This is a genomic window from Rhodococcus cercidiphylli, from assembly GCF_033042225.1.
GTDB lineage: Bacteria > Actinomycetota > Actinomycetes > Mycobacteriales > Mycobacteriaceae > Rhodococcoides.
On the sequence record NZ_JAWLKE010000008.1, the window covers coordinates 229,270 to 276,257 of the forward strand.

A 46,988-nucleotide genomic window follows, 5' to 3' on the forward strand; every position below is an offset into this window, starting at 1 on the left:
CGAGGATCTTCATGACAGTGCTCGACGTCCGCATCGGCGATGCCCCCGACCCACGGCTCAGCGCTCGTGAAATCGAGGTTCTCACCGCATGGCTCATCTCGGATTCCAAAGCGGAGGCATCGCGCTCGCTCTATCTCTCGATGGGAACCGTCAACACACACCTGACTCGCATCAGAGCGAAGTACACGGCAGTGGGACGAACGGCACCGACCAAAGCGACGTTGCTGGTGCGTGCTCTGCAGGACGGGTTCATCGACATCGACGACCTGTGAGCAGTCACTGCACCTCGACGCGACGGGACCGCACCTTCTTGGCCACGAACCAGCCGATCAGCGCGACCACGATGCCGATCACGACGTACTGGAACACCGACGCGTAGTTCTCCACGTAGTGCCAGTTCTCGCCGAGGAAGTAGCCGGCAAGCACGAAGATCGAGTTCCAGATCAGGCTGCCGAGGGTGGTGTACAGCAGGAATTGCAGAACCGGCATCCGGGACACTCCGGCCGGGATCGATATGCCCGAACGGACCATCGGGATCATGCGGCCGAAGAACACCGCCGACCGTCCGTGGCGGGTGAACCAATCCTCGGCCTTGGTCAGATCGTCGGTTCCGACGAACGGCATCCGATCGACGATGGCGTACATCCGGTCGCGCCCGAGTTTGACGCCGAGCCAGTACAGAACCAGTGCGCCGAGTACCGATCCGGCCGTCGTCCAGAACAGCGCACTCAGCAGAGTCATCCCGCCCTGGGATGCGGTGAAACCCGCCAGCGGCAGGATGATCTCGCTCGGCAGCGGCGGGAAGAAGTTCTCGGCGGCCACCGCAATTCCTGCGCCGGGGCCACCGATGGCCTCCATCAGACTCACTGCCCATCCGGCGATCCCTCCGAGGTCGCTGTCGGCTGCGGCAAGGGAGGAGGAGGCACTCATGACTACGACAGTACGAAACTGATGGGCCCAAAATCTGCTCACCAGGTGAAATGCCCGAAGATTGAGACATATGGAACACTCGATGGTGTGAACCGAGTCTCGCGAGTAGCCCCCGCTGTTGCCATCGCCACACTGTTTCTGAGCGCCTGCGGGTCCTCGGACTCGCCCGATCCGGCACCGGCCACGACGAGCAATTCGTCCGCGCCGGCGTCGACATCACCGAGTTCGAGCTCGGCGACGGTCTACAACCTGCCCGGCAGTGGAGTGTTCCCCGAGGGCATCACGGCCGCGGACGACACGTTCTATGTGACGTCGACATCCGATGGCGCGGTGTTCCGCGGAACCGTCGGCTCCCCGGACGTCTCGGTGTTCCTGCCCGGCGGCGCGGACGGGCGCACCGCGGCTGCCGGAATCGACGTGACCGACGACGACGATCGCGCCGACTACTTGGTGATCGCCGGTGGGGCCACCGGCAAGGTATGGGTGTACGACGCCGATTCCGGTGATCTGATCGGCACGTTCACCAACGGTCTCGGCACCGATGCGACATTCCTCAACGACGTCGCCATTGCCGACAACGGTGATGCCTACATCACGGACTCACGCAGCCCGGCGTTGTACCGCATTCCCTTCGAGCAGATGACGGCCGGAACGCAGGACGCTCCGTTGGAGACGTTCGTGAGCTTCGAGGGCACTCCGTTCGCGTACGGGGAGGGCTTCAACGCGAACGGCATCGTCGAGAACGACGACGAATCGGCGTTGATCGTCGTGCAGTCCAGTACCGGTAACCTCTATCGCATCGACAAGACCTCGAAAGAGGTCACCCAGGTCGATCTGGGCGGCGCGACCCTGACCAACGGCGACGGCCTCGAAATGGACGACGACACCTTGTACGTCGTCCGCAATCGTGACGGGCTCATCGCCAAGGTCGACCTCGATGACGACGGCAGAACCGGCGCGGTCACCGGTGAGATCACCGACGCATCGTTTGCCTACCCCACAACCGTTGCGGCAGTGGACGATCGACTGCTCGTGGTGAACAGTCAGTTCGACAAGCGTGGGGGAGAGCCCGTCGAGCCGTTCACGGTCAGCTCCGTTCCCGAGTAGAGCGGCTGCGCCGCAGGTGCGTGGAAACTCGTAGCAGGGGTCGAGTTTCCACGCACGACGATCACTCGGCGACGATGGCGTCGATCTGACGGATTGCCGACGCCATGCCCTCTTCCATGCCCATCGCGACGAGTTCTTCGAGCTGGCTCAGGCTGTCGAATCGAGACCGGATGGTCATGCGCGTTCTGTCGTCGACGTCCTCGAGAGTTACCACGGCGTGCGTGACGGGCAGCGTCGACGACGGGTTGCCGGAGTCGTCGGCGAACCCGTCGTCGAAGGACAGCGTGGTCGGAGCTGAAATATCGGTGAAAAGCCACCAGCCGGCGGCCTTTTCGCCGTCGGGCCCGGACATGTAATACGACGCCTTGCCGCCCGGAACGAAGTCGTGGGAGACGAATGTCGCAGGCCATGTCGGCGGACCCCACCACCGTTCGAGCTGACGTGGGTCCTCCCAGATCTGCCAGACGCGTTCTACTTTCGCGTCGAACTCCGCGGTCACGGTCATGGTCAAGTTTTCTGCATCCTTGTGTGAGCTGATGAACGGCATGATTCAGCCTTTCTCGTCCTGGGAAAGAAGTTCGTCGATCCTCCCGACGCGATCTCGCCAGATTTCTTCGTATCCGTCGAGCAAGGCGCGGGCTCGGGCGATGGTGTCCAATCGAACTCGCACGATCTGCTCCCTGCCACGCCTGTGTTTCGTGATCACCGCAGCGCGTTCGAGAACTGCGACGTGTTTCTGTACGGCGGCGAAACTCATGGCGTAGTGAGAAGCCAACTCCGAGACCGACTGCTCGCCGAGAGTGACCTTCGCGACGATGTCGCGACGCGTCGTGTCTGCGAATGCCTGGAAGAGGCGATCGATGCCGGCGTCATCCAGCTGATCTACAACCATGTGATTGTACGTTATTCGACGCTACAGCCTCGGTCAAGGGATGTAGATCGGTTCTTCGGGCAACATGGAGTGTGGACGGCGATCGACGTCGTCCCGGAGGGTGGAAACAACGTGCAGATTCGACCGGCCAGGATCGGCGCTCTGTTGATCGTGTTGGGTGCGCTGGTGGTGCTGGTTCTCGATCTGTACACCGCTTTGCAGACGCCCTCGCACTTGCGTCGCACGATCAGCGAATACGGACTCGGCGCGCAGCAGTGGGTGTTCTCGATCGGGGTGGTCCTGCTCGCGTTCGGCTCGGCACTCACTCTTGCGGCCGCACTTCGGCATCGACTCACCCGGCCCACATCGGCCGCGTCTATCTGTCTGACCCTGTGGACCGTGGGGCTCGTGGCCGTCGTCGCGGTGCCGAAACAGGATTGGTCCAACGACGCGTCGCTGAGCGTCGGCGGGACGATTCACCGACTCGGTGCGGCTGTGGCGTTCGTCAGCATCCCGGTAGCCGTCTTTCTCTTCTCCCGTCCTTGGATTCGTGACGCCGTGTGGGCGGCTCGGGCGCGGATCACACTGGGACTGAGCATGCTGTCGGTCGTGACGCTGCTGCCCATCGCTTACGCACTGGTCGCCGGTGCCACCGGCCCGCGACCCTGGTACCGGGTGGTCACCCTCGGTTACGTGGAGCGAGTGCTCGTCGTCGCCGAAGTGATCGCGCTGATATCGCTGGCCCTGTGGGTGTGGGCGGCGGAACGTAGGAGTGTTCACTCGGTCGAGTCGCAGGAGATCAAGGCCTCGCAGCGCGTATAGGGAACCGATCGGGTGCCCCTCGCGTCCAACCTTTCAGTGACGTCTGTGTCGAGAGGTTGAACGAATGCGGGTAATGGGTGGGCGGCGGTTCGCGGCGGTGTGTGCTTCGGCCCTGGTGTTGGCGGGTTGTTCGGGATCGACGCAGGGGAGTCCAGTCGCAAACGGAGACGCCTCGACTGAATCGACGACGACGGCGGGGGCCCCGGAGCCATTCGACCCCTGCAATATTCCGAAGTCTGCAGTGACAGCAAGTGGGTTGGACGTCAGCACCGAGCGACCGGACTTCGCGGGCATCACGACGTACCCCGGCTGGAAGAACTGCACCTGGGACGCCTCCGGAACCAACCCCTGGTACTACCTGTCCGTCATGTCGTCGATCAACTCGATCGACGAATACTTGCGAAGCCCTCAGAACGAGCGGCAACTTCCTATCCAGGTCGGCTCGCGTGCCGCAGTGCGCTACAACGCTGACTACCAGGGAAATCCGCCTACGGGATGCGACATCGTGGTCGATGTAGGGGGAAACCTGATCATTTTCGTGGTCGACACCATTGGCTCGGAGGACACCTTGGGTGACCCGTGTGCAGAGGTCGCCAAACACGCCGTCGACCTCGAGACGCATCTACCGCAGTGAAGGAGTGACCGCAGTGACACTCGAATCGTCCAGGCTTGCCAACAACTTGACTCACTGGCAAACGTTGCGAGATCGAGCCGCGGAAGGAGAATTCTACGTAGAGCCGGAGATTGCTCAACAGTGCGACAACGCATGCGAAAACTACCTCCGCGACTTGTCGAGGATGCTTGAGATGACTACGAACTTGTCGAGGCCTGAGGCATTCGGCAACTTGCCCTCAGCTCAGATGCTCGGTGCCAAATTTGATCGCCTCGCTGTTGGCGAAGACGGCTCCGCCCGCTTTGCGATCGAGCAGCAGATCGAGATCGTCAAGACGATGCGGGAGTTCTTTCAACACTATTTCGCCAGTGTCGAGGCTACGGATACCGCGACTGCGGCCACCGTAGAGGCGCTGTCCCCGCCGAGATAGACGAAGAATCCCGACGACCCAGTTGCTCGGTCGTCGGGATCGATCGTTCGAACCACCCTGCTAGCGGGCCAGTTCCACTTCCGCTTCCTCGTCGACGAAAGGATCGCCGTTCCGCGGAGCGTTGTAGCGCTCGAGGTCGAGAATTCCTTCGCGCTTGGCAACGATGGTCGGCACCAATGCCTGACCGGTGACGTTGACTGCGGTGCGACCCATGTCCACGATCGGCTCCACTGCGAGCAGCAGACCGACGCCGGCCAACGGCAATCCGAGGGTCGACAGCGTGAGGGTGAGCATCACCGTCGCACCTGTTGTTCCCGCCGTTGCTGCAGAACCGATCACGGAAACCACGATGATCAGCAGGTAGTCGGTGATGGTCAGATCGATGCCGTAGAATTGAGCGACGAACAGTGCCGCAATCGCGGGATAGATTGCCGCGCAACCGTCCATCTTGGTCGTCGCCCCGAGAGGAACCGCGAACGACGCGTACTCCCGCGGGACTCCGAGGTTACGTTCGGTGACGCGTTCGGTGAGTGGCAGGGTTCCGATCGACGAACGCGAGACGAAGCCCAGCTGGGTGGCGGGCCACACTCCCGAGTAGAAGTTGCGCACCGAAAGTCCATGTGCGCGAACGATCACCGGGTACACCACGAAGAACACCACAGCCAGACCGACGTAGATCGACACGGTGAAGACGCCGAGCGAGCCGATGGCATCCCAGCCGTAGGTCGCCACCGCGTTGCCGATGAGTGCGGCGGTGCCGATCGGCGCGAGGCGAATGATCCACCACAGAACCTTCTGCACGATGGCCAACAGCGACGCGTTGAACGCGAGGAACGGCTCGGCCTTCTTGCCGACCTTGAGCGCAGCGATACCGATGGCAGCGGCAATCACCAGCAACTGCAAGATGTTGAAGCTCAATGATGTGGTTGCGGTGCCGCTCTCGGCGACAGTGGTCTTCGCGCCGAGTGCGAGAAAGTTGTTCGGTACCAGTCCGGTGAGGAACGACCACCACGATCCGACACTCGACGGGTCGCCCGCCGAATCGGCACCTGCGCTGGTACGCGAACCGGGCTGCGCGACCAACCCGATCACGATGCCGATGATGACGGCGATGAATGCCGTGATGGCGAACCACCACAGCGTCTGAATCGCCAGACGGGCAGCATTGGTGACTTCGCGCAGGTTGGCGATCGAACTGACGATTGCAGTGAACACCAGCGGGATCACCGCGACGGTGAGCAGCTTGACGTAGCTCGAACCGATGGTCGACAGCGTGCCGACCAACCAGTTCTCGTTGCCGTCTGCAGCATCGGGCATCGACCGGGCGATGAGTCCCAACACGACACCGAGGACGAGACCGGCAACGATCTGTGGACCGAACGCGGTTGCCCAGGTAGGGACACGGCGCGTTCGGGTAGCGCTGGGCGCAGACATGGATATGCCTTTCGAAAAGGAGAGGTGTCGCCGAGGATGGACGACAGAAATACTCGCCGGCCGATCGGCCGAGCGGAGGGGATGCGGTCTAGAGAACCGTCAACAGGTAGCGCTGGCTTGCAGACGCAAGTCGACGTAGCGTCGAGAGGTCAGCAGCGGATTCACTGATCGAACGGTACTCCGTGTCCGAACAGTGCAATCACGCAGGGGCGGGCTCTGAGGGATCACTGTGGAATCGGTATGGGTGCGCCTCGGCGACGCTCGGACTTCGTATTGGTGGGTTAGCTTGAGGTTTCTTCCCACCGACGAAACGAGATCATGAGTACCGTATCGAAGCCCCGAGGATTGGCCGGGCGACTCGTTCGTGCCTTCTGCGCGGTGGTCGCAGCCCTGGTGGCCGTCGTTCTGGCATCGGCCGGGTGGGTGGCATACGCGACGGCGGGGAAGGTCTACGACGTCGAGGATGCGCCGGACGCACCGGTGGCCATCGTCCTCGGTGCGCAGGTGCGCGACGGCAAGCCGATGCGATTTCTCTCCGGACGTCTCGACACTGCGATTGCGTTGATGGCGGCGGGGAAGATCAAGGCAATTCTGGTTTCCGGTGATGCAGACGGTAACTCGGGCAACGAGATTCAAGCGATGACCGACTATCTGATCGAGCACGGAATCGATCCTGAGGTGATCATCGGAGACGATCACGGCATCGACACCTACGACACCTGCGCACGGGCGAAAGAGACCTTCGGGGTCGAACGCGGACTGATCATCAGCCAACCTCTCCATGTATCGCGAGCAGTAGCGTTATGCGAGGACATGGACCTCGACGTCGATGGAGTCACGGCGGAGTGCATCGACTGCAATACCCTTGCGGTGGTGCGTAATTACGCGCGAGAGTTGTTGGCACGCCCCAAAGCGGTGCTGGATTTGTGGTCGGGACGCGATCCCGTGGTGGTCTCGCCGCCCGTCGATTCGCTCGCGAGCATCACGGGCCGATGAGTGTGCCCGACGGCGAGGTGTGAATCAGCCCCTCGATTCTGGATATGTGCCTCCGATCGGCGTCGGTCATTCGAAGCAGGGGAGCCGATCAGGCGGACGACGGGGATGGGGACGGCTCCAGCCCGGCTACAGTGAGCTGGCCCGGTTCGACGACTCAGCGGACCCGTTTTTCAGGAGAAGTGAACGCTTGAGCTGGATCCGCTTGAACGACGTCGCCAAGGGATACGACCAGAAGGTGATGTTGCGCGAGGTGTTCTTTCGTCTCGCTGACGGCGATCGCATCGGTCTGATCGGCCGCAACGGCACAGGCAAGACCACCCTGCTGCAGCTTCTTCTCGGGCGTGAGACGCCCGATTCCGGAACCGTCGATGTCACCGAGGGTGCACGAATCGGGTACTTCTCGCAGTTCTCGGAACTCGACGGCGATCGCAGCATCCAAGCGGAGCTCGAATCGCTGTTCGTCGCTGTCCACGCGATCGAGGTCGAGTTGGCTGAAGTCGAGGCCGCACTCGGCGGTGACCTCGACGAGAAGCAGATGTACAAGCTCGTCGATCGGCAAGCCGAACTGCTCGACGCCATGGAGAACAGCGGCGGTTGGACCTACCACCAGCAGATCGACACGGTGCTGTCGATGCTCGGATTCAACGCCGAACGACGTGAGCTCCCCGTCGATCGCCTGTCCGGTGGTTGGCGCAACCGCGCAGCGCTGGCCAAGATCCTGATCGAGGCACCCGACGTCCTACTGCTCGACGAGCCGACCAACTTCCTCGACGTTGCCGGAATCGCCTGGCTCGAACGGTGGCTACGCGACTTCCGCGGTGCGCTCCTCGTCGTCTCGCACGACCGCGCGTTTCTCGAGCAGGTCGTCACCAGCATCGTCGAAATCGAGAACCATCACCTGCAGACGTACGACGGAAGCTATTCGGAATACGTTCAGCAGAAGCAGTTCAGGCTCAAGAACCTCGAACGTGAGTTCAGCAACGAACAACAATTGCTGGCCTACGAGCAGGAAGCGATCAGCGATCGCAAGGAAGCGGTGAAGAACCCCAGCGGGGTGCTCAAGCGTCGGCTGGCGAACATCAAGAAGAGCAAGAGTCCGCGTCCCGTCGACACGGTGGTCACTGCGATCTACGGCGGACTGCACGTGCACGACAACCTGGCCGAGATCAGTGAAATCTCCAAAAGCTATGGCGAGCAACGACTTTTCGAGAACATCTCGTTCACCGTGCACCGCGGCGACCGCATTGCCATCACCGGACCCAACGGATGTGGAAAGACCACTCTGGTGGACATCCTCGTCGGTGCCGAGCAACCGGACGACGGCAAGATCAAATGGAAGACCAAGGCTCCGTCGTTCATCTACTACAACCAGGTGCTGGCCGATCTCGATCTCGACGACACCGTGTCGCATTCGGTCAACGCAATGCCGGGCAGTCTCGCACTCACGGCAACGAAGAAGGAAGTGCACCGCTTCCTGACGCTGCTGCAGTTCTCCGAGCTGGATCTCAAGTCGAAGATCGGAGTTCTGTCCGGCGGCCAGAAAGCGCGCGTTGCCCTGGCCCAGTGCCTACTGTTCGGCGCAGGCGTCATTGTGCTCGACGAGCCCACCAACCACCTCGACCTGCAGAGCACTCAGGTACTCGAACGCGCCTTGATGGCGTTTCCCGGTGCGGTGATTCTGGTGAGTCACGACAGGTTCTTCGTCGAGAAGGTGGCCTTTCGGCAGTTGTCGTTCGATGGCAAGGGCGGCGTCACCGAAATCGCCGGTGTGCAGATGGCGTGACGTTCCGGGCTACCCGTTGATCTTCGATGTGGACGTGCCCCACTCGGCGTCGCGCAGCTCCTTCTTTCGGATCTTGCCGGTCGATGTCTTCGGCAACTCGACGATGAATTCGACTGCGCGCGGGGCTTTGTACGACGCGATAGCCGATTTTACGTGCGACACGAGCTCTGTCTCGGAGGCGTCCGCACCCGGCACCAGCACCACGAATGCCTTCGGTCGCTCTCCCCATTTGTCGTCCGGCACTCCGATGACCGCCACATCGGCGACGGCTGGGTGGCTGGCAAGTGCTTGTTCGACCTCGATCGTCGAGATGTTCTCGCCGCCGGAAATGACGACGTCCTTGGCCCGATCGAGCAGCTGAACGTACCCGTCGGGATGCATCACCCCGAGATCTCCGGAATGGAACCAGCCGCCCGCGAAGGCCTGCATCGTACCGGCTGCGTCGTCGTAGTACCCCTTCATGACGTTGTTGCCGCGCATGACGATCTCACCCATTTCGACGCCGTCGGGTTCGACGTCGATCAACGTTCCGCCTGCATCCGGCTTGTCTCGTACCACGCGCAAACGGTCGGCAGTGAGCATGCCGACTCCCTGTCGAGCCAAGCGCTGAGCCTGGTCGTCGGCGTCCAATTCGAGCCATTCCTGTTTCGCCTCGCACACCGAGTACGGACCGTAGGTCTCGGTGAGGCCGTACACGTGTACGAGCGTCGCTCCCAGCGCTCGGATCTTGCTGATGATCGTCGGACTCGGTGGAGCGCCCGCCGTGACGATGGTCAGGGGTCTGTCGAGCGAATGCGCCTCTGCGGCAGTGGCAAGAGTGGTCAGCACCGTCGGCGCACCGGCAAGATGATCGACACCGTTGTCGATGGCCGACCAGATAGCGTCTCCGCGCACTCCGCGGAGGCACACGTGCGTGCCCGACGCGGCCGTGACCGCCCAGGTGGTGCACCATCCGTTGCAGTGGAACATCGGCAGTGTCCACAGGTATCGGGTGTCGATGCCGAATCCCTGGTGGTGCAGTTCTCCGAGCGAATTGAGGTAGGCACCGCGGTGGGTGTACATCACGCCCTTGGGTCGACCGGTGGTGCCCGAGGTGTAGTTGATCGTGATGGTCGATGTCTCGTCGTCGACCTCCCACTCCAGTGGGTCGTCGGAGCCTCGCTCGAGGAAGGCATCGTATCGAGTGGCGTGCGGCAGCGTTGCGTACGTGCCGTCGGGGGCGGGTGTCTCGATGATCTCACGGACCGAATCGGCGATCGGATCTGTTCCGAGCCCGGACAGCAGCTCCGAATCACCCACCAGCAGAACCGAACCGGAGTGATCGCAGATGTAGCGAACCTCGGCGGGCGACAGTCTGGTGTTGATTGCGACGAGAACGGCACCGGCCAGTGGAACCGCGTAGTGCGCGAACAACAGCTCCGCAGAGTTGGACGCGATGTAGGCCACCCGATCTCCGTGGCCGACACCCGACGCGCGCAGTGCGTGCGCGAGCCGGGTGACGTCGGCAGCGAACTGCTCGTAGGTGAATGTCCTGGGCCCGTCCACCACGGCGGTCTTGTGGGGGTGGACCTCCGCTGCGCGTTCGAGAAAGCGAAGGGGCGTCAGGGGAGTATCGAGACCGGTCATGGCAGTCAATGTAGCGCGCACTACGAGGCCAGATCGGATTTGTCGATACGTTCGCGCCCACCGGTAAGGTCCGCGCGTTCGGCGGCGGCACGGCCGGCATGCGATCCCGCTGCATTGTCGCTGCTGAACCTGATCGTTCTCGTCGTCGGATGCCGGGCCGCGAACGCTCGGTCGACTGCGTCGGTTCGTTCCGCCATGATGGGCACCAGCGCAGAGCCGTGTTGTCGAGTGGCGGCCGCGGTGGCGCGGTCGCGTGCTTCGGTCAGTCGTTCGCCGATACGGTGGGCGTAGGCGATCAAGAAAGCGTTGCGGAAACTACGGGTCCGCGCTGCCGGCGAATCGGCCACCTCGTCGAGTGCGCGCGTCGATTGCACGAGTAGCGAGGTGTAGAGGAGCTCGCACAGATCGAGATCGACGGGCATGCCGATGATGCTGGCCAGCAAGTACTTCTTCTTCCACAGTGTCCTGGCACCATTTGCATGGCATACGCAGTGCAGCAGAAGCAGTTTGGCTTTGGAGTACGGATTGCTCACCATGATGCGTCGCGTGATGACATCGTCGATCAGGCTGCGAGGGTTCCCCACATCGAGAAGCGCGCTGTCGATCGCGTAGCGCGTCATCAAATCTTGGGCTTTGGCCGATAACGCCTCGGCCTCAGCGGGGAATTGCGTCGACTCGGCCTTGGCCAGCAGCCCTCGGATTCTGCCGAGCATCTTCGAGTCCGTGGCACGCCCGGGGCCGGTCGCTGCCGACTGTGAGGTCCACCGGGCCGGAGGGGGCAGGAGCTTCTCAAGAGGCAACAGCCATGTCGAACAACCGAGTACGAGCAAAAGGGTGTACCAGGACTGCGCCGACGATCGTCGGTTGTACGAACGCCACCGCTGAAGTCTCTCGGCTGTCGTGCCCCCGGCGGAGTCGACGTGCAGCTCGGATAGCTGATCACGCCATGAATCCGGAGCGAGGCGCTCGGCCGAGCTTCGCGCCGTGTGTGCTCCGATGGCCTCGACCATGACCACTGTGCCGTCGCCTCCGGCGCACTGAAGCGTGACATGGACGAGTTCGGCGGGCTGCCAACCGTTCTCGAACGCCGTGTCGAGAGCATCGTCGAGTGTTCGAGCCGCCCGATCGAGTATCGAACCAGCCTGTTGCTCGGCCACAGCGGCCAAACGTTCCGCAATCAGCCGGACCCTGTCTTTCCCCACTGATCCGAGTTGGGCGAATCCGATTCCGCTGTCGAGCAATTCGCTCGGATCGGCATCCTGCCACGCGCTGGTCGCCCGCGTGTACTTGAAAAAACTGTCCAAATCGATACGACTCATCGTCGTCCCCTCCACGTCCCCCGGTGTGGTTACCGAACTGTTCGGTGAGACGCAGAGTAGGGGAGGGGTCCGACAAACTTTTCGAACGTGTCAGCGAGGGGCAAGCATCTGCAGCAGTTCCTCGACCGACGGCAGACCGGGGATCACGGGAAGGTTCGGAACAGAGACGGCGGCGGGCGGTGCCGTCAATTCGATTCCGCCGAGCGCGCCCAAGACGTCGTCGGTGTTGGTGCTGCTCGGTCCGTACGTGTTGGAGGCGACGACGAAATCATCGCCGATCGACGCTGACGCGACAACACTCGACCGGTCGTCGGCCCATCCCCACTTGCTCCCCGTCACGCCGGCCAACTGCTGGGTGCCCCAGTCCTGAACCATTCCGTCGCGTGCCACAGGAGCCGCGGTGTTCATCCAGGCGAGGACCGGGCTGGCGGGGTCGGTGCGCTTCTTCGCCGCCAAGAATCGCACGGTGTCGGCTGTGCTCGTGGACGAGCTGCCCCAGAAACCTCCCCGCGAGGTAGAGGTGAGTCCGTACTCCGCGGCGGTCGCCGAAATTGCCTGGGGGTACTTGTTGTCGAGCGTCGAAGCGGCACGTCGTCGCTGACCTGGATCATCCGCGCGGCGAGATCGAGGTCTCTCGGTGAACCATCGCCGAAGCGGACGACGTAATCTGCCATGTAGAGCTTGACCGTCGACAGTCCCGGGCGCGCCGAGTTGTCCTCAGCGCTGCCCACATAGGTCCCTGTCGGGAGATGTTCGTACGACAACGACGTCCGTGCCGGGACATCGGCGAGGTCGCCGGGTGTCGGCAAAGCCTGGGCCGGTGCCGCACACACCAACGCCATGGCAATACCGACAATTGGGACAGCAGTTCTGTTGAAGATGCGTCGTAGGGCCGGCATCTCGTGCTCCTCGAGGTGTTGGCCCGCCGTGAGTCGGTGACCGATGACTGTAGTTACCCCGATAGTAGACGCTTCAACCTCCAGGCCGTCCGGATGAATGCGACGTTGTTGCACTCGGAGTGACCGAAAGGCACATTGATCCCAACCGGGGTGCGCGATCGGTCAGGAGCGGCGGAGCGTCGAGAGCAGTGCTTTGGAGCGTCGCAGTGGGCTTCGGCTCGTGTCGGCCGGCCACGTGCTGGGCAACTCGATCGGGTCCGTCAGGCGACCGGCATTGAAGTCGTCGACCAGGTGTCCGACGGTTTCCTGCGCGCAGGATTTGTTGGTGCCGATGAATCCCGAGGGTCCACGCTTGATCCAGCCGGTGACGTACGTGCCGGTCGCGGTCGACCCACCTACTTCCTCCAGGACGCGCCCGCCGTTGTTGGGAATGATGCCGACACGATCGTCGAACGGAACTCCGGGGAGCGCGACGCCGCGGTAGCCGATCGAGGTGAGGACGAGCCCGGCCTCGACGATGTCCACGTCGCCGGTCGGGACGCTGCGAACCACGTCCTTGCTGTCGGCGGACAGGCCCATCCGCTCGAACTCGACGCCCGTCACTCGATCGGTGCCGAGGATGCGGGTGGGGGAGAGAAGATAGCGGAGGGTGATTCGCCTGCGGCCGTCGCTGTGTTCGGGGGATTCGTCGACGTGGCGAAGCAACTGCAGCTTCTGCGCCACGGCGTGGGGTAGGTCGTCGGTGCTCGCGAGTCGGACGGTGACCGGATCGAGCGCGAGTTCGCTGCGGTCGATGGCCAGGTCGATATCGGGGACGGTCAGCAGCCCGGCGAACTCGGGAACGGTGAAGGCGGACTGCGCCACGCCGCGGCGACCGACGACGACCACCTCGCGAATGGAGCTGTGGCGCAATGCGTCCAAGGCGTGCGGAGCGATGTCGGTCCGAGCGAGCGCATCCGGATTCATCGTCAGAATGCGGGCGACATCGAGGGCAACGTTGCCGTTGCCGACGACCACCGCGCGCTCGTGCGAGAGATCGAATGTGCGATGTGCGTGGTCGGGGTGGCCGTTGTACCAGGCGACGAAGTCGGTTGCCGAACTGCGCCCGGGCAATTCGGTACCGGGAATGCGGAGCTCACGATCCGATGAAGCCCCGACCGCGTAGATGACGGCGTGGTGGGTGTCCATCAACTCGTCGTGCGTGACGTCCTTGCCGACCTCCACGCCGAGGTGGTACGTGAATCCCTCTTGTGCAGAGATGGTTTCGAACAGGCGAGATACCTGACGCGTCTTCTGATGATCGGGTGCGACGCCGAGTCGAGCGAGGCCGTGTGGTTGTGGGAGTCGGTCGTAGACGTCGACGCTCACGCCCGGCTGCGTGAGCAACTCGTCTGCGGCGTACATAGCCGATGGGCCCGATCCGACGATCGCGACTCGCAGCGGCTGACGATCCCGCGAGACCGACGCAGCAGGCGTGACCGGTGCCAGGATGGGCCGAGGCGGGCGCTCCTGTTTGTAGAAATCCGCATTGATCGTCAGGAACGGCAGTTGTGCCTCTGTCAGTTTCGCCTGCGGCACAATGGCATCGACCGGGCAGGCCGAGACACATGCGCCGCAGTCGACACACGACTGCGGGTCGATGTGCAACATCTCCGCCGTCAGGAAGTCCGGCTCGTCGGGAGTGGGATGAATGCAGTTGACAGGACACGCGTATACGCACGATGCGTCGCTGCAACATGACTGGGTGACGACGTGGGGCATGAGGTTTCCTGACGGCTGGGGCTGGCGCTATGCGGCGAACTGGCTGGAACTGCGGTCGGGTTCGCTGCGGAAACGGGACGCTTTGCCGTCGATTCCGCACAGCTTCCACATCAGGCGAGCGGCGCGATTCATCATTCCGGTGTCGTTGGCCAGCATGCGGACGTCTCCGAAGTAGTCCTGCAGTGCGTGCTGCGACTCCGGAGTGCCCCAGAACAGGTCCTTCTTCACCTGCTTCGGGATGTCGAACTTCGTCCAGAACTTCTTCGGCGGAATGACGATGACGTCGCACAGAATGCGCATCGTGATCGGGAAGGCCAGCGAGAGCAAGAACCGTCCGGACTTGGACATCTTGGGGACGCGGCGACGCAGCAACTGGTGTGCGAACGAGATGTGCCGCGCTTCCTCGGCGACGTGAATTGCCATGACACTCTGCATGATCGGATGGATTTCTTCACCGGACCGCAGGACCGACTTCTGAATGTGGTCGATGGGCTCCTCTCCCGCGAGAACGCCGACGAAGAACAACTCGGGCAACAAAGTGGCGAACAGGGGGATGAACGGCGACAGCATCTTCATCGGGCGACTCATGCCGGGAGCATCGGAATCGACGCGGTTGACCATCTCCTGGAACATCAGGGTGTGGTTGCACTCTTCGATGGATTCGTGGGTGCAGTAGCGTGCCTCGGCCGAGCCGTTGGGCAGCGAGAACACGTACTGCATCATGCCGCGGATCAGAATGTTCTCGAACTGAAGACCGACCTTGGCAACATTGGCCTGACGCCACATGCCGATCTCGATCTGCTTCTCGAGCGGCAGTGCTCGGTACCAGGCGTGGCCACCGATCGGGTCCGTCTTCGCGGGCAGTACCCAGCGAACATCGTTCGCGGGCACCGCGAATTTCTCGGACTCCCAGTCGATATCCACGTACGGGTCGAAGTGCTTGTGAACAGAACCCTCGGACAACAGGGTGAGTGTCTCGATGTACTGCTGCTCGTCCGCGGTGTCGGTATCGACCGAAACGGACGCGGTGCCTGTCGTCAGTGTCATGGCTTCTCCAAACGAGGTGCGAACATGGAGTTAATGTAACCCCAGTTAACACGAAAGGGAAGCGCGCTGGAAAACCGTGCTCGTTTTCCCTCTACTGTTCGTCCGAACGTTCGTCGGATACCTCGGCCACCTCGTCGGTCTCGAACAGTTGCAACTGGATCGCCGACGGATCGACCACGGGCGTGACCTGCTCGGGTGTGCTGCGCAGTACCTCACGCAGAGCAGCCACGGCGCGACCCCATTTGCCGGCTTCGCGGTCTGCCTCGTCGACGTCGCAGTGCTCGTCCCCGAGATCGGCAGCGACCGCCATGCCACGCCACGACGCCTCCTGCTCCGCGCTGATGCGCAGGTAGGAGGCGACGACATCGCGATCGGAGTCACAACGTTCGAGGACGGTGTCGAGGTCGAGTGGCTCCTCGGATTCGGCTATCAGATCGACCAATTCGAGCAGACCGTCCGGAAAGTCCTCGGCCTCGATCGGGGGCGGCGTCGGTTCGCCGAGCGCACCGCCGAAATCCTCGGCGAATTTCTCGTCGACCTGCTCCCATACGTGACTGAGCATCCGCACTGCCCACAGCAAGTGATCGGCGACGAAGGGGGAGCCGCTCACCCGCACCTGGGCGACGATGCAGTCCTGGACCAGGTGCAGCATCACATCGGGTAGCTGCAAATTGAGATCGACCAACAACTCGGCTGCGCGGGTTCGTCCCGACACGGCGTGCACCAGCGTCGAATTGATCTCGACCACAGGTTCGGTGGGCTTGACCGACACGTATGCGGTGCCGTTGACGAACCGCAGGGGGATGTCGCCGTCGGGGTCGTGATCCGGCGGGAAACCGAACCACGGTTCGAGCGCTCGATCGACCAGTTGCTGCAGGTGTTCCTTGCCCTTGGGCTGTACGCACATCGGAACGACAGTGATGCCGGGCTCGGGGGTGGCGACGTCGAAACTCGGTACGTCGTATCGGCCGGTGGCGCGCGAGCTCAGGAACGACGGATGCGGGAGACCCCAGATGTCACGGAACACCGCAACGGTCGTCTTGGCCAGATCGTCGGACCAGGATCGATTCCGGTCCACGTGCGGTGCGGTCGGTTCGGAATCGACCGACATGCGAAACCCCAACGCGCTGAGCGCTTCCCGCTGCTCTTTGGTGATGGCACGGCTGCGGTGCAGGTGCTCGTTCGCCGGGATCTCGCAGCGGACCATATCGAGATCCCAGGCGTAGAACTGCACGCAGGCTGCGGTGTCGGGCACGCCGTCGGTGCTGTCGTATCGCGACTCGATCACCAGCGCATCGCCGTCGCGCATCGCGCTGACGTAGTCGCCGAGTCTGCGCTGGAACTGCATCCAGGCAGCGTCGACGTCGAAGTCGAACTCGAGTGAATCGCTCATGTCGGCTCCTTACCCAGATCGCGTTGGCCTAACGCACAGTCGGTGACGCTAGCGGCGACCACCGACACGGTCTCGGTGTTCGCGGGGGCCGTCACGACGACGCTGAATCCTCGACCGAGCTGTGGAGCGGGTCGTGCTGAGACTCCTCGTCGATCACACCGAACGGTAGGGCCTCGGCGACACCGTCGAGCACTGCCGGACGCAACGCGTGCGGAACGGCGAGTACTTCTTCGATCTTGACAAGGATGCCCTGCTCGATGAGGGATCGGACGCGGTGGTCGATCAACTGCGCCGTACGCAGATCCTCACCTTCGAGTTCGGCGTAGTCCTCGCCCTCGTTGTTGATGGGGAGCTCGTCCGTCATGGCGGCGAGCAGCGTCTGTACCGCGAAAGTGTTCGCCAGCGACCGTGACACATCGGGGTCGTCGGCATTTCCCGACAGCTGGACGCGAACGTGTTCGGCGACCAGCTCGTGCACCGTCTCCGCGCCTCGGCCGGCCAGCGAATGCGCATTGTCGCCCGGCCTGGCGGTGTCACCGTCGATGCGAATCAATTCGGTCGCGATGGCCGTCGACCAGTAGTCGACCACGGCACCCACCTCGAGCCGGGCGGGATCGAGCGGGGTGGAGCCGACCGCGCGCTGCAGGTCGGCGTCCTCGCCCACCGCCAACCCGTCGGCCACGCGCGCGACGATGTCGTCGAGGGCAGGTAGCAGCGGCAACGCGGAGATCGCGGCGAGTTCCTGGGCCAGCGAGACGTCGGGCAGATCGATGTCGTCGGCGTCGAGCATGTCGGGCTCGTCGCCTTGGAGGAAGTCCGAGAGATCTTCCATGCAGTGCGAGTAGTCCTCGGGAGTGCCGTCCCAGAGATCGGTCTCGTCGAGGAAGGTCAGGTACTGCAGTGACGTGAGTACCAGATTGACCGCGGTGTCCTCGGCCGTGTCGGACTCGTCCTGCAGGATGCGTTCCGCGGCGTCCACCAGCAGGTGTGCATCGGCGGGCAGCCAGGCACTGGGAGAGAAGCCGTTACGGGCTCCGGCCAGTTGGGTCAGTGTCGACGACACGAGTCGAGAGATCGCCTCCGATTGTTCCGACATCTCGCTCTCGTCGAGCCATTCGACGAAACCGTCGATCAGATCGACGATGCGTTCGGTGACGGCACCGGTGGGGGCCGGTCGGGATTGCTGGTGACGCCGTTGCCGGGCCTTGGTCTTTTCTGCACGTTTCTGTCCGCGGTTGGCAGGCCGCTTCGATCCCATGACTGCCAGCTTATCGGTAGGCATGTCCGGTTTCGTCGATCCGTGCCCTCAGCGAAGTAGGAATGAGCCCGCAGATGCAGGAAGAGCTGGATTCGAGGCGCGACGATACAGCTCTGCGGGGCGGCCGCCGCCTGCGGTCGAGGTTGTGCCTGTCCCTTCGAGTGACCCGATGACGTGACGTCGGAACGTGTCTTTCGGCAGAGCGCGATCGAACACGATCTCGTACAGCTCGCGAAGTTCGAGGAGGGTGAACTCCGCGTCCGTCAACAGTGCGGGATCGACCTCACGCGCGTAGCGATCACGGAGGTCGAGAACTGCCTCGGTCACCATGGTGCCATGGTCGAAGGCCAGTGTCGACACCGGTGCGGAGTCGTCTATCGGCATCGATTCGGTTGTGGGAGCCAGTGATCGAGCCGATATTGCTGCGCCGTGCGCCATCGACAGGACCCAGCCGCGGTCGTCGCGGTCGGGATCGTCGAACATCCTCAGCTGGTGAAAAGTGAGATCGATCAACTCTGCCTTCGTCCTCAACGCGCGGTCTGCCGCGTCGGCGAGAGTCTCCGACGGTCGCAGAAAGGTGCCCGGTAGCGCGGGGCCGCGCTCCGACGGCACCACGACGACGTGCAATTGCCGTTCGCGGACGGTCAGTACCGCCACATCGACTGCCACGGAGGGGCGCGGGTAGTCGGTCAGCGCGTTGCCGTCTCGGTCTCGCCAGGTCATGCGTTGCAGCTTAGCGCAGTAATGATCTATATTTAGCGCAACATCGATCTAAGGGGTAGGTATGCAGTTGACGGACATTCAGCACGACCGAGCGCGGGGCGTTCTCCTCGGAACGGCAGTGGGTGACGCCTTGGGCGCGGGCTACGAGTTCGGATACCCCTCACCCGAGACGACGATCGCCATGGTCGGCGGCGGCGCATTCGATTGGGCCCCGGGGGAATGGACCGACGACACCTCGATGGCGCTCTGCGTCGCGCGTGCCCTCGAGCAGGGCGGAGACATCGACGACATCGCCGAGAATTTTCGCGCGTGGTTTGCCCAGAACCCTCCGGACGTAGGAAATCAAACGCGCTCCGTGCTCGCGCAGACCACACTCAGCGGTGCCGAGATGACCGCGGCGGCAGCGTCACTGTCGGGTAGAACCGGCGGCAACGGATCGCTCATGCGTACCGCACCCGTCGCCTTGGCATACCTCGACGATGCGGCCGGATGTCGAGCTGCTGCTGCACGGATCAGTGCCCTCACCCATTCCGACCCGCATGCCGGTGAGGCATGCCAATTGTGGACTCACGCAATTCGATACGCGGTTCTTCGCGGTACATACGGCGGGGTGCGTGAATTTCTGGCCGAGGTCGACACCGACGTCCGCGAGTTCTGGCAGCCCCTGCTCGATCAGGCGCAGGAGGGGCAGCCGTCCGACTTCCCGAACAACGGCTGGGTCGTCCACGCTCTGCAGACGGCGTGGTGGGCGATCCATCGGTCCGCCGACTCGGACCGGCCCCTGCCTGCCGCTCTCGAACTGTGCGTCCGCGCCGGCGGCGACACCGACACCACGGCAGCCATAGCGGGAGGACTCCTCGGAGCGCGTTGGGGCGCATCGGCGGTGCCGCGCGAATGGCGCGACATCGTCCGCGGTTACCCAGGGTTGCGCGCCGACGATCTCGATCGAATCACCACGAACATCATTGCAGCGAAGGAGATTTCATGACAATCATCGACGTCGTCCAGGGCGACATCACCGACGTGGCCGCAGACGCGATCGTCAATGCCGCCAATGCACGATTGCTCGGCGGCGGGGGAGTGGACGGTGCGATCCATCGAGCCGGTGGGCCGACGATCCTCGCGGAGTGCAAGGCGCTGCGGGCCACCACCCTGCCGCACGGCCTCGACGTCGGCGCAGCCGTCGCCACCACCGCGGGCAGACTTCGCGCCGGCTGCGTCATTCACACCGTCGGCCCGCGCTACTCCCCGCACGAGGACAGATCGGAGCTGCTGCGACTCTGCTACGCCCGAAGTCTTGCGCTGGCAGCGTCGATGAACCTGAAGTCCATCGCTTTTCCCCTAATTTCCGGCGGGTCCTACGGATGGCCGATTCACGACGCAGTCACCCAGCAGGTCGTGGCAGTCAAAGCTGCCCGGCCGTCGGTCGACCTCGTCATGCTGATCGCCTACTCCCGCGAAGCCGCGAACCTGACGCGGCGGTTGGTGGGTTGACCGCGGTCAGTTCTCGCAGCCGACGCCATCTTTGTCGCGGTCCAGCTTGGTGCTGTATCCCGGATCCCCGGCGTAGATCGGGGCTGCACCCGCTGCACGGACCGCATCGCAATTGGCGTACGAGACGGCAGAAGGCACTGCGGCCAACGGCGCGGGAGCGGTGTAGACGGGTTCGGGTGTGTACACCGCCTCCGGCGTGTAGACGGGCTCTGGGATGTACGCGGGCTCGGGCAGCGGGATGTATTCCGTTGTCGTCGGAATCTCGACGACGGCGGCGACTGTTTCGGTCGTCGGGGCTGCGGTGGTCGTGGTCGGGACCGGTGTGGTTGTCGACGGCGGCGCGGTGACCGTCGGCAACGCGGGCACGGCCGCGACCGGTGCGATCGCGGTCGTGGTCTCGGGTTCGGTCGTGGTAGTCAGTCCCATCACGAACAGGGCGGGGAGGACGGCGATGGCAGGTACCGCCCAGACCTTGCGGCCCCGCGCGGGTGACGAGCGCAGGTACACGACTCCGCTGCCGACCAGCAACGCGCCGACGAGCAGCGCGCCGAACTCGAACGAGACCACTGCCCCGATCAGAAAGAAAGCACCGAAAACAATCGCGGCCCAAGCGAATACCTTCCCGAACAGGGGGCGGCGAGGCGCTCGAGGCTCGGGTGCCGGTCGCTGAAAGGGCGGCGGGTAGGCGCTGGTCATGTCGAGGGGTCCGTTCGGATCGCGAGAGGTGTCGATGTCGCGGCCGAGATGTCACCCGCGAGACCGGAAGCAACCGTCTCGTTCTATTCGAACCGGTCGGTCGCATTTCCGTTCACCATGTCGTACCGACGGGGTACGTCGTTACATCCCGTGCGAGAACGGCAACCGCTCGATCGGTAGTGCTCGCGAAAACCGCCGATCGCAGTAATAGAACTGCCGTCGGGATCGGAGACCGATACGAGCGGCATCGACGGCTCGACTCGTCGCACAGAATCTGTCGGTGGCTCGAGTAGGGTCGTCACGAGCCCGAAATCGGGCACCGATACGAGCAGGCAGGGGACAGCGACGGTGTTGACGCTTCATCGCGCCGAACGCGCCGGAACGCTCGCGGCTGCACTGGCCGACATCCTGTCCGTGCCGTTGGACGATCCGTTCGTGCCCGAGATCGTGTCGGTCCCGGCGAAGGGCGTCGAGCGGTGGCTCACACAGCGACTGTCGAGCACACTGGGCGGTTCGGATGGCGACGGCATCGCAGCCAACATCGACTTCCCGAGCCCGACGCGGTTGGTCACGCGCGCGATTGCTGCGGTCGACGACATCGATCCCGACGACGATCCCTGGGCTCCGGGCCGGGTTCTGTGGACCGCGCTGGAGGTGATCGACGACTGTCGCACGGAAGCCTGGGCGTCGGTGCTGTTCAAGCATCTCGGTGCAGGTTCCGAGGATCATCGGGTGGGACGCCGCTGGTCGACGGCATCGCATGTGGCAGAACTGTTCCGCACCTACGGATCTCAACGTCCCCAGATGCTGCGCGACTGGTTCGACGGGCGCTTCACCGACGGCCACGGTGGCGATCTCGACGAGGACCTGCTGTGGCAACCGCGCGTGTGGGCCGCGCTGCGCGAGCGAATCGGCAGCCCGAGCCCAGCCGAGCGCCTGCCGCAGACCTGCGCACGACTCCGAGATGCACCGGAGTCGGTGGACCTACCGAGCAGGTTGTCGGTGTTCGGTCCGACCCGGCTGACAACCGATCAGCTCGAGATATTGAGTGCGCTGTCGCAGGCTCGCGACGTGCACATCTGGGTTCCGCATCCGAGCCCGTCGATGTGGCACACCCTCGCCGACATCCCGGCGGTGACGCGCCGACGAGACGACACGACAGCTCTGGCCGTCGAGCACCCACTGCTGGCCGGTCTGTCGCGAGACGTGCGAGAACTCCAGGCCACCATCGCGTCGGTGGCGACGCACACCGTGCATCACGAGGGGCCGCAACCAGCGAACACTCTGCTCGGTCGAATTCAGTCGGACATCACCGCGGATTCGTCTCCTACTCCCGAATTCGAGGACGGCACTACGTTCGCCGACGGATCGGTGCAGATTCACGCGTGTCATGGACCGGCTCGCCAGGTGGAAGTTCTGCGCGAATCGTTGCTGCATCTGTTCACCTCCGACCCGACGCTCGAACCACGCGACGTGCTGGTGATGTGCCCGGATGTCGAGACCTACGCGCCGCTGATCCGCGCGAACTTCGGGCAGACGGCGCTGGTTCATCCGGGGCACCGGCTACGGGTGCGGCTGGCCGATCGGGGCCTGCGTCGTACCAACCCCGTCCTCGACGTCATCGCCACGGTGCTGGATTTCTCGGAGGGGCGGGTGACGGCGAGCGAGCTGTTGGACTTCGCCGCCAGTGGTCCGGTGCGGGAGAAGTTCTCGTTCACCGACGACGATCTGGAGCGACTGCGCGAGTGGGTGACGAGCTCAGGTGCCCGCTGGGGATTGACAGTTCGACAACGAGAAGCGTACGGCCTGAACGGTTTTCGACAGAACACCTTCAAGTCGGCGCTCGATCGCATCTTGCTGGGAGTGGCAGCGGACGAGACTCGCAACGAGTACCTCGACCTCGCGCTGCCTCTCGACGATGTCGACAGCAACGACATCACGCTCGCCGGCCGCTTCGCCGAGCTGGTGGACCGGCTCGCCTCGGTGCTCCGAGCACTTGCCGGTCCGGCATCGGTGACCGAGTGGACGCGGCAGCTGGGGCGCGCCCTCGATCTCCTCGCCGACGTGCCCACAGCCGACGAATGGCAACTGGCACAAGCACATCGCGAGATCTCCGACGCCACCGAACACGGCGGCACCGCCGAGCTACGGCTCGCGGACGTGCGTGCCATGCTGGCCGGAAGACTGGCCGGCCGACCCACCCGAGCGAACTTTCGAACCGGCGAGCTGACCGTGTGCACCATGGTGCCGATGCGCTCGGTGCCGCACCGAGTGGTGGTGCTGCTCGGGCTCGACGACGAGGTGTTCCCCCGAGTGGGCAGTATCGACGGAGACGACATCCTCGCCCGCGATCCGGCCGTCGGCGAACGAGACATTCGCAGCGAAGATCGGCAACTGCTCCTCGACGCGGTGATGTCGGCCGAGGAGAAACTGCTGTTGTTCTACACCGGAGCAGACCCCGTCGACGGGTCGGCCAAGCCGCCCGCGATCCCGCTGCGCGAGTTGATGGACGTGCTCGAGGTGACCGCGGGCGGAAGCGTCGAACATCGGCATCCGCTGCAGCCGTTCGACCCACACAATTTCGAAGCCGAACACCCGTTCAGCTTCGACACGGTGGCCCTGGCCGGGGCGGTCTCCCAGCAGCGGACGCCCGATGCAGTACCACCGTTTCTGCCCGACGCGCTTCCTCCGGTCGATCGTGGGGACGTCGAACTCGCCGAACTCATCGCCTTCGTCGAGAACCCGGTGCAGGCCTTCCTGCGGCAACGACTCGGCTTCCGCGTTCCCGAGCTAGAGGACGACCTGGCGGACAGCCTGGACATCGAGCTGGATCCGTTGTCCCGGTGGAACATCGGTGATCGGATGCTCGCTGCAGTGCTCGCAGGTGGGGACATCGGAGAATTCGCCGACGCCGAGTGGCGGCGCGGCACCCTCCCGCCGTTTCATCAGGGTCGCCGCGAGATGTCCGACATCCGGCAGATCGTCGGAATCATCGCCGACGCGGCCGCTCCCTTCCACGAGGGTCCGGCCGAGACGATCGACGTCGCGGTCGATCTCGGCGACGGCCGCCGCCTGACCGGCACCGTCACCGGAATCCACGACCGCACGCTGGCACGTTCGTCGTACTCGCGACTGGCTGCCAAACACCGGCTGGCCGCGTGGGTGCGGTTGCTGGCAGTGGCGGCATCCGAGGCAGGGGACTGGAGCGCCGTCACCATCGGGCGCGCGAGCGGGATGCGCCCGCCTCGTCGCTCTCGGCTGAGCGCCCCGCCGGATCCCGCTGCCGTACTGAAAGATCTGGTGGACTTGCGTGATCGTGGAATGACGTCGCCGCTGCCGATATCGACCGGTACCGCATCGGCATATGCAGAGAAGCGGTTCGGTGGCGGGTCCATCGAGGACGGCTACGACTCGGCCACTTGGGCTTGGCGGGGTGACTTCGGCGACGGCACCGATCGATCGTTGCGGTACGTCCACGGTTCGGCCTTGTCGTTCCAGGCATTGCTCGCTGCGGCCCCGCTCGCCGACGAGACCGAGCCCTCGAACGAGAAGAGCCGCTTCGGGATTCTCGCTCGAAAGCTGTGGGATCCGTTGCTGATCGCCGAGAACATGGGGAACGCATGACCGCCGCCCGCGGATTCGACCTGCTCGGTCCGATGCCGACCGGAACGACCGTCCTCGAAGCCAGCGCCGGGACCGGCAAGACGTACGCGATCGTGGGGTTGGCCGCGCGCTACATCGCCGAGGGGATCGCCGAGATCTCGGACCTGCTTCTGGTGACGTTCAGTCGAGCCGCGACCCAGGAACTCCGTGATCGCACCCGAAGCAGGTTCGCGTCGATCGCCCGGGACTTGGCCGACCCGGACACCGCTCGCGCATCTCGGGATCCACTCGTGGCATTTCTGGCCGCAGTCGACGACGCAGAAGTCGACCGGCGGCGTCGACGGTTGCGTAGGGCCTTGTCGGACTTCGACGCCGGAACCATCGTCACCACTCACAGTTTCTGTCAGCGCATGCTCGACGGACTCGGCATCGCAGGCGAGCGCGAACCGGAATCGACGTTCGTCGAATCCGTCTCGGACCTACTCGAACAGGTCGTGGACGATCTGTATCTGCAGATGTTCAGCGGTGACGACGAGGCACCGGCATTCAGCAGGCGGGATGCCCAGCAGTTGGCGTTGTCGGCCGTGGGTGACCAGCAGTCGATTCTGTATCCCGATACCGAGGACTCGGACGACGACAATCGCGAGCCGGCACTGCGTGTGCGGTTCGCCCGGGAAGCGCGCCGGGAGATCGAACGTCGCAAACGCCTGCTCGGTGTGCGCGACTACAACGATCTTCTGGGACTTCTGCATTCGGTGTTGTCGGACCCCGTCCACGGTGAGGCTGCCTGTGCGCGAGTGCGAGATCGATTCCGCGTCGTGTTGATCGACGAGTTCCAGGACACCGACCCCATGCAGTGGGACATTCTGCGGCGGGCGTTTCACGGCTCCACGACGCTCATCCTCGTCGGCGATCCGAAGCAGGCCATCTACGCGTTTCGCGGAGCCGAGGTACTGAGTTACCTCGACGCCGTGCAGACCGCGGACCACCTCTACGAGCTCACCGCCAACTGGCGTAGTGATTCGGGGCTGCTCGACGCCCTGCACCATCTGTACGGCGGCGCAGCCCTCGGTCACGACGACATCGTGGTGCACCCAGTCGAAGCGCGAAACCCTCTCTCGCGCATGGTCGGACATCCTCCCCTGCGGCTGCGTTACCTACCGCGAACCGGCGCTGGTCCACTGCGGCAGGGCTTTCCGGCAGTCGACCGACTCCGATCCAGGGTTGCGGCAGACGTTGCGGCGGACATCGTCGAGCTGTTGTCCGGACACGCCGAGCTCGAGCGATCCGACGGCCACCGGGCGATCGAACCGCGTGACATTGCGGTGTTGACCCGAACGACCAAGCAGGTGGCGTTGATTCGGGACGCACTCGACGCGGTAGGGGTGCCTTCCGTCGTGTCGAGCAGCACCAGTGTGTTCGGTACCGAGAGTGCCCGACACTGGCTGTGGTTGCTGCAGGCGATCGAGCAACCCCATCGCACCGATCGCGTACGTCTGGCCGCCCTGACTCCGCTGCTCGGGTGGACCGCTGCACAACTCGACTCCGGGGCCGAGGATGCGCTGTCCCAGGTCAGCAGCCGGCTGCGTGAGTATTCGGTGCTGTTCGACGAGGCCGGGTTCGCTGCAGTCTTCGAGCGGGTGTCGGCCCAGTCCGGACTCGACGCCCGGTTGCTCGCGGTCGAAGCCGGTGAACGCACGATGACCGACCTGCGGCACATCGCCCAATTGCTCAATCGCGCCGCGGTATCCGAGTCCTACGGAATCACCGCCCTCACTCGCTGGCTGACCGACCGAATCAAGGAACCGGCAGCGGGCGGGTCGACCGACCGCAGTCGTCGACTCGACAGTGATTCCGCCGCAGTGCAGATCATGACGACACACGGCAGCAAAGGGCTCGAATTCCCGGTCGTCTACCTGCCCTACGCGTGGGACACGTTGTACTTCAGCAAGCCGTCGACGCTGTTGCTGCACGAGAACGGCACGCGAATCCGAGACGTCGGCGGACCGTCCGGAACGGGCTACGCGGCCAGGAAGATCCTCAACGACCAGGAGGAAGCAGGCGAGGAACTGCGACTGCTCTACGTCGGTCTCACCCGCGCCGAGAGTCGGATCGTGCTGTGGTGGGCCCCGGGCCGAAACACCGCGACGTCCTCGCTGCACCGCATGCTGTTCGGACGCATCCCCGGAATTGCTCTGCCGGAGCCGTCGTACAAGGTTCTCGACGACGCGACGACGGCGAACCGGCTCCAATCCTGGGTCGGGTCGGCAGCCGACCTCATCTCGGTCGAACCGGTGGGGCCCGGCGAGCCGTCCACCGCACACTGGATTCGTCCCGAGCAACCGCAACTCGACGTCGCTGCCGCACGATTCGATCGAACCCTCGACCTGCTGTGGCGTCGAACGTCGTACTCCGCGTTGACAGCTCACGCTCACGACGCTGCGCCCGCCCAGCCCGAGGTGGGAGTGACCAGCGAGACCGAGCATCCCGAGAAGACGGACGAGCCCGCCGACACGGCCGTGGGCAGCGAATACCCGGTAAGTGAGCATCTCGACGAACAGCTGGACGGAATCGCGTCACCGATGAACGGCATGCCTGCCGGCGCGGCGTTCGGAACGCTCGTCCACGAGGCACTCGAACACGTCGACACGTCCGCACCCGATCTGCTTGCGGAACTCGAACGTCGCTGCGCTGCGGCGGTGGCGTCGCGGATGGCGGAGGTCGATCCGGCGGCGTTGGCCCAAGCCCTGCTACCGGTGATGCAGACACCGTTGGGATTCGGGACGCTGGCCGAGGTAGCGCCGTCCGACCATCTGGCCGAGCTCGACTTCGAGCTGCCTTTGGCCGGCGGAGACGATCCGGTGGCGAACACAGTCACGTTGAAGTCCGTGGCGCGCCTGTTGCGTCATCACCTCGATCCGACGGACGTGCTGGCGTCCTACGCGGATCTGCTCGACGGTCTCGAGTCGACACCACTTCGCGGCTTTCTCACCGGAAGTATCGACTCGGTTCTGCGCGTGGCAGGACCGCGGTACGTCGTGGTGGACTACAAGACGAATCGAATCGCCAGAGGCGATCTGACGACCGGCAATTTCACGCGCGAGAAGATGGCCGAGGAAATGATCCGCTCGCACTATCCGCTGCAGGCAATTCTGTATGCCGTTGCGCTGCATCGATATCTGCGCTGGCGTCAATCGAATTACGACCCGCAACTGCACCTCGGCGGAATCCGATACCTGTTCGTGCGGGGCATGGTCGGGCCGCAGACCCCCGCCGGGTGTGGGGTGTTCGACTGGGATCCGCCGGCCGCACTGGTGATCGAGCTGTCGGACCTGCTCGCCGGGAAGGTGACTCGATGACCGGCGTCTCGATTGCGCTGCGCGGCAGTGGAATCCTGCGCACCTTCAACGATGTGGGTGTGCTGTCGGCATCCGACGTGCACGTGGCGCTGCGCCTCGGTGCCCTGGCCGGTGAGTCGTCGGAGAACGTACTGCTCGCCACTGCTCTGACCGTGCGCTCGGTGCGATCGGGCTCGGTGTGCCTGGATCTGCGACGACTGCGGGACGTCACCGTCGACGAGGATTCGGACGTCGATCCGAGCGCGCTTCCGTGGCCGGAGCTCGACGACGTGCTCCGAGCACTGAGGGTGAGCCCACTGGTGGTCGGCAGCCCGAATGGACCGTTGCGGCCGCTGAAACTGGTCGACACCGATCAGGGTGAGCTGCTGTACTTGGACCGATATCACTTGCAGGAGAGCAGCGTTCGAGATCTGCTCGACGTGCGTTCGCAATCCCATCCCGCCGCCGATGCCGTCGAAATCAGCGACGCGCTGGCCACGCTGTTCGTGGACGAATCGGGCGCACCGACGGCCGCTCCCGATCGACAGCGAATAGCGGCAGCTCTGGCGGCGACCCAATGGACGACGGTCATCGCCGGCGGCCCTGGAACCGGAAAGACCCACACCGTAGCGAGAATTCTGGCGCTCCTCGTCCGCGAACACGGAAGCGATCTGCGCATCGGGCTCGCCGCACCCACCGGCAAGGCCGCAGCCCGGTTGCAGGAGTCCGTGTCCGAACAAGCCGGACTCCTCGGGCTTCCAGCAGATCTGAAAGCGATGACGCTGCACCGACTTCTGGGATGGAAGCCCGGCAGCAAGACCAGGTTTCGGCACGACGCCGAGAACCGACTGCCGTACGACGTCATCGTCGTCGACGAAACCTCGATGGTGTCGCTGACGATGATGTGTCGGCTGCTCGAAGCCGTGCGTCCGGAGTCCCGGTTGATTCTCGTCGGCGACCCGGATCAGCTGACGTCGGTCGACGCGGGCGCGGTGCTGGCAGATCTGGTGGCCAGGCCGGTGACCGGAATCGAGAACCCGGTTCTTGCGCAGCTCGTCGACGCGGACTTCGCCGCCGCCGAGGACCCCGCGGAAGCGGCCCTGAGCCCGTTCGAGCGAGACCGACTGCGCGGCGGCGTCGTTCGGCTCAGTCGAGGCCGGCGGTTCGGCGGAGCCATCGCTCGCTTGGCCGTGGCCGTGCGAGACGGCCGGGGCGACGATGTCATGGCGTTGCTCGAGTCCGGCGCGGAGGAGATCTCGTTTCATGGCCCCGACGACGTCGACGCGCTGCGCTCCGACGTGATCGACACCGCAGCCGAGGTCACCGCCGCTGCAGTACGCGGAGATGCCACCGCAGCACTGCTCGGGCTCGAGAAACATCGCCTACTGTGCGCGCACCGCGAGGGTCGATGGGGGGTCTCGCGGTGGGACCGGCAGGCGATGGAGTGGGTAGGAGAAGGAAGCGGTACGTTTCTCGATCCCTCGCTCTGGTACCCCGGTCAGCCGTTGTTGGTGACGGCCAACGACCACGAGGCAAGGATCTACAACGGGGACACCGGCGTTGTGGTGTTGGGAGACAACGGAACTCCGATGGCAGCGTTCGCCCGAGGTCGTGGCCACGTGTTGATCCACCCGAATGTGCTCTCCTCGGTACACACCGTGTACGCAATGACGATCCACCGCAGTCAAGGCAGTCAGTACGACACGGTCTCGGTTCTGCTGCCCGCCGAAGCGTCGACACTGTTGACCCGAGAGCTGTTGTACACCGCCATCACCCGCGCTCGATCGCACGTACGGGTGATCGGTACCGAAGAGGCCATCCGAGCGGGCGTCGAACGTCAGGTGCTACGAGCGAGCGGCCTGCGCCGAAACATCCTGTAGTTCGTCGTCACCGGCACGCGTGTCGGTCTGCCCTCGTCACCGCGTCCATGCTGTGTGCGACCAGGAGCCAGGTGCGGGCGAGGTTTTTCCAGACCGCGACCGAGTTCGTCCCACTCGCGTCGTCGGGGCGAGCGCGAACAGCGGCCGATCGATGCAGCGACAGTGCCCGCGCTGTCAACGCGTCGATATCGCCGTCGGCGCACACCGATCGAACGGTGTGCGCGTCGACGCGCCGACCGATCAACTGGCACAGCGTCTGAAGTGACCTCAGCTCGTCAGGAACGTCGTCGGATGTCTCCGAGGGACTCTCGGTCGCTGCGCCGGTCGTGCGACCGACGGACCCGCGTTGCAGGTCGACCGGCCCCGATGATGCTCCGTCGGCCGCCACGCTCCATACGCTCAGGAACGACGGATGTGGGACGTTCCAGATCTCGCGGAACGCGCGCGTGATCATCTCCGCGACGAGCGCCGCATCGGCTCGGGTGTCGGTTCGCGTGAGATCGATGATCGACCCGTCTGCGACCGGCTTGCCTCGATCCAGCCAACCGCAGTCGAGGAGCTGCACATCCATGGCCGTTGTGTCCGGGGCATCCGGGTACAGCAGTGACGGCAGCGCTGCCACCGACACCAGCACGCCGCTGTCCGTCGCCGCCACGTCGATGTACGGGCGCAACCCACGCTCGCCGGGGCTCGCCTGAGCGGCGGACACCGTGATGTAGTCGCGCCGCGGCAAGGTCCGAAGACGCGCATGCAGGTTTTCGGTGAACGTGGCCCACGCGAGCGCGGTGGTGGAGTCGAAATGGCCGTTCTGCAGTGCGGTCACGGTGCGAACCCTCTTCTCGGACGAGAACTGATGCCTGTACCCGAGACCGTAGCGAGGGGGTCCGACAAGAAACCGCGTCAGTACACGTCGCGCAGGTAGCGCTTCGATTGCTTGAGCTCGTTGACATAGTCCTCGGCGGCGTCGGGGGAGCGGCCACCGTGTTCGGCGACGATCTCGTGCAGTGCCTCGTCGACGCCCTTGGCCATGCGAGCCGCATCGCCACAGACGTAGAGCTGCGCGCCGGCTTCGAGCCACCCGTAGAGCTGCTTTCCCGCCTCACGCATCCGGTGTTGGACGTAGATCTTCTGAGTCTGGTCGCGAGAGAAGGCCAGATCGAGTCGCGTCAGCAGACCGCTGCGCTCGAAATCGGTGAGTTCGTCCTCGTAGAGGAAGTCGCTCGCTCGATGCTGATCGCCGAAGAACAGCCAGTTCTCGCCTGCAGCGCCGCGGGCGCGACGTTCGTGCAGGAACGCGCGGAACGGTGCCACTCCGGTTCCCGGCCCGATCATGATGATCGGGGTGTCGTCGGACGGGAGGCGGAAGGACTTGTTGGCGGACAGGAACACTCCCGCCTGATGCCCGTCCCCGATGCGATCGGCCAGATACGTCGAGCAGACGCCGCCGCGATCGCGCTCGGCCGACCGGTATCGAACCGTGGACACGGTCAGATGGACGGTGCCCTCGTGCGCGATCGGCGACGAGGAAATCGAGTAGACCCGGTGCTGCAGAGGACGCAGCAAACCGAGGAATTCGGCCGGATCGAACGTCCCCGACGGGTCGAGATCGAGAACGTCCACGACATCGCGACCCCAGGTCCAGGCGTCGAACGATGCGCGGTCGCCGTTCTGCAGAACGTGATCGAGCTCGGCGTCACCGGCCCGTTCGGCGACGGCCTCGATCAGATCCATGGACGGGATGCCGATTTCGTACTCCGTCGTCAGCGCCTGTGCGAGGGTGATCTCGCCGGATTTCGTGTGGACGGCCGTGTCGGCCGGCACTCCGAGGCGGTCGACGACGGCAGAGACCAGTGCTGCGTCGTTGACGGGTTTGACGCCGAAACCGTCGCCGGCCTCGTAGGCGATGCCGCTCTCGCCCAGCGCTATCTCGAAGTGTCGAACTTCTTTTGCGGATGTCGGACCGGACAGGCGATTGTTGCTCAGAACCTGCGCGCGGTAGGGATTCTTCCGATTCCACGGTGAGCGCTTCGATGCGGTCTTGGTGGCGCCGAGATCGCCGATTCGAGCGTCGATGTCCTGTACCTGCCTTGCAATTGTCGTCACGATGCGTCGAGCGAAAGGTCGACTGTTCGAAGACTAATCGTGCGCAGTCACTCGCGGTGCAGGACCTCTATTCCGTCGACGGAGAAGACGACGTCGTATCCGCTCGCCAGCGCCCGGCTGATCGCCTGACTATCACCGGTCTCGTCCGTCGGCCAACCCGCCGGCCGTTCGCGGTTCACGACGATCCAATCCGGGACGGTCGAATCGGTCGTGCGCTGCGGAAAGACCGACACGTCGTGGTCGGCGACGAGTTGGGCCACCAGATTGTTCGACGCCGCAACTCGATCATCGGCAGGAATCCACTCGGAAATTTCTCGGACGGTCTCGGCTTGCGGATCGATCGTCCATTCCTGGGCATGCACCACGCGTGACATGGGCAGGAACGGCAATGCGACGACCGCGAACGCGGCTACGAACGCGACGATGTAGTGCCGGCCGCGTTCGCTGAGCTGACCGCGCCGGTGGCTGCGCGCGAACGCGTCGAGCAGGGCGACGAACACGATGACCATGAGGATCGCGTTGTAGTGATAGATCGGCTTCCAGAAGTTCGTGTTGTCACTGAGAAAACGCCATGCCACCGTCGGGACCGCGATCAGCAGTAGCGGAGAGCGCAGAGCGAAGAAGCCGGTGACCGCGAGCAGCAGAAACGCCGTGGCCGCCCGCGAATCGCCGGCAACCAGACCGTGCGCTGTATCGGCGATGCCTTCGCCCAGAGGAGGCAGTTTCGAGCCCTGGTCGTACGAGTTGTCGGAGCTCAGGGCCGGGACGATCACCTTGACCGCGAGCACCATCCAGGTCAGTCCCCAGACGGCCGTCAGCGCACCCAGGATGCGGGTTCGTCCTGTCGTCCACAGCGCCACCAAAGCCCCGATGACGATCACTGTCAGACCCATGTCCTCTTTCACGAAGACCAGCGGCAGTGCCCAGGCCAAGGCCGGCAGCCAGCGCTGCCGAACCAGCGCGACCATCGACATGGCCAGCAGCGGCATCGCGAAGGCCACCTCGTGAAAATCGAAGTTCAGCGCAGCCTGGACTCCCCAGGACAGTCCGAACGCCGCGGCGATCACGATGCCGACGATCGTGCCGAACTTCTGTACCGCCAGTCGGCTGATCGGAATCACGGCGAGTGCGAACAAGACCGCTTGCGCGATCAGCAACGTCTCCGCGTGCGGGAACAGCCGATAGACAGGCCCCAACAACGCGGTGATGGGCGAGAAGTGATCGCCGAGCGTGTTGTAGCCGGTACCGAGCAGATCGGACGTCGGCGCGCGGAACTGCGAGTACGACGCGATCTGCTGAACGAATATGCCCAGGTCGAATCCGGAGGTGCGGAGCTGGCGATGGCCGAGGACGGACATCACCGCGTACAGGGTCGCCAGCACGGCGAACGAGACGGCAGGCACCAGCGTCTCGGCGGAGCGGAGTCGTGCGCGCCGGTCCGTGGTCGCGGTTCTGTCGGTGGCTGTTCTGTCGGTCGCGGTGTCGACACTGTCGGCATCGGTGACGACCGTGGAGTTCTCGGTAGTGGTCACGAGAAGGCATGTCTACCGGACCGACGTGAGATGTTCCTGAGAACCGCCGGTCAGCGCTTGCGTTTCTTCGCAGGCTTGCGTCGGGGCGGCTGCGAGGTGAGGTGATAGTAGAGCGCATCCTCGGAGTCCTCGACCACCACATCGATGAAGTCGCCCACTTCGAGGTAGTCGTTGACGGCAATTCTGTCGGTCGAGCCGATGACTGCTTTCACCGATCGGGCGGGAACGAGGCCTCTACGGCCGTCCGGTCCGACGGCAAGTGCATAGCGTGGGCCGGTGCGGGTGACCCTGGCGCTGATGAAGTCCGGATCTTTCGGAATCGGGTCGGCCGCGAGCACGCCGCCGTCCTTGGACGCGGCCGTCAACGAATCGAGCTGCGCGGCCAGATCGTCGGCCATCGCATCCACCTGATCGAGCAGGTGGGCCATGTGCGCGGCGTAGTCGGTGTGCTTCTTGGTCGGCTTGAGTGCCTCACCGGGCTTGTACATGTCCTCGTGTGTCAGCTCGCCCCAGGCGTCCTGCAGGCGCGTCTTGACCTGGACTTCCACCTTCACGTCGAGATCGCCCTGGTGAGTGGCGACTCGAACGACCAGCACGGCGTGATACGCGCGGTAGCCGCTCGGCTTGGGAAAGGCGACGTAGTCGGTGGGTGGTTGCGCGAACCGTACGGAGCATTCCGGGTCGTTGCACGCACGCTCGAGCGCGGCAACGAACGTCAGCTGATCGCGCGGGGTCTTGCACAGCACCTTGACGCCGACGAGATCGGGCAACGCCTCGGCGACGGCATCGGCGTCGGTCGGTTCGGTGATGCGGCCCTCGGAGAGGTAGCGGCGCAATTTGTCGGCCGATCTGCCCGGGTCCTTGATGCGTGCCATCTGCGCGTTCAATCGGTCTCGATCGACGTCCTCGAGAATCTCGTCGGCGATGGTCTCGAGGAAATTCTGCGCGGTGACGAGAGCGGCTTCCCACGCTCGACGACGCTGCAGGTACAGCTCTTCGACCAAGTCGTCGATATTCGTTGCCGATGTCACGATGCCGAGGTTAACGCAGAAGTGTCGCCGATCCTTTCGGCGGCGCGCATTCGAGCTGTGGTGCGATGGTGTCCGGTTTACGCTCTACCGCATGACCGTGGCCTCGGAACAGAAGGACGACTTCGTCGAGCAGTTCGATCCCTTTCGCCGTGAGTTGCTCGCACACTGCTATCGCATGACCGGGTCGATCCACGATGCCGAGGACCTGTTGCAGGAGACGTACATTCGCGCGTGGCGGGGGTACGCCAAGTACGAGGGCCGATCGTCCCTGCGCACATGGCTGTACCGAATCGCAACCAATACCTGCCTCACCGCTCTCGACGGTCGGGCGAAGCGTCCTTTGCCGACGGGTTTGGGCGCACCGAGTTCAGGTCCCACCGACGAACTGGTACAGAACAACGAGGTTCCGTGGCTCGAGCCGATCGCCGATTGCGACCTGGCGGATGCGAGCGATCCCGCCTCGATCGTGGTGGCGAAAGAATCCGTACGGCTCGCCTTCGTCGCCTCGCTGCAACATCTGTCGTCGCGGCAACGCGCGGTGCTGCTGATGCGCGAAGTGTTGCAGTGGAAAGCGTCGGAGGTTGCCGAAGCTCTCGCCACGACGACGACCGCAGTCAACAGCCTCCTGCAGCGAGCACGGGAGCGTCTCGACGAGATCGCGCCCGAGCTCGACAACGTCGAGCCCATCGAATCCGCGGAACTACAGAAACTTCTCACCCAGTACGTGGAGTGTTTCGAGAGCTACGACATCGATCGACTGGTCACGCTGTTCACCTCGGACGCAGTATGGGAAATGCCGCCGTTCGTCGGGTGGTACCAGGGTGGCGAGACGATCGGATCTCTCATCCGGAACAACTGCCCCGCAAACGGAGCAGGCGACATGCGGATGGTGGCCACCTCGGCCAACGGTCAACCTGCGTACGGGCTGTACATGCTGGCAGAGGACGGTGTGCACCGGGCCTTCCAGCTGCATGTTCTCGATGTCGATGCCAGAGGGGTCGGGCACGTGGCCTGCTTCTTCGATCTGACTCTGTTCGATCGATTCGGTTTGTCCGACCGCCTCTAGGGCGACAAGGTAGGTCAGCCCTGCGGCACGGCCGACGGATCCATCCACATCACTTCCCACACGTGGTTGTCGAGATCTCGGAACGCCCGGCCGTACATGAACCCGTGGTCCTGGGGTTCCATCCATTTCGATCCACCCGCGGCGATCGCCGCGTCGGTGAGCGAATCGACCTCCTCGCGACTGTCGGCAGAGACGCACATCAGCACCTCCCGGGCCGAGCCCGTGTCGCAGATCGAGTCCGAGATGAAGTCCTCGAATCGAGAGCTGGACAGGAACATCACGGTTGCTTGATCGCTGACGACCATCGAGGCACAGTTCTCGTCGCTGAACATATCGTTGAACTCGAATCCGAGACCCTCGAAGAATGCGCGGGTGGCGACGACGTCGCGGACGGGCATGTTGGCGAACAACAAACGGGACATGGGTACGCACCTTTTCCGGAGGAACTTGCTGCTTCGGACCGTCGAACAACGGTCTTGCTCGTACTGACAGCGATCGATCCGAAAAGTCATCGGGTTGTGGATGTGCCGACACGACGCGACCCCGCCGAGCGGGTGCTCGACGGGGTCGCGGACTGCGAAGCTGAAGGGGGCGTGTAGTTATCGCGTGATCTGCGCGAGGCGTGACAGCATGCGCGTGAAGACGTGGCCGTCGTTGCCGAGGTCTGCGTAGGGGTCGGCTGCCTGGTCCGACTCGGTGGCGCCGGACGTTGCCGCAGCAAGCGTGCGCGCCAGGCGGGTACGACGCTCGATGGCGTCGAGGATGGTGCCGTCGAGCATTGAAACTTCGTCGAAGAGCTGGTCGACGTCAGCTGTCGCGATGTCGGCACTGTCGGTGCCAATTGCGAGCGAATCGATCTGAACAGTCACATCGTCTCCTTTTGTTCGCGTCCTGAGGTGTGAGTCGTTCGGTCGGCCGGAACCGTTACAGCTCGACCCGTGTAAAAACGATGTTTCGTCGCCCAGACCAAGATGCCCACTGGACGGGCCTGGGCCAACCTCTTCGGGGTGTGATGCTGCATACAGTCCGGTCGGTTCCCCCCACCTGCGGGTTCTCGGGGGGAAAGGCTCGAAGGATTCTTCTCGCGTTGTTCGGGTACCTACGGAAGCGAACGACGGCAACTTTCGAGGAGTGAACGATGCGTTACGACTACCTGATCATCGGCGGGGGAATGGTTGCGGACAGCGCTGCTCGCGGGATCCGCGAGCAGGACGCGTCAGGCTCCATCGGCGTACTCGGCGCAGACCCCGACGCGCCGTACACCCGCCCGGCGCTGTCGAAGAAGCTGTGGACCGATCCGGATTTCGGCCGCGATCAGGTCTCGCTGGACACGGCCTCCGACACCGGTGCGGAGGTGCACACCGGAACTCGAGTCGCCTCGGTGGACCGCTCGAACTCGTCGGTCACCACCGAATCCGGAGAACGCCACGAGTACGGCAAACTCCTCCTGGCAACGGGTGCAACGCCGACCCGGATCGAACTGTCTCCCAGCCCCCGCGTGGTGTACTTCCGCACTTTCGCCGACTACCGAGCGCTGCGCGAGCTCACGAAGACCGCCGATCACATCGCTGTGGTCGGGGGCGGATACATCGGCACCGAAATTGCAGCTGCGTTGTCTCTTCAGGATGTGAAGGTCACACTGGTCACCTCGGATGCCGTACTCGGAGGACACATGTTTCCGCCGACCCTGGCTGCCGGCTTCGACAAGGGTTTCTCCGGCCACGGCGTCACTGTGCGCCGGGGAACGAAGGTCGTGTCAGGGGCCGAGGCGTCGGCGCGCGTGCAACTTCAACTCGACGACGGTTCGACCGTGGAGGCGGACGGAGTCGTGTTCGGACTCGGTGTGCGACCCGAAACAGAGCTGGCCGAATCTGCGGGGCTGGCAGTCGACGACGGAGTGATCGTCGACGAGTTCCTCCGGACCGAGGACGAACACGTCTACGCCGCAGGTGATGTGGCGAACTACCCCGACGCCGTTCTCGGTCGCCGACGCATCGAGCATGTCGACAACGCGACCGAAATGGGCAAGGCCGCAGGACGCAATATGGCCGGTGCCGCAGATCCCTACACGTACACCCCGTACTTCTATTCCGACGTGTACGACGACGGATATCAGGCGATCGGCACGGTGTCCACGACGCTGAATGTCATCGAGGACTGGAAGACGGTCGGCAAGGAAGGCGTCGTGTACTACCTCGACGACGATGCCGTCGTCCAGGGCGTCCTGATGTGGAACGTCTGGGAGGGGCTCGACGTGGCGCGCACGTTGCTGGCCGAGAAGAAGCCGCAGACCGAGCAATCGTCGAGCGGACTGATCTGAACTTCTGGAACACTCGAAAGTGAGCGGACCAGCGTCGGTTGGACGTGACCTAGGAGAGATGATGTCCGAGTTCGATGGCAGTGGGTCGGCCGAGCAGCGTGCCCGATTCGACGACGAGGTTCACAGCCGCTGCGCCCGCTGCCGGTTGCCCGGACATTCCGAACCGCTGTCCGACGCGGCGGCGGTCGCCATCGCGGCCGGGCGCGTGGACGAGGCCACCCGAGCTGTGCTCATCAATCGATGGCATGCCGGACGCTTGCTGCCGTCGATCGGGGGATTCGGCGCGCTCCGTAACTTGGTGGACGAACGCGATCGGTGGCTCGCCAAAGACACGACGAGCAAGCCCGGATCGGCTCTGGTGTACAAACTTCGAGCTGCCGAGTTGAGCAAACGCGTCAATCACCACCGCACCACCGTGGTGATGTCCAATCGGCACTACGCCACCGGAGTACGCGCGGCGCGAAAAGAGCGCCGAGAAGGTGTTCACCTCGATCTGGACCAACGGGATGCGATCTTCGATGCGTTGACGAGGACGCCTGCGCCGGAGAAGTTCGGCCCCATCGCCGAGCGAGGCCTGTCTCTGGTGGACGCGGCCACGGATCGGGTCAGCACGCTGGCGCGCAAAACCCTGGTGGCCGACAGGGTCGAGTGGGCAACAGGACTGGTAGATCAGTTCGTCGATCGAAAAGACGACCGCTTCGTCGATCGCTACGACACTCTGTTGTTCCTCGCCGGCACTTCGTTCGATCGGGTGCGGCGGTCGCCGGCATGGCAGTCGACGTATTTCGAGATCCAACGCAACCAGTTGGACCTGTTCGTCGAACTCACCGAAATCGCGGTCGATGCCGCGTCGCTGCGCACGGTAGCGACCGAGCTGAATCGGATCGGTGAGACTATGGTCGACGAGGAGACCGCAGCGCAGGTCGAATCCCGGCGTGGCGCACTGGAAGTGGTGTGGAAACAGCTGACCGGACGGGTCGCTGCGCTGGTTCGACTCGCGAATGTGGTCGAGTCCTCGGAGACCGAGGCCCGCACGTCCGACGCGATGGCCCGAGCGCACAGCTTGGACGATCGGATCGATGACCTCGTCGGGCGGTCGGGGAGCCGGGAAATGTCTGCCGAGAACACACATTTCGTCGGTGATCAAGTGCGGACGCAGTGGCGCGACTGAGTGCCGCCGAGGGCACACAGTCGCGCCACTGGCTCTAGGCGATGATTGCGAACAGGATTCCCGCGACGGCGAAGCTGACCACGGACAGAATCGTCTCGAGGACCGTCCACGTTTGCAGCGTCTGCTTGACGGTCAGGTTGAAGAATTTCGCGATGATCCAGAAGCCGCCGTCGTTGACGTGGCTGGCGATGATCGAGCCCGCCGCGATGGACATGGCGATCAGCGCGACGGCCGGAGCCGAGTAGTCCTGGGCTGCCACCAGGGGCCCGACTATGCCGCCGGTCGTCACGATGGCCACGGTTGCCGAGCCCTGGGCGACCCTGAGCGCACAGCTGATGATGTATGCCAACACGATGATGGGAAGACCTGCGGCCGCCATGGTGTCGGCCAGGGCTGTGCCGATTCCCGTGGCGGAGATGACCTTTCCGAAGAACGCGCCTGCACCGACCACCAGCAACAGCATGCCCACCGGACGCAGCGACTCACCGGTCAGCTTGCTGAGTTCCTGGACCGTGGATCCGCGTCGAATGCCCAGAACGTAGAACGCGATCAGAACTGCGATGAGCAGCGCGACGGCCGGGGTACCGAAGAAGGTGAGCACTTCGAGCAGGTTGCCGGGATCGAGCAGAATGCTGCCGAACGTGGCGCCGAGGATCAGGACCAGCGGAACGGCGATGATCGCTCCGATCGTGCCCACCGACGGTGGCGTCGTGACGACCGGGCGCTTGGTCGCGACCGTGCCTGCTCCTCCACCCTCGGTGGTGCTCGCATCGTTTCCGTCGTTGATGAAGTCCTCGGGGACGTCGACGATGATGCGTTTGCCGATCCAGTTGCCCCACACCAGGCCGGCGGCGATGAATCCTGGTATTCCGCAGATGAATCCGAACAGGATGAGCCACCCCAGGTTCACCTCGAGCAGACCACCGAGGGCGACCGGTCCCGGGTGCGGTGGCAAGAAGGCGTGCGTCATGGACAACCCTGCCAGCATCGGCAGCGCATAGAGCACCAACGACTTTCCGCCTTGGCGCGCCGCCACGTACACCAGCGGTGCCAATACGAAGATGCCGATGTCGAAGAACACCGGAATGCCGAAGATCAAGCCCAGCAGTCCCATTGCGATGGGTGCTCCGCGTTCCCCGAAGACGCCCAGTAGCTTGGCGGTCAGTGCCTGCGCGCCACCGGACTTTTCGAGAATCGCGCCGAGGACCGTGCCCAGTCCGATGATCACTGCGATGTGCCCGAGGATGCCCCCGAACCCGGTTTCGAGAAGCGACTCGTTGCTCTTGATGGCGGTGCCGACTATCTCGTTGACGGGCAAGCCGGCAGCCAGAGCCAAGCCGAGGCCGACGATGAGAAGTGCGATGAACGGTTCGAGCTTGACCTTGATGATGACGATGAGCAGTACCGCAATTGCGATGCCGCACAATACGAGTAGGCCTGGCGTTGAGGTTCGCAGCCAGTCGACGACAGAATTCATGACGAGCCTTCCTTGATGTCTGCACTGACAGCCGCCACGAACGCCTGCGCTCGCACGGTGATGTCGTCCCACTGGCCGGCCGCAACCGACGCCGGTGGAACCACATCGGTGCCTGCGGTCACTGCGACGGCACCGGATGCCAGGAACTGAGCGGCATTTCCTGCGTTGACCCCGCCGGACGGAACGAGTTTCGCGTCGGGGAAGGGGCCGAGCAGATCCTTGAAATACGCGGGCCCGACGGTGCGAGCCGGAAATATCTTCACGGCATCCGCTCCGAGATCGAGGGCAGTCATCACCTCCGACGGGCTGAGCGCGCCCATCATCAGCGGGATCCCGGCGTCGGTCACGATCGTGGCAACGTCGGGCCGCAGCCCGGGGGTCACCACGAAGCATGCTCCCGCGTCGATCGCCGACCGTGCCTGATCGGCGGTCAGGACGGTGCCGGCACCGACGACCGCACCCGCGTTCGATGCCGCGCGGAGCAGTGCCAGGACGCCGGGCGTGGTGAAGGTCAATTCTAGGGCCCGAATCCCGCCGCGCGAGAGCGCATTCGCCAACGCAGCAGGATCGGAGATGTGCGGCGCACGGACCACCGACAGTGCGCGGTCCTCCAGAATGGTGGTCAGTGCATTCACGATGTCTGCTTTCCGGTGGGATTCATCCGCAGGGCACGGCCTGCCAGAGAGTGCGTGGGACGGCGATCGTCGATAGCGAAGGCACCGTTGACCATCACGTGGCTGATGCCGTCGGCCTGTTGCTTCGGATTCTCGAACGTGGCGGTATCGCGCACGGTTGCCGGGTCGAACAGGACGAGGTCGGCTGCGTGCCCTTCTGCGATCGTGCCGCGGGCGCGCAGGCGGAGGCGCGCAGCGGGACGACCGGTCAGGTGGTTAATGCAGTCCTCGAGCGAGAGCAACTGCTCGTCCCGAACGTAGTGACCCAGGTAGCGGGGGAACGTTCCCCAGGCGCGGGGGTGGGGCTTCTCGCCGACAAGGATCGCGTCGCTGCCGCCCATATGACGTGGATGCGCCATGATCTCGCGCACGTTCTCCTCGTGTCCGACATGCTGGAGGATCGTGGTGGCCAGCGCATCTCGGCGAAGGAAGTCGAAGAACACGTCCACCGGTGACCGACCCGCCTCGGCCGCGATCTCGGACATCGTGCGACCGACATAGCGATCGAGCTCCGGATTCGCCACACCGCTGAGCTGGATGGTTTCCCACTCGACGGTCACGCCATGGCAGCCGTCGGACCCGTCGACGTCGACATCCTGTGCGATGCGTCGACGCATCTCCGGATCGTCGAGGCGTTCGAGCGCGCGATCCGGGCCACCGGACATCGCCCAACTCGGTAGCAGCGCAGACAAAGTGGTGGCTCCGGGCAGATACGGATACGTGTCGAGGGTGACGTCGCATCCGTCCGCGATCGCAGAATCGACGCGGTCCAAGAACTCTCGTGCCCGGCCCCGATTGACGCCGAAGTTCATCGTCGCGTGAGTCAGATGCAGCGCACATCCCGTCTCCCTGGAGAGATCGAGCATCTCCTGGTACGCGTCGAGTGCGCCCGCGCCGTACGACCGAGTGTGCGGCGCGTAGAACCCACCGAAGTCGGCGACGACCTCGCACAGCGCGCGTAATTCGTTTGTGTCCGCGTACATTCCGGGCGTGTACGTCAAACCGCTCGACATTCCGACGGCACCCTCGTGCAAGCCCTGCGTCAACAACTCCTGCATGTGGGCGATCTCGGACGGCGTCGCCGGTCGCTGATCAGGGCCCACCGCGAGGTACCGCAGTGTTCCCTGGGGAACGAGATAGGCAGCGTTCGGGGTGATCCCGTCGTCGAGGCGAGCGAGGTACTCGGAAACCGAGCGCCACGAGAAGTCGAGGTCGACGGGATTGCCGTTCCATCCGGCGATCTGACGCCGCACCACATCGAGCGTCGCGTCGTCGATCGGAGCGTAGGCGATGCCGTCCTGGCCGATGACCTCGGTGGTGACGCCCTGACTGATCTTCGGGAAGTGGTCGGGATCGGTCAGTAGACGCAGATCGGAATGGGCGTGCATGTCGATGAACCCGGGGGACAGGACCTGCCCCGGTGTCGCATCGACGATTCTGTCGGCACCGAGAACGGTGCCGGGTTCGGCGATCGAGGCGATGATTCCGTCGCGTACGAGAACGTCACGACGCAGTCGCGGAGACCCGGTGCCGTCGATGACGTCGGCACCTCGAAAGAGGATATCGGACATGGGGTTTCGACTCTCTAGAAGAATGTGTGCACGAGATCGACGACGCGAGGATCGTCGCTGTCGGCATCGTCGACGACGGGAATGAGACGCCACTTGTCGAAAGCGGTGCACGGGTGAGACAGGCCCAAGCGCACCACCGATCCCACCGGCAGTGCCCCGCTGTCCTCGGCCGGTAGGCGAAGGAACGCATGCTGATCGTTCAGCGCTGTGATGTCGGCACCGGAGTCGAGAGTCTCGGTTCCCCGAACCGATTGGGGGACAGGCAGTCCTTCGTCGAACGGGAAGTCCCGCTTTCCTGCATCGAGCAGTGCGAGACCGGGTTCCGGCCTGGAGACCGTCCGAGCCCATCCGTGCATCGCCGACATCAGCGGCGCGTCGGTGCGGGCGGGAGTGAGTGGTGAGATCTGTGAGTAGAAGCCGTCGTCATGCACCACGTAGGCACCCGAGCGCAGCACTACGTCGGTAGGTACTCCCTCTTCGTTGGTGAGAGAGTGCAACCGCTCGACCACGAGGTCCTGGTAGGCGCTGCCGCCGGCGGTCACGATCGCGTGCTCGCCGTACAACCCCTCGGCATCGAGCGCGCGATGGAGGGCGGCCACGTTGTCCAGATAGGTCCGAACCGCCGCGAGGCCGCTGTCGGTCCGGTCGTGGCTCAGTGCGCCCTCGTAGCCGCCGACCCCGGCCAGAGTCAGCCGCGGCGACGACGCGATCGCACGTGCCACCGAGATCGCTTCTTCTGTGGTCCGCGCGCCGGTTCGGCCGTGCGGGCCACCGAGTTCGACGACGACCGCGACCGGCCGTTCTCCTTGCGTCGAGAGGATGCGGTCCATCTCGTGCACCGTTGCGACGCTGTCGGCCCAGCAGTAGAACTCGAATGTCGGGTGCGAATCCAGCTCGGCCGCAATCCACGTCAACGCAACAGGGTCGATCTCGGCATTGGCAAGAACGATGCGTTCGACCCCGAATGCGCGTGCTGCCTGAACTTGCCATCCGGTTGCGAGGGTGATGGCCCAGCTTCCTGCGTCGAGCTGCTGCTTCCACAGTTGCGGGGCCATCGACGTCTTCCCGTGGGGTGCGAGCAGCACTCCCGCGCGCGCAGTCCACTCGGCCATGACCGAGATGTTCGACGCGATGCGTGCCCGGTCGAGAGTGAGGACGGGCGTCGTGAACTCGGAGAGCCGCGGCGACGTGGCGAGAAAGCTCTCGATGGTGTGCCCCCATGACCTGGGTGGCAATGCCTTGTACTCGGGTCCGAGCACTCGTCGGCTGAGTGCCTCGACGGCATCGGTGTCGATCACGATCGTCTCCTCGGTCTCGGAAAACCCGCAAGTGCGTTGCGTATTTTGCAACGCTGGTTGCGCAATGTGTTTATGCTTTGTAGTCTGCAACGAAAGTCAGCGTTCCCGCAAGAGTTCGAGGAGATCGACGTGAAAGCACCACGAGCGGTGTGTGTGGGCGAAGGCCTCGTCGTTCTGGTTGCCGAGCCGGGCCCATTGGAGAAATCGAACACGTTCCACCGCACAGCCGGGGGCGCAGAAGCCAACGTGGCCAGGGTGTTCGGTCAATTGGGCGTCGATGCGTCGTGGATCTCTCGAGTGGGAGATGACGGATTCGGCCGGTATCTGGTCGGTCAATTGATCGCGGCAGGTGTCGACACCTCCGGTGTGACGCTCGACCACGAGCGACCCACTGGCATGTACGTGAAGCAACGCGGATCCGGTTCCGGCGACCGGCACGACCTCGCATGCCGAGACAGTGCGATGACATACTTCCGTGCCGGCTCGGCTGCGAGTGCTCTGTCCCCCAAAGACATCGACGGGAATGCAGCGGACCTTGTCGCGCGTGCCGACCTGATCCACTTCACCGGAATCACCGTGGCCATCTCCGATACCGCCGCCGACCTGACGAGATACTTGATGGATCTGCCCACTCTCGTCAGCTTCGATCTGAACTATCGGCCGGCGCTGTGGAAATCTCGGCCGGACACAGCCACAGATGTTCTCGGTGAACATGTTCGAGGAAGCGATGTGGTGTTCATGGGTGCCGACGAAGCTGCGCTGGTGTTCGGCACATCCGATCCCGCCGAGCTGCGCGAGATGTTTCCGCAACCACACCACCTGGTGATCAAGAACGACGCGCACACCGTGACGGCATTCGAGGGGACCTCTCGGATCGACGTACCGGCGCTGAAGCTCGACGTAGTCGAGAAGATCGGTGCCGGAGACGCGTTCGCGGGCGGATATCTGACCGGATTGCTGTTGGGCAGGAGTTCCGCCGAGCGCGTTCGGTTCGGTCACCTGTGCGCGGCGGGTGCCTTGACCGGCCACGACGACATCGCCTCGGTGCTTCCCCCTGCGGTGCTGTCGAAACTGGCCGAACTGGCCGATGCCGATTGGGCGTGGCTGGACTACGCGGCCACAGCCGCGCGTCACTCGGAGGTGTCGAAATGAGTCAGAGTCTGGCGCGGGCGATGACACTTCTCGGCTTGCTCGGCGACGGACCGCAGTCGCTCGACGAGCTGGCGTCGGTCCTCGAGGTCCACAAGACGACCGTGCTGCGGCTGCTTCGCACGATGGAAGCCGACAGATTCGTCCAGCACGACGCGGATCACCGATATCAGCTCGGATCCAGGCTGTTCGAGCTCGCCAACCGTGCGCTCGAACAGCGGGATGTTCGGAGCATTGCCCGGCCGCACTTGTCCGAACTGAACGCGATCACCGGCCAAACCGTCCACCTCGCCACCTACGAGGCCGGCGTCGTCATCTACATCGACAAGTTCGACGCCCAGCAGAGCGTGCGGATGTATTCGCGAATCGGAAAGCCTGCGCCGCTCCACTGCACAGCTGTGGGGAAGGTCCTCATCTCGGCGCGGCCGGAGGCGGAGCGTGTGCAGATTGCACGCAACATCACCTACACGCCGTTCACCGAAAGAACCATCACGACGGCCGAGCGTTACCTTCGCGAGCTCGACCTCGTGCGCGAGCAGGGGTTCGCCGAAGACCGCGAGGAGCACGAGTCCTTCGTCAACTGCATCGGATGCGCAGTGCGCAACGGAACCGGTGATGTGGTGGCAGCGGTATCGATGTCCGTGCCCGACATGGTGCTCGATCATCAGCAAGTGCTTGCCACGCTCCCCGAAGTGCAGCACGCCGCGGCGGCGATCTCCGCAGGATTGGGATGGCACCCGCAAGAAGCCCAGGACCACAGAACACAGAACCAGAGCTCGAAGGAAGGAACACAATGAGTGAGAAGATCGAAATCCGCACCACAGGTGCGCCCGCACCTGCCCACACATTTTCCCAGGGAGTCCGGAAGGGGCCGTTCGTTCAGGTCTCGGGGCAGGGGCCGGTCGATCCGGCCACCAGTGAATACCTGTATCCAGGCGATGTAGCCGCGCAGACGACCCGCACACTCGAGAACGTCAAAGCGATCGTCGAGGCCAGCGGTGGGACATTCGACGACGTCGTCATGCTCAGGGTGTATCTGACCAAGCGTGAGGACTTCTCGACCATGAACGACGCCTACGGCCAGTTCGTGTCGGCACATACGTCGGGGGACGTTCTACCGAGCCGCACCACAGTGTTCACAGGACTGCCCAGGGAAGAGATGTTGGTCGAAATCGATGCCGTAGCGATCGTCTGATCAAGGCATGCGGCAGATGTTCACACGAAAATTACATCTGACCAGGCGATTTGCGTAAGCGTTGGTCTTCGCGTAACTTTTGTCGAGTCAGAGCGACACGGACACCAACCCGGTCTTCACGGACTGGGACAACGAGGTTGTACGGAGTATGCACTGAACAACCCAGGCAAGGCTCGAAAGTGATGAGTCATGTCTGGGGTTCGAGCGTGTAAGCCCCGAAAATACCGTGCAAACGGTAGTGACGGTGTGTGCGTGTTCTTTGAGAACTCAACAGTGTGTCGATGAATGTCAGTGCCGAAATTATTTTGTTTTGGTGAAAGCATTCGATGTATCAATCATCCGCTTGTGGTGGTTGTTGTCGGGTGTTGTTTGAAATGC

General features: G+C 63.9%; 40 protein-coding genes and 1 pseudogene. 18 read left to right on the forward strand and 23 right to left on the reverse strand.

Annotation, left to right across the window (positions count from 1 at the left end; all coding sequences use genetic code 11):
- Positions 1-11: 11 nt before the first annotated feature.
- Positions 12-272 (forward strand): LuxR C-terminal-related transcriptional regulator, encoded by a 261-nt coding sequence (locus R3P95_RS21355; RefSeq protein ID WP_317549424.1) that lies wholly within the window; start codon positions 12-14, stop codon positions 270-272.
- 4 nt (positions 273-276) lie between these two features.
- On the opposite strand, the gene R3P95_RS21360 is transcribed toward R3P95_RS21355, so the two are convergent.
- Complete coding sequence (locus R3P95_RS21360) at positions 277-930, reverse strand: DedA family protein (protein ID WP_317549425.1); 654 nt, start codon at positions 928-930, stop codon at positions 277-279.
- Between the two features lie 87 nt (positions 931-1,017).
- On the opposite strand from R3P95_RS21360, the gene R3P95_RS21365 reads away from it, so the two are divergent.
- Entirely contained in the window at positions 1,018-2,037 is a 1,020-nt protein-coding gene (locus R3P95_RS21365) for an SMP-30/gluconolactonase/LRE family protein (RefSeq protein WP_317549426.1), read from the forward strand.
- A gap of 61 nt (positions 2,038-2,098) precedes the next feature.
- Here the strand turns inward: R3P95_RS21365 and R3P95_RS21370 are convergent, their stop codons facing one another.
- Both R3P95_RS21370 and R3P95_RS21375 read right to left on the reverse strand, forming a co-directional pair.
- Entirely contained in the window at positions 2,099-2,584 is a 486-nt protein-coding gene (locus R3P95_RS21370; protein WP_317549427.1) for an SRPBCC family protein, read from the reverse strand.
- A gap of 3 nt (positions 2,585-2,587) precedes the next feature.
- Positions 2,588-2,929, reverse strand: coding sequence for an ArsR/SmtB family transcription factor (locus R3P95_RS21375; RefSeq protein ID WP_317549428.1), 342 nt, complete (start codon positions 2,927-2,929; stop codon positions 2,588-2,590).
- A gap of 111 nt (positions 2,930-3,040) precedes the next feature.
- Between R3P95_RS21375 and R3P95_RS21380 the strand changes: the two genes are divergently transcribed.
- The 3 genes from R3P95_RS21380 to R3P95_RS21390 all read left to right on the forward strand — a co-directional run bounded on the left by R3P95_RS21380 (position 3,041) and on the right by R3P95_RS21390 (position 4,773).
- Positions 3,041-3,730: a DUF998 domain-containing protein gene (locus tag R3P95_RS21380; protein WP_317549429.1), complete on the forward strand. Its 690-nt coding sequence runs from the start codon at positions 3,041-3,043 to the stop codon at positions 3,728-3,730.
- Positions 3,731-3,803: 73 nt separating this feature from the next.
- Positions 3,804-4,364 carry a DUF3558 domain-containing protein gene (locus R3P95_RS21385; RefSeq protein WP_317549465.1) on the forward strand — a complete coding sequence of 187 codons (561 nt, stop codon included), beginning with the start codon at positions 3,804-3,806 and terminating at the stop codon, positions 4,362-4,364.
- 13 nt (positions 4,365-4,377) lie between these two features.
- The gene (locus tag R3P95_RS21390) at positions 4,378-4,773 is read left to right on the forward strand and encodes a hypothetical protein (protein ID WP_317549430.1); all 396 of its coding nucleotides are present in this window, start codon (positions 4,378-4,380) and stop codon (positions 4,771-4,773) included.
- A 60-nt stretch (positions 4,774-4,833) separates the two neighbouring features.
- Here R3P95_RS21390 and R3P95_RS21395 read toward each other — a convergent pair whose 3' ends face one another.
- Positions 4,834-6,207 carry a dicarboxylate/amino acid:cation symporter gene (locus R3P95_RS21395; RefSeq protein ID WP_149407787.1) on the reverse strand — a complete coding sequence of 458 codons (1,374 nt, stop codon included), beginning with the start codon at positions 6,205-6,207 and terminating at the stop codon, positions 4,834-4,836.
- A 318-nt stretch (positions 6,208-6,525) separates the two neighbouring features.
- Here R3P95_RS21395 and R3P95_RS21400 point away from each other — a divergent pair, with 318 nt between their 5' ends.
- Together R3P95_RS21400 and R3P95_RS21405 are read left to right on the forward strand one after the other, a co-directional pair.
- Positions 6,526-7,203, forward strand: coding sequence for a SanA/YdcF family protein (locus R3P95_RS21400; protein WP_317549431.1), 678 nt, complete (start codon positions 6,526-6,528; stop codon positions 7,201-7,203).
- Positions 7,204-7,390: 187 nt separating this feature from the next.
- A complete protein-coding gene (locus R3P95_RS21405; RefSeq protein WP_317549432.1) occupies positions 7,391-8,986 on the forward strand; it encodes an ABC-F family ATP-binding cassette domain-containing protein in 1,596 nt (531 codons plus the stop codon).
- A gap of 9 nt (positions 8,987-8,995) precedes the next feature.
- Here R3P95_RS21405 and R3P95_RS21410 read toward each other — a convergent pair whose 3' ends face one another.
- The 8 genes from R3P95_RS21410 to R3P95_RS21445 all read right to left on the reverse strand — a co-directional run bounded on the left by R3P95_RS21410 (position 8,996) and on the right by R3P95_RS21445 (position 19,012).
- Positions 8,996-10,612 carry an AMP-binding protein gene (locus R3P95_RS21410; protein WP_317549433.1) on the reverse strand — a complete coding sequence of 539 codons (1,617 nt, stop codon included), beginning with the start codon at positions 10,610-10,612 and terminating at the stop codon, positions 8,996-8,998.
- A 20-nt stretch (positions 10,613-10,632) separates the two neighbouring features.
- On the reverse strand, positions 10,633-11,931 hold the full coding sequence (locus R3P95_RS21415) for a DUF2786 domain-containing protein (protein WP_317549434.1): 1,299 nt from the start codon (positions 11,929-11,931) through the stop codon (positions 10,633-10,635).
- Between the two features lie 90 nt (positions 11,932-12,021).
- Positions 12,022-12,387, reverse strand: a complete 366-nt coding sequence (locus R3P95_RS21420) for a hypothetical protein (RefSeq protein WP_317549435.1) — start codon at positions 12,385-12,387, stop codon at positions 12,022-12,024.
- Positions 12,388-12,992: 605 nt separating this feature from the next.
- Positions 12,993-14,591, reverse strand: coding sequence for an FAD-dependent oxidoreductase (locus tag R3P95_RS21425; RefSeq protein ID WP_317549436.1), 1,599 nt, complete (start codon positions 14,589-14,591; stop codon positions 12,993-12,995).
- Between the two features lie 27 nt (positions 14,592-14,618).
- Positions 14,619-15,638, reverse strand: coding sequence for an AurF N-oxygenase family protein (locus R3P95_RS21430; protein ID WP_317549437.1), 1,020 nt, complete (start codon positions 15,636-15,638; stop codon positions 14,619-14,621).
- A gap of 91 nt (positions 15,639-15,729) precedes the next feature.
- Positions 15,730-17,031, reverse strand: coding sequence for a T3SS (YopN, CesT) and YbjN peptide-binding chaperone 1 (locus tag R3P95_RS21435; protein ID WP_317549438.1), 1,302 nt, complete (start codon positions 17,029-17,031; stop codon positions 15,730-15,732).
- Positions 17,032-17,122: 91 nt separating this feature from the next.
- Complete coding sequence (locus R3P95_RS21440) at positions 17,123-18,289, reverse strand: hypothetical protein (RefSeq protein WP_317549439.1); 1,167 nt, start codon at positions 18,287-18,289, stop codon at positions 17,123-17,125.
- A 48-nt stretch (positions 18,290-18,337) separates the two neighbouring features.
- Positions 18,338-19,012, reverse strand: coding sequence for an NrtR DNA-binding winged helix domain-containing protein (locus tag R3P95_RS21445; protein WP_317549440.1), 675 nt, complete (start codon positions 19,010-19,012; stop codon positions 18,338-18,340).
- A 61-nt stretch (positions 19,013-19,073) separates the two neighbouring features.
- Between R3P95_RS21445 and R3P95_RS21450 the strand changes: the two genes are divergently transcribed.
- Both R3P95_RS21450 and R3P95_RS21455 read left to right on the forward strand, forming a co-directional pair.
- Positions 19,074-20,000 carry an ADP-ribosylglycohydrolase family protein gene (locus R3P95_RS21450; protein WP_317549441.1) on the forward strand — a complete coding sequence of 309 codons (927 nt, stop codon included), beginning with the start codon at positions 19,074-19,076 and terminating at the stop codon, positions 19,998-20,000.
- A complete protein-coding gene (locus tag R3P95_RS21455; protein ID WP_317549442.1) occupies positions 19,997-20,506 on the forward strand; it encodes an O-acetyl-ADP-ribose deacetylase in 510 nt (169 codons plus the stop codon). Before R3P95_RS21450 ends, R3P95_RS21455 begins: the two co-directional genes overlap by 4 nt.
- A gap of 6 nt (positions 20,507-20,512) precedes the next feature.
- On the opposite strand, the gene R3P95_RS21460 is transcribed toward R3P95_RS21455, so the two are convergent.
- Entirely contained in the window at positions 20,513-21,073 is a 561-nt protein-coding gene (locus R3P95_RS21460) for an excalibur calcium-binding domain-containing protein (RefSeq protein WP_317549443.1), read from the reverse strand.
- A gap of 477 nt (positions 21,074-21,550) precedes the next feature.
- On the opposite strand from R3P95_RS21460, the gene recC reads away from it, so the two are divergent.
- The 3 genes from recC to recD are packed head-to-tail and all read left to right on the forward strand — an operon-like array spanning position 21,551 to position 30,023.
- The gene (recC, locus tag R3P95_RS21465; RefSeq protein ID WP_317549444.1) at positions 21,551-24,826 is read left to right on the forward strand and encodes an exodeoxyribonuclease V subunit gamma; all 3,276 of its coding nucleotides are present in this window, start codon (positions 21,551-21,553) and stop codon (positions 24,824-24,826) included.
- Entirely contained in the window at positions 24,823-28,164 is a 3,342-nt protein-coding gene (locus tag R3P95_RS21470) for a UvrD-helicase domain-containing protein (RefSeq protein WP_317549445.1), read from the forward strand. The genes recC and R3P95_RS21470 overlap by 4 nt, the downstream gene beginning before the upstream one ends.
- Positions 28,161-30,023 carry an exodeoxyribonuclease V subunit alpha gene (gene recD, locus R3P95_RS21475; RefSeq protein ID WP_317549446.1) on the forward strand — a complete coding sequence of 621 codons (1,863 nt, stop codon included), beginning with the start codon at positions 28,161-28,163 and terminating at the stop codon, positions 30,021-30,023. The genes R3P95_RS21470 and recD overlap by 4 nt, the downstream gene beginning before the upstream one ends.
- A gap of 7 nt (positions 30,024-30,030) precedes the next feature.
- Here the strand turns inward: recD and R3P95_RS21480 are convergent, their stop codons facing one another.
- The 4 genes and pseudogenes from R3P95_RS21480 to R3P95_RS21495 form a co-directional block, all read right to left on the reverse strand.
- Complete coding sequence (locus R3P95_RS21480) at positions 30,031-30,846, reverse strand: TY-Chap domain-containing protein (protein WP_317549447.1); 816 nt, start codon at positions 30,844-30,846, stop codon at positions 30,031-30,033.
- Between the two features lie 77 nt (positions 30,847-30,923).
- Positions 30,924-32,063, reverse strand: a pseudogene (locus R3P95_RS21485) (sulfite reductase subunit alpha); the annotation flags it as partial.
- Between the two features lie 110 nt (positions 32,064-32,173).
- Positions 32,174-33,658: a DUF2079 domain-containing protein gene (locus R3P95_RS21490; RefSeq protein WP_317549448.1), complete on the reverse strand. Its 1,485-nt coding sequence runs from the start codon at positions 33,656-33,658 to the stop codon at positions 32,174-32,176.
- Between the two features lie 50 nt (positions 33,659-33,708).
- Positions 33,709-34,689 carry a GTP pyrophosphokinase gene (locus R3P95_RS21495; protein ID WP_149407769.1) on the reverse strand — a complete coding sequence of 327 codons (981 nt, stop codon included), beginning with the start codon at positions 34,687-34,689 and terminating at the stop codon, positions 33,709-33,711.
- A gap of 91 nt (positions 34,690-34,780) precedes the next feature.
- Between R3P95_RS21495 and R3P95_RS21500 the strand changes: the two genes are divergently transcribed.
- On the forward strand, positions 34,781-35,755 hold the full coding sequence (locus R3P95_RS21500) for a sigma-70 family RNA polymerase sigma factor (RefSeq protein ID WP_317549449.1): 975 nt from the start codon (positions 34,781-34,783) through the stop codon (positions 35,753-35,755).
- Between the two features lie 14 nt (positions 35,756-35,769).
- Here the strand turns inward: R3P95_RS21500 and R3P95_RS21505 are convergent, their stop codons facing one another.
- The gene (locus R3P95_RS21505; protein WP_317549450.1) at positions 35,770-36,177 is read right to left on the reverse strand and encodes a VOC family protein; all 408 of its coding nucleotides are present in this window, start codon (positions 36,175-36,177) and stop codon (positions 35,770-35,772) included.
- 177 nt (positions 36,178-36,354) lie between these two features.
- Positions 36,355-36,624, reverse strand: coding sequence for a hypothetical protein (locus R3P95_RS21510; protein ID WP_094640019.1), 270 nt, complete (start codon positions 36,622-36,624; stop codon positions 36,355-36,357).
- A 269-nt stretch (positions 36,625-36,893) separates the two neighbouring features.
- On the opposite strand from R3P95_RS21510, the gene R3P95_RS21515 reads away from it, so the two are divergent.
- Entirely contained in the window at positions 36,894-38,075 is a 1,182-nt protein-coding gene (locus R3P95_RS21515; protein ID WP_317549451.1) for an NAD(P)/FAD-dependent oxidoreductase, read from the forward strand.
- A gap of 61 nt (positions 38,076-38,136) precedes the next feature.
- Positions 38,137-39,246, forward strand: a complete 1,110-nt coding sequence (locus R3P95_RS21520; RefSeq protein ID WP_317549452.1) for a hypothetical protein — start codon at positions 38,137-38,139, stop codon at positions 39,244-39,246.
- A gap of 34 nt (positions 39,247-39,280) precedes the next feature.
- Here R3P95_RS21520 and R3P95_RS21525 read toward each other — a convergent pair whose 3' ends face one another.
- Genes R3P95_RS21525 through R3P95_RS21540 form a run of 4 tightly spaced genes read right to left on the reverse strand, consistent with a single transcriptional unit; the run spans position 39,281 to position 44,266 of the window.
- Entirely contained in the window at positions 39,281-40,723 is a 1,443-nt protein-coding gene (locus tag R3P95_RS21525) for a GntP family permease (protein ID WP_037191035.1), read from the reverse strand.
- A complete protein-coding gene (locus R3P95_RS21530) occupies positions 40,720-41,358 on the reverse strand; it encodes a bifunctional 4-hydroxy-2-oxoglutarate aldolase/2-dehydro-3-deoxy-phosphogluconate aldolase (RefSeq protein ID WP_317549453.1) in 639 nt (212 codons plus the stop codon). The genes R3P95_RS21525 and R3P95_RS21530 overlap by 4 nt, the downstream gene beginning before the upstream one ends.
- Positions 41,355-42,968: an N-acyl-D-amino-acid deacylase family protein gene (locus tag R3P95_RS21535; protein WP_317549454.1), complete on the reverse strand. Its 1,614-nt coding sequence runs from the start codon at positions 42,966-42,968 to the stop codon at positions 41,355-41,357. The genes R3P95_RS21530 and R3P95_RS21535 overlap by 4 nt, the downstream gene beginning before the upstream one ends.
- A gap of 14 nt (positions 42,969-42,982) precedes the next feature.
- Positions 42,983-44,266, reverse strand: a complete 1,284-nt coding sequence (locus R3P95_RS21540) for a type III PLP-dependent enzyme domain-containing protein (protein ID WP_317549455.1) — start codon at positions 44,264-44,266, stop codon at positions 42,983-42,985.
- Between the two features lie 129 nt (positions 44,267-44,395).
- Here R3P95_RS21540 and R3P95_RS21545 point away from each other — a divergent pair, with 129 nt between their 5' ends.
- From R3P95_RS21545 to R3P95_RS21555, 3 genes are read left to right on the forward strand one after another with little or no spacing between them, the layout of a single operon-like run.
- A complete protein-coding gene (locus tag R3P95_RS21545; protein ID WP_317549456.1) occupies positions 44,396-45,418 on the forward strand; it encodes a sugar kinase in 1,023 nt (340 codons plus the stop codon).
- Positions 45,415-46,212, forward strand: coding sequence for an IclR family transcriptional regulator (locus tag R3P95_RS21550; protein ID WP_317549457.1), 798 nt, complete (start codon positions 45,415-45,417; stop codon positions 46,210-46,212). Before R3P95_RS21545 ends, R3P95_RS21550 begins: the two co-directional genes overlap by 4 nt.
- Positions 46,209-46,610 (forward strand): RidA family protein, encoded by a 402-nt coding sequence (locus tag R3P95_RS21555; RefSeq protein ID WP_317549458.1) that lies wholly within the window; start codon positions 46,209-46,211, stop codon positions 46,608-46,610. The genes R3P95_RS21550 and R3P95_RS21555 overlap by 4 nt, the downstream gene beginning before the upstream one ends.
- Positions 46,611-46,988 lie beyond the last annotated feature (378 nt).

Bases quoted from the DNA above. Each gene is read 5' to 3' on its own strand.
- R3P95_RS21355 (WP_317549424.1), top strand. From the start codon at position 12: ATGACAGTGCTCGACGTCCGCATCGGCGATGCCCCCGACCCACGGCTC.
- R3P95_RS21360 (WP_317549425.1), bottom strand. From the start codon at position 930: ATGAGTGCCTCCTCCTCCCTTGCCGCAGCCGACAGCGACCTCGGAGGG.
- R3P95_RS21370 (WP_317549427.1), bottom strand. From the start codon at position 2,584: ATGCCGTTCATCAGCTCACACAAGGATGCAGAAAACTTGACCATGACC.
- R3P95_RS21375 (WP_317549428.1), bottom strand. From the start codon at position 2,929: ATGGTTGTAGATCAGCTGGATGACGCCGGCATCGATCGCCTCTTCCAG.
- R3P95_RS21385 (WP_317549465.1), top strand. From the start codon at position 3,804: ATGGGTGGGCGGCGGTTCGCGGCGGTGTGTGCTTCGGCCCTGGTGTTG.
- R3P95_RS21395 (WP_149407787.1), bottom strand. From the start codon at position 6,207: ATGTCTGCGCCCAGCGCTACCCGAACGCGCCGTGTCCCTACCTGGGCA.
- R3P95_RS21400 (WP_317549431.1), top strand. From the start codon at position 6,526: ATGAGTACCGTATCGAAGCCCCGAGGATTGGCCGGGCGACTCGTTCGT.
- R3P95_RS21410 (WP_317549433.1), bottom strand. From the start codon at position 10,612: ATGACCGGTCTCGATACTCCCCTGACGCCCCTTCGCTTTCTCGAACGC.
- R3P95_RS21415 (WP_317549434.1), bottom strand. From the start codon at position 11,931: ATGAGTCGTATCGATTTGGACAGTTTTTTCAAGTACACGCGGGCGACC.
- R3P95_RS21425 (WP_317549436.1), bottom strand. From the start codon at position 14,591: ATGCCCCACGTCGTCACCCAGTCATGTTGCAGCGACGCATCGTGCGTA.
- R3P95_RS21430 (WP_317549437.1), bottom strand. From the start codon at position 15,638: ATGACACTGACGACAGGCACCGCGTCCGTTTCGGTCGATACCGACACC.
- R3P95_RS21435 (WP_317549438.1), bottom strand. From the start codon at position 17,031: ATGAGCGATTCACTCGAGTTCGACTTCGACGTCGACGCTGCCTGGATG.
- R3P95_RS21440 (WP_317549439.1), bottom strand. From the start codon at position 18,289: ATGGGATCGAAGCGGCCTGCCAACCGCGGACAGAAACGTGCAGAAAAG.
- R3P95_RS21445 (WP_317549440.1), bottom strand. From the start codon at position 19,012: ATGACCTGGCGAGACCGAGACGGCAACGCGCTGACCGACTACCCGCGC.
- R3P95_RS21450 (WP_317549441.1), top strand. From the start codon at position 19,074: ATGCAGTTGACGGACATTCAGCACGACCGAGCGCGGGGCGTTCTCCTC.
- R3P95_RS21455 (WP_317549442.1), top strand. From the start codon at position 19,997: ATGACAATCATCGACGTCGTCCAGGGCGACATCACCGACGTGGCCGCA.
- R3P95_RS21470 (WP_317549445.1), top strand. From the start codon at position 24,823: ATGACCGCCGCCCGCGGATTCGACCTGCTCGGTCCGATGCCGACCGGA.
- recD (WP_317549446.1), top strand. From the start codon at position 28,161: ATGACCGGCGTCTCGATTGCGCTGCGCGGCAGTGGAATCCTGCGCACC.
- R3P95_RS21500 (WP_317549449.1), top strand. From the start codon at position 34,781: ATGACCGTGGCCTCGGAACAGAAGGACGACTTCGTCGAGCAGTTCGAT.
- R3P95_RS21505 (WP_317549450.1), bottom strand. From the start codon at position 36,177: ATGTCCCGTTTGTTGTTCGCCAACATGCCCGTCCGCGACGTCGTCGCC.
- R3P95_RS21515 (WP_317549451.1), top strand. From the start codon at position 36,894: ATGCGTTACGACTACCTGATCATCGGCGGGGGAATGGTTGCGGACAGC.
- R3P95_RS21520 (WP_317549452.1), top strand. From the start codon at position 38,137: ATGTCCGAGTTCGATGGCAGTGGGTCGGCCGAGCAGCGTGCCCGATTC.
- R3P95_RS21525 (WP_037191035.1), bottom strand. From the start codon at position 40,723: ATGAATTCTGTCGTCGACTGGCTGCGAACCTCAACGCCAGGCCTACTC.
- R3P95_RS21535 (WP_317549454.1), bottom strand. From the start codon at position 42,968: ATGTCCGATATCCTCTTTCGAGGTGCCGACGTCATCGACGGCACCGGG.
- R3P95_RS21550 (WP_317549457.1), top strand. From the start codon at position 45,415: ATGAGTCAGAGTCTGGCGCGGGCGATGACACTTCTCGGCTTGCTCGGC.
- R3P95_RS21555 (WP_317549458.1), top strand. From the start codon at position 46,209: ATGAGTGAGAAGATCGAAATCCGCACCACAGGTGCGCCCGCACCTGCC.